Annotated in this window: 56 protein-coding genes, 7 tRNA genes, 1 other RNA gene, 1 pseudogene and 2 riboswitches (1 of these 67 running past the window's edge); of the genes and pseudogenes, 52 read left to right on the forward strand and 13 right to left on the reverse strand. The window is 58.6% G+C overall.

Annotated features, from left to right (window positions below; translation table 11 throughout):
* Positions 1-206 precede the first annotated feature (206 nt).
* The 6 genes from secG (at position 207) to ssrA (ending at position 4528) form a co-directional block, all read left to right on the forward strand.
* Positions 207-437 carry a preprotein translocase subunit SecG gene (secG, locus tag AB1576_06510; protein ID MEW6081418.1) on the forward strand — a complete coding sequence of 77 codons (231 nt, stop codon included), beginning with the start codon at positions 207-209 and terminating at the stop codon, positions 435-437.
* Positions 438-508: 71 nt separating this feature from the next.
* The gene (locus AB1576_06515; protein ID MEW6081419.1) at positions 509-913 is read left to right on the forward strand and encodes a PaaI family thioesterase; all 405 of its coding nucleotides are present in this window, start codon (positions 509-511) and stop codon (positions 911-913) included.
* Between the two features lie 49 nt (positions 914-962).
* On the forward strand, positions 963-1514 hold the full coding sequence (locus tag AB1576_06520) for an HDIG domain-containing metalloprotein (GenBank protein ID MEW6081420.1): 552 nt from the start codon (positions 963-965) through the stop codon (positions 1512-1514).
* A complete protein-coding gene (gene rnr, locus AB1576_06525) occupies positions 1514-3583 on the forward strand; it encodes a ribonuclease R (GenBank protein ID MEW6081421.1) in 2070 nt (689 codons plus the stop codon). Before AB1576_06520 ends, rnr begins: the two co-directional genes overlap by 1 nt.
* Positions 3584-3715: 132 nt before the next feature.
* Positions 3716-4177 (forward strand): SsrA-binding protein SmpB, encoded by a 462-nt coding sequence (gene smpB, locus AB1576_06530; GenBank protein MEW6081422.1) that lies wholly within the window; start codon positions 3716-3718, stop codon positions 4175-4177.
* 4 nt (positions 4178-4181) lie between these two features.
* Positions 4182-4528, forward strand: a transfer-messenger RNA (tmRNA) gene (gene ssrA / locus AB1576_06535).
* Positions 4529-4578: 50 nt separating this feature from the next.
* On the opposite strand, the gene AB1576_06540 is transcribed toward ssrA, so the two are convergent.
* Positions 4579-5643: a hypothetical protein gene (locus AB1576_06540; GenBank protein MEW6081423.1), complete on the reverse strand. Its 1065-nt coding sequence runs from the start codon at positions 5641-5643 to the stop codon at positions 4579-4581.
* A 163-nt stretch (positions 5644-5806) separates the two neighbouring features.
* Between AB1576_06540 and AB1576_06545 the strand changes: the two genes are divergently transcribed.
* The 5 genes from AB1576_06545 (at position 5807) to AB1576_06565 (ending at position 9557) form a co-directional block, all read left to right on the forward strand.
* Entirely contained in the window at positions 5807-7783 is a 1977-nt protein-coding gene (locus AB1576_06545) for an N-acetylmuramoyl-L-alanine amidase family protein (GenBank protein MEW6081424.1), read from the forward strand.
* A gap of 126 nt (positions 7784-7909) precedes the next feature.
* Positions 7910-8659 (forward strand): ribonuclease PH, encoded by a 750-nt coding sequence (rph, locus tag AB1576_06550; protein ID MEW6081425.1) that lies wholly within the window; start codon positions 7910-7912, stop codon positions 8657-8659.
* Positions 8656-9264 carry an RdgB/HAM1 family non-canonical purine NTP pyrophosphatase gene (gene rdgB / locus AB1576_06555; protein ID MEW6081426.1) on the forward strand — a complete coding sequence of 203 codons (609 nt, stop codon included), beginning with the start codon at positions 8656-8658 and terminating at the stop codon, positions 9262-9264. Before rph ends, rdgB begins: the two co-directional genes overlap by 4 nt.
* Positions 9265-9316: 52 nt before the next feature.
* Positions 9317-9393, forward strand: a tRNA-Pro gene (locus tag AB1576_06560).
* 90 nt (positions 9394-9483) lie between these two features.
* Positions 9484-9557, forward strand: a tRNA-Gly gene (locus tag AB1576_06565).
* Positions 9558-10063: 506 nt separating this feature from the next.
* Here the strand turns inward: AB1576_06565 and AB1576_06570 are convergent.
* From AB1576_06570 to AB1576_06580, 3 genes are all read right to left on the reverse strand, one after another.
* Positions 10064-11338: a hemolysin family protein gene (locus AB1576_06570; protein MEW6081427.1), complete on the reverse strand. Its 1275-nt coding sequence runs from the start codon at positions 11336-11338 to the stop codon at positions 10064-10066.
* A gap of 1015 nt (positions 11339-12353) precedes the next feature.
* Positions 12354-12791: a hypothetical protein gene (locus AB1576_06575; GenBank protein ID MEW6081428.1), complete on the reverse strand. Its 438-nt coding sequence runs from the start codon at positions 12789-12791 to the stop codon at positions 12354-12356.
* A gap of 35 nt (positions 12792-12826) precedes the next feature.
* Positions 12827-13153: a hypothetical protein gene (locus AB1576_06580; GenBank protein MEW6081429.1), complete on the reverse strand. Its 327-nt coding sequence runs from the start codon at positions 13151-13153 to the stop codon at positions 12827-12829.
* Positions 13154-13445: 292 nt separating this feature from the next.
* Here AB1576_06580 and AB1576_06585 point away from each other — a divergent pair.
* The 5 genes from AB1576_06585 to AB1576_06605 all read left to right on the forward strand — a co-directional run bounded on the left by AB1576_06585 (position 13446) and on the right by AB1576_06605 (position 13879).
* Positions 13446-13521 (forward strand) — tRNA-Arg (locus AB1576_06585).
* A gap of 17 nt (positions 13522-13538) precedes the next feature.
* Positions 13539-13615: transfer RNA gene (locus AB1576_06590), tRNA-His, on the forward strand.
* A 10-nt stretch (positions 13616-13625) separates the two neighbouring features.
* Positions 13626-13700 (forward strand) — tRNA-Gln (locus AB1576_06595).
* A gap of 8 nt (positions 13701-13708) precedes the next feature.
* A tRNA-Lys gene (locus tag AB1576_06600) sits at positions 13709-13783 on the forward strand.
* 9 nt (positions 13784-13792) lie between these two features.
* Positions 13793-13879, forward strand: a tRNA-Leu gene (locus AB1576_06605).
* 91 nt (positions 13880-13970) lie between these two features.
* Here AB1576_06605 and cysK read toward each other — a convergent pair.
* The 6 genes from cysK to AB1576_06635 all read right to left on the reverse strand — a co-directional run bounded on the left by cysK (position 13971) and on the right by AB1576_06635 (position 20392).
* Positions 13971-14906 carry a cysteine synthase A gene (gene cysK / locus AB1576_06610; protein ID MEW6081430.1) on the reverse strand — a complete coding sequence of 312 codons (936 nt, stop codon included), beginning with the start codon at positions 14904-14906 and terminating at the stop codon, positions 13971-13973.
* Positions 14907-15204: 298 nt separating this feature from the next.
* The gene (locus AB1576_06615) at positions 15205-16362 is read right to left on the reverse strand and encodes an aminotransferase class V-fold PLP-dependent enzyme (protein MEW6081431.1); all 1158 of its coding nucleotides are present in this window, start codon (positions 16360-16362) and stop codon (positions 15205-15207) included.
* Between the two features lie 3 nt (positions 16363-16365).
* Entirely contained in the window at positions 16366-17391 is a 1026-nt protein-coding gene (locus AB1576_06620; GenBank protein MEW6081432.1) for a ThiF family adenylyltransferase, read from the reverse strand.
* A complete protein-coding gene (locus AB1576_06625) occupies positions 17381-17833 on the reverse strand; it encodes an Rrf2 family transcriptional regulator (GenBank protein ID MEW6081433.1) in 453 nt (150 codons plus the stop codon). Before AB1576_06625 ends, AB1576_06620 begins: the two co-directional genes overlap by 11 nt.
* Before the next feature lie 124 nt (positions 17834-17957).
* Positions 17958-19106 (reverse strand): homoserine O-acetyltransferase, encoded by a 1149-nt coding sequence (locus AB1576_06630; protein MEW6081434.1) that lies wholly within the window; start codon positions 19104-19106, stop codon positions 17958-17960.
* On the reverse strand, positions 19103-20392 hold the full coding sequence (locus AB1576_06635; GenBank protein ID MEW6081435.1) for a homocysteine synthase: 1290 nt from the start codon (positions 20390-20392) through the stop codon (positions 19103-19105). Before AB1576_06635 ends, AB1576_06630 begins: the two co-directional genes overlap by 4 nt.
* Before the next feature lie 74 nt (positions 20393-20466).
* Positions 20467-20580, reverse strand: a riboswitch (SAM riboswitch).
* A gap of 177 nt (positions 20581-20757) precedes the next feature.
* Here AB1576_06635 and AB1576_06640 point away from each other — a divergent pair.
* The 3 genes from AB1576_06640 to AB1576_06650 all read left to right on the forward strand — a co-directional run bounded on the left by AB1576_06640 (position 20758) and on the right by AB1576_06650 (position 22010).
* Positions 20758-21204 (forward strand): hypothetical protein, encoded by a 447-nt coding sequence (locus tag AB1576_06640; protein MEW6081436.1) that lies wholly within the window; start codon positions 20758-20760, stop codon positions 21202-21204.
* A 281-nt stretch (positions 21205-21485) separates the two neighbouring features.
* Positions 21486-21812 carry a hypothetical protein gene (locus AB1576_06645; GenBank protein MEW6081437.1) on the forward strand — a complete coding sequence of 109 codons (327 nt, stop codon included), beginning with the start codon at positions 21486-21488 and terminating at the stop codon, positions 21810-21812.
* 9 nt (positions 21813-21821) lie between these two features.
* Complete coding sequence (locus AB1576_06650) at positions 21822-22010, forward strand: hypothetical protein (GenBank protein MEW6081438.1); 189 nt, start codon at positions 21822-21824, stop codon at positions 22008-22010.
* Between the two features lie 198 nt (positions 22011-22208).
* On the opposite strand, the gene AB1576_06655 is transcribed toward AB1576_06650, so the two are convergent.
* Complete coding sequence (locus AB1576_06655) at positions 22209-23930, reverse strand: site-specific DNA-methyltransferase (protein ID MEW6081439.1); 1722 nt, start codon at positions 23928-23930, stop codon at positions 22209-22211.
* A gap of 463 nt (positions 23931-24393) precedes the next feature.
* On the reverse strand, positions 24394-25551 hold the full coding sequence (locus AB1576_06660; GenBank protein MEW6081440.1) for an iron-containing alcohol dehydrogenase: 1158 nt from the start codon (positions 25549-25551) through the stop codon (positions 24394-24396).
* 206 nt (positions 25552-25757) lie between these two features.
* Positions 25758-25861, forward strand: a riboswitch (THF riboswitch).
* Positions 25862-25932: 71 nt separating this feature from the next.
* On the opposite strand from AB1576_06660, the gene AB1576_06665 reads away from it, so the two are divergent.
* The 8 genes from AB1576_06665 (at position 25933) to AB1576_06700 (ending at position 35316) form a co-directional block, all read left to right on the forward strand.
* Positions 25933-26493 carry a folate family ECF transporter S component gene (locus AB1576_06665; protein MEW6081441.1) on the forward strand — a complete coding sequence of 187 codons (561 nt, stop codon included), beginning with the start codon at positions 25933-25935 and terminating at the stop codon, positions 26491-26493.
* A 242-nt stretch (positions 26494-26735) separates the two neighbouring features.
* Positions 26736-28061, forward strand: coding sequence for a trigger factor (gene tig / locus AB1576_06670; GenBank protein ID MEW6081442.1), 1326 nt, complete (start codon positions 26736-26738; stop codon positions 28059-28061).
* Between the two features lie 23 nt (positions 28062-28084).
* Positions 28085-28678: an ATP-dependent Clp endopeptidase proteolytic subunit ClpP gene (gene clpP, locus AB1576_06675; protein ID MEW6081443.1), complete on the forward strand. Its 594-nt coding sequence runs from the start codon at positions 28085-28087 to the stop codon at positions 28676-28678.
* Between the two features lie 12 nt (positions 28679-28690).
* Complete coding sequence (gene clpX / locus AB1576_06680; protein MEW6081444.1) at positions 28691-29956, forward strand: ATP-dependent Clp protease ATP-binding subunit ClpX; 1266 nt, start codon at positions 28691-28693, stop codon at positions 29954-29956.
* 23 nt (positions 29957-29979) lie between these two features.
* Positions 29980-30183 (forward strand): hypothetical protein, encoded by a 204-nt coding sequence (locus AB1576_06685; GenBank protein ID MEW6081445.1) that lies wholly within the window; start codon positions 29980-29982, stop codon positions 30181-30183.
* 108 nt (positions 30184-30291) lie between these two features.
* Positions 30292-31926 carry an ATP-dependent protease LonB gene (gene lonB, locus AB1576_06690; GenBank protein MEW6081446.1) on the forward strand — a complete coding sequence of 545 codons (1635 nt, stop codon included), beginning with the start codon at positions 30292-30294 and terminating at the stop codon, positions 31924-31926.
* A gap of 372 nt (positions 31927-32298) precedes the next feature.
* Positions 32299-34713 carry an endopeptidase La gene (gene lon / locus AB1576_06695; protein MEW6081447.1) on the forward strand — a complete coding sequence of 805 codons (2415 nt, stop codon included), beginning with the start codon at positions 32299-32301 and terminating at the stop codon, positions 34711-34713.
* 135 nt (positions 34714-34848) lie between these two features.
* Positions 34849-35316 (forward strand): GNAT family N-acetyltransferase, encoded by a 468-nt coding sequence (locus tag AB1576_06700; GenBank protein MEW6081448.1) that lies wholly within the window; start codon positions 34849-34851, stop codon positions 35314-35316.
* A gap of 68 nt (positions 35317-35384) precedes the next feature.
* Here the strand turns inward: AB1576_06700 and AB1576_06705 are convergent, their stop codons facing one another.
* The gene (locus tag AB1576_06705; protein MEW6081449.1) at positions 35385-35957 is read right to left on the reverse strand and encodes a ferritin-like domain-containing protein; all 573 of its coding nucleotides are present in this window, start codon (positions 35955-35957) and stop codon (positions 35385-35387) included.
* Positions 35958-36135: 178 nt separating this feature from the next.
* Between AB1576_06705 and AB1576_06710 the strand changes: the two genes are divergently transcribed.
* From AB1576_06710 to rodA, 25 genes and pseudogenes are all read left to right on the forward strand, one after another.
* On the forward strand, positions 36136-36837 hold the full coding sequence (locus AB1576_06710; GenBank protein ID MEW6081450.1) for a hypothetical protein: 702 nt from the start codon (positions 36136-36138) through the stop codon (positions 36835-36837).
* A 46-nt stretch (positions 36838-36883) separates the two neighbouring features.
* Entirely contained in the window at positions 36884-39535 is a 2652-nt protein-coding gene (locus AB1576_06715; protein ID MEW6081451.1) for a valine--tRNA ligase, read from the forward strand.
* Positions 39536-39558: 23 nt separating this feature from the next.
* Positions 39559-40887, forward strand: coding sequence for a folylpolyglutamate synthase/dihydrofolate synthase family protein (locus tag AB1576_06720; GenBank protein MEW6081452.1), 1329 nt, complete (start codon positions 39559-39561; stop codon positions 40885-40887).
* A 40-nt stretch (positions 40888-40927) separates the two neighbouring features.
* Positions 40928-41350 (forward strand): protease complex subunit PrcB family protein, encoded by a 423-nt coding sequence (locus AB1576_06725; protein ID MEW6081453.1) that lies wholly within the window; start codon positions 40928-40930, stop codon positions 41348-41350.
* A 12-nt stretch (positions 41351-41362) separates the two neighbouring features.
* Positions 41363-42226: an SPOR domain-containing protein gene (locus tag AB1576_06730; GenBank protein MEW6081454.1), complete on the forward strand. Its 864-nt coding sequence runs from the start codon at positions 41363-41365 to the stop codon at positions 42224-42226.
* 201 nt (positions 42227-42427) lie between these two features.
* Positions 42428-43783 (forward strand): electron transport complex subunit RsxC, encoded by a 1356-nt coding sequence (rsxC, locus tag AB1576_06735; protein MEW6081455.1) that lies wholly within the window; start codon positions 42428-42430, stop codon positions 43781-43783.
* A 20-nt stretch (positions 43784-43803) separates the two neighbouring features.
* Positions 43804-44736 (forward strand): RnfABCDGE type electron transport complex subunit D, encoded by a 933-nt coding sequence (locus tag AB1576_06740; GenBank protein MEW6081456.1) that lies wholly within the window; start codon positions 43804-43806, stop codon positions 44734-44736.
* A 29-nt stretch (positions 44737-44765) separates the two neighbouring features.
* The gene (locus AB1576_06745; protein MEW6081457.1) at positions 44766-45377 is read left to right on the forward strand and encodes an electron transport complex subunit E; all 612 of its coding nucleotides are present in this window, start codon (positions 44766-44768) and stop codon (positions 45375-45377) included.
* Positions 45378-45393: 16 nt separating this feature from the next.
* Complete coding sequence (gene rsxA / locus AB1576_06750; protein MEW6081458.1) at positions 45394-45981, forward strand: electron transport complex subunit RsxA; 588 nt, start codon at positions 45394-45396, stop codon at positions 45979-45981.
* Positions 45982-45995: 14 nt separating this feature from the next.
* Positions 45996-46817, forward strand: a complete 822-nt coding sequence (locus tag AB1576_06755) for an RnfABCDGE type electron transport complex subunit B (GenBank protein MEW6081459.1) — start codon at positions 45996-45998, stop codon at positions 46815-46817.
* A 252-nt stretch (positions 46818-47069) separates the two neighbouring features.
* Positions 47070-48038: an FAD:protein FMN transferase gene (locus AB1576_06760; GenBank protein ID MEW6081460.1), complete on the forward strand. Its 969-nt coding sequence runs from the start codon at positions 47070-47072 to the stop codon at positions 48036-48038.
* A gap of 142 nt (positions 48039-48180) precedes the next feature.
* On the forward strand, positions 48181-48441 hold the full coding sequence (locus AB1576_06765) for a DUF4321 domain-containing protein (GenBank protein MEW6081461.1): 261 nt from the start codon (positions 48181-48183) through the stop codon (positions 48439-48441).
* Between the two features lies 1 nt (position 48442).
* The gene (locus AB1576_06770; GenBank protein ID MEW6081462.1) at positions 48443-49039 is read left to right on the forward strand and encodes a Maf family protein; all 597 of its coding nucleotides are present in this window, start codon (positions 48443-48445) and stop codon (positions 49037-49039) included.
* A 60-nt stretch (positions 49040-49099) separates the two neighbouring features.
* The gene (gene radC, locus AB1576_06775) at positions 49100-49810 is read left to right on the forward strand and encodes a DNA repair protein RadC (GenBank protein ID MEW6081463.1); all 711 of its coding nucleotides are present in this window, start codon (positions 49100-49102) and stop codon (positions 49808-49810) included.
* 18 nt (positions 49811-49828) lie between these two features.
* Positions 49829-50875, forward strand: coding sequence for a rod shape-determining protein (locus AB1576_06780; GenBank protein MEW6081464.1), 1047 nt, complete (start codon positions 49829-49831; stop codon positions 50873-50875).
* Between the two features lie 18 nt (positions 50876-50893).
* A complete protein-coding gene (gene mreC / locus AB1576_06785; GenBank protein ID MEW6081465.1) occupies positions 50894-51736 on the forward strand; it encodes a rod shape-determining protein MreC in 843 nt (280 codons plus the stop codon).
* Complete coding sequence (gene mreD, locus AB1576_06790) at positions 51733-52230, forward strand: rod shape-determining protein MreD (protein ID MEW6081466.1); 498 nt, start codon at positions 51733-51735, stop codon at positions 52228-52230. Before mreC ends, mreD begins: the two co-directional genes overlap by 4 nt.
* Before the next feature lie 237 nt (positions 52231-52467).
* The gene (locus AB1576_06795) at positions 52468-52611 is read left to right on the forward strand and encodes a hypothetical protein (GenBank protein MEW6081467.1); all 144 of its coding nucleotides are present in this window, start codon (positions 52468-52470) and stop codon (positions 52609-52611) included.
* Positions 52612-52803: 192 nt separating this feature from the next.
* A pseudogene (locus tag AB1576_06800) lies at positions 52804-52923 on the forward strand (helix-turn-helix domain-containing protein).
* A gap of 149 nt (positions 52924-53072) precedes the next feature.
* Positions 53073-53243 carry a zinc ribbon domain-containing protein gene (locus AB1576_06805; protein ID MEW6081468.1) on the forward strand — a complete coding sequence of 57 codons (171 nt, stop codon included), beginning with the start codon at positions 53073-53075 and terminating at the stop codon, positions 53241-53243.
* Between the two features lie 102 nt (positions 53244-53345).
* Positions 53346-55220, forward strand: a complete 1875-nt coding sequence (gene mrdA / locus AB1576_06810) for a penicillin-binding protein 2 (GenBank protein ID MEW6081469.1) — start codon at positions 53346-53348, stop codon at positions 55218-55220.
* Entirely contained in the window at positions 55217-55975 is a 759-nt protein-coding gene (gene minC / locus AB1576_06815) for a septum site-determining protein MinC (protein MEW6081470.1), read from the forward strand. The genes mrdA and minC overlap by 4 nt, the downstream gene beginning before the upstream one ends.
* The gene (gene minD / locus AB1576_06820) at positions 55957-56763 is read left to right on the forward strand and encodes a septum site-determining protein MinD (protein ID MEW6081471.1); all 807 of its coding nucleotides are present in this window, start codon (positions 55957-55959) and stop codon (positions 56761-56763) included. The genes minC and minD overlap by 19 nt, the downstream gene beginning before the upstream one ends.
* 1 nt (position 56764) lies before the next feature.
* On the forward strand, positions 56765-57049 hold the full coding sequence (gene minE / locus AB1576_06825; GenBank protein ID MEW6081472.1) for a cell division topological specificity factor MinE: 285 nt from the start codon (positions 56765-56767) through the stop codon (positions 57047-57049).
* A gap of 5 nt (positions 57050-57054) precedes the next feature.
* On the forward strand, positions 57055-57671 hold the 5' portion of the coding sequence (gene rodA, locus AB1576_06830) for a rod shape-determining protein RodA (GenBank protein MEW6081473.1). It continues 517 nt past the right edge of the window; the window shows 617 of its 1134 coding nt (coding positions 1-617); it begins with the start codon at positions 57055-57057; the stop codon falls past the right edge of the window.

Genomic DNA, 57671 nt, shown 5'->3' on the forward strand with positions numbered 1-57671 from the left:
GCCTTGCGCTGCTGCCTGCTCAGCGGCAGATTTGACGAATTCTGGGCTCGCTATCGGCCGAATAGCCTCCGGTAGGTTCTCTAAAGTGGAATTGCCAATTATTTACTCATAAGATTGTCGTGCACCCAAAGAGGCCCTTACATTTGTCTTAGGTCTGTGAATGTGCTAGAATATGAGTCGTCAGGTGTTGGGGGAGGGGTGGTTGGATGGTCTTTGACATCCTCACGTACGTTCACGTTTTGATTACCCTAGGCTTGATTGTCGTTATTCTCCTGCAGTCAGGGAAGAGCGCTGGCCTCGGCACCATCGGGGGCGGGGCTGAGAAGATCCTGGGCAAGAAGAAGAAGAGCCTAGATCATATGCTGTCCAGGGCGACAGTCCTGGCTGCGGCGGTCTTCATGATTTCCGCCCTCATACTGTCGGTTTTCCGAGGCTAGGCTGTGGTGCTTGCCTAGCCAGATAAGGGTGCCGTTACGGCGCCCTTTTTGGCTAAGAGGGGGTGCTGTTCATGAAGGAGTCCGTTCCGATGTGTTTTGGCTGCGGCCGGGATAACCCCATAGGGCTAAAGCTCGTGTTCCGGGAGGAGAACGACCTGTACGTGTCGGATTTTTCCCCCTTGCCTGAGCACCAAGGCTATCCCGGCATGGTTCATGGTGGCATCATCTGCGCAATACTGGATGAGGCCATGGGGCGACTGGTATGGTCCCAGGGGTGTGATTCCTTCACGGCCAGGCTAGAGACACGGTTCAAGAAACCGGTTCCCATTGAGCATCCCATAAGGGTACAAGCTCGGCAAGTGTCCCAGGGCCGCGCCGGTACACTGCTGGAGGCCAGGATTCTCCTGGAGAACGGCCAGGTGGCTGCTGAGGCAAAGGGCACGTACCTGAAGGCCAAAGGGAACACTGGCCGTTAGGAGGAACTGTAAATGAAGGGAGGTAGGGGCGCCTTGGCGCGCCGAGGACATGACCAGAGATGAGGCTATAAGGGAAGTCAAGGCCAGGATCAAGACAAAGAACCTCATAAAACACGTGCTTGCTGTGGAGGCAGTCATGAGACGCCTGGCAACCCACTTCGGCGAGGACCCTGACCGGTGGGGGCTAGCCGGGGTTCTCCACGACCTCGATTATGAGGAGACAAAGGATGACCCGGCGCGCCACTCCCTGGTAGGAGCCAAGGTGCTGGAGGAAATGGGTATTGACTCAGGCATAGTCCAGGCTGTGAGGTCCCACAACGAGTACCACGGGTTACCCAGGGAGACACTCATGGAGAAGGCCCTTTACTGTTCGGATCCCCTCACCGGGCTCATAGTGGCCTCGGCCCTAATACATCCGGATAAGAATCTCGCCAGCATAGACTCGGCTTTCGTGCTAAAGAGGTTTGATGAGAAGGCTTTTGCCAAGGGAGCAAACCGTGAGACCATCAGGGCCTGTGGTGAACTTGGGTTAGGACTTGACGACTTCGTTTCTATGGGTCTCGAAGCGATGCGGGGCATAGCGGGGGAGATAGGTCTATAGTGGTAAACGAAGAACAGGTCCTGAGGTATATGAGGCAGAAGTCCTACCGTCCCTTGCGACTGGAGGCGCTCCTGGATGCCCTGGATCTTCAAAGCGCTGATGCTGGTATTTTAGGCGGGATGCTGGCCCGCATGGAGAAGCAGGGCTCAATTGTCAAGACCCGGGCGGGAAGCTACAGCGTTCCCGAGCGCATGAGTCTTGTGGTAGGGGAGATACAGGTACACTCCAGGGGTTTCGGTCACATCCTCATGCCGGGCAGGGACCTTTACGTTGCTGAAGAGGACATGGGTGGGGCAATGGATGGCGATCGTGTGCTTGCCAGGCCGTCCCACGGGCAAGCCATCGTGGTTCGGGTGCTGGAGAGGCGGAACCTCATTGTAGCAGGCACCTACGAGAGGGGTGAGCCCTTCGACTTCCTCAAGCCCGACAACAAGCGGTTGGTTTGGCCGATCGCCGTAGCCTCCAGGGACAGTATGGGAGCCCTGGACGGAGAGCGAGTGGTGGTGGAGGTCACCAGGTGGCCCCAGGGCCGGAAGGGGCCGCAGGGCCGAGTGTTGAAGCGTCTGGGGCTAGCATCGGATGCCACTAGTGACCTCCCCTTCATCCTGGAGAAGTTCGGGCTCACAAAGGAGTTCTCCCAAGAGGTGCTCCAGCAGGCGAACGGACTCAGGCCCCCGGATGCGGGGGAGATTAAGGGTCGATGGGACCTGTGCTCCCTGCCGCTGGTGACCATTGATGGGGAAGACGCAAAGGATTTCGACGATGCGGTGTCCCTGGAGAAGAAGAAGGACAGTTACCGTCTGGGAGTACACATAGCCGATGTGTCCTATTACGTTACCGAGGGAAGCCCCATCGATAATGAGGCGCGTAAGAGGGGCACCAGCGTCTACTTGATGGACAGTGTGGTCCACATGCTGCCGGAGAGGCTCAGCACTGACCTATGTAGCCTGAGGCCGGGCGAGAAAAGGCTAGCCCTTAGCGTGTTCATGGACTATAGCCTGGATGGCAAGATGACTGGCCACTCCCTGGGTCGAAGCATTATCCAGAGCAAGGCCCGGCTCACATATGCCGAGGTTGATCATGCCCTGGACACTGGAGAGCCCGCACCGGTTCCCCTGCGGGACATGGCCAAGCTGGCATTCATGCTTAGGGAAGCCAGGATGGAACGGGGTGCCCTGGACCTTTTCAGTGCTGAGCAGGAGATTACCCTGGACATAAACGGCAATCCGCTGGACATCTCCGCGGCCCCAAGATATCGTTCCCACTCCATCATTGAGGAGTTTATGCTTGTTGCCAATGAACTGGTGGCACGGATGGCCGCGACGAAGGGACTTCCCTTCATCTACAGGGTGCACGAGGAACCGGACCCTGCGAAGATGGAGGCGCTCGGGGAGTTTCTCTTCCGGATAGGCTATCTCCGGAGGCGACCCAGGCGGGTCCGACCGAGGCTGCTCAGGGAGGCCCTGGAGAAGAGCCGGGGAAGACCTGAGGAAGATCTTGTCAACGTCGTAGCCTTGAGATCGCTGAAATTGGCAAGGTATGAAGCCTCCCCATCCATCCACTTCGGGTTGCAGGCTCCCTTTTACTGCCACTTCACCTCACCGATAAGGCGGTATCCTGACATGGTGGCGCACCGTGTGGTAAGTGCCTTCCTAACAGGGCGGTACTCCTCCAAGTGCTTCAAGCGATGGCAGGAGAGCTTCCCGGACCTGGCCCACCATTCGTCTGAGAGGGAGCGTAACGCAAAAGAGGCCGAGAGAAATATGGCTGAGCTGAAGACCTTGAGGCATATGAGGCAGAAGCTGGGACAGGTGTTCGGAGGGATCATCTCTGGGGTAGTCCCCTATGGCTTCTACGTGCAAATGGGCAACGGGGCCGAAGGATTTGTGCATGTAAGATGCCTGGCTGATGACTACTACGAATTCCGTGAGGAAACCTACAGCCTTGTCGGGAGCCGAACCAAGAAACGGTTCAGGCTGGGTGACAAGGTAGACGTTGTGGTCTCGGCCGTGGATCTTGAAGCCAGGACCCTGGATCTTACGCTTGCCGGTGATCTTGGTACCGCCTAGACGGTTCGCATCCATTAATTGGCCATTGCCTTGTGTTTTCTGGTCGTAAAGCATATAATCTTAGTGAGAGATGCGCATGCCTCGTTGTCTTCGCGGAGAAGACAAGGAGGTTCTTTACCGGGGGGCTCAAAGTTGAAGGCGAGCAAGGAAAGGTTGGTTGCTGACAACAGGAAGGCCCGCCATGACTACCATGTGGACGAGGTTATCGAGGCGGGATTGGTACTTACCGGTGCCGAGGTCAAGTCCCTCCGTGCTGGAAGAGCCAACCTGCGCGACGGTTACGCTGTGGTGGAAGGTGGCCAGGTATTCCTCCACAACGTCCACATCAGCCCCTACGATAAGGCGCCCACGGATGAGCAGGATCCCTTGAGAGTGCGGAAACTCTTGCTTCACAAGGCCGAGATCAGGAGGTTGGCCGGGAAGGTGAGGGAGAAGGGTTATACCCTGGTCCCTCTCAGGCTTTACTTCGGCTCATCCGGGAAGGCCAAGGTGGAAGTGGCTCTTGCCAAAGGCAAGAGACTGTATGACAAGCGGCAGGACATGCAGGAAAGGGACGACAGGCGAAAGATGGAGAGGGCTTTGAAAGGCAAGTAAACATGGGGGCGAAATAGTCTCGACGCGGGATGGTTGGGCACCAGCTGCGAGCCGAGTCCGCGACTCGTAAACCGCGGAAAAGCACAAAAGCCAACACTGAATACGCACTGGCTGCCTGATTAGCAGCCACGCTTGCCCGTTCCGCTCCCACCGGAACGGAACAGGCGACAAAAAGTGGGGTACCTTCGCGCAGTTGCCCGTGGGCGCGGAGGGAAACCTCTCGGGATAGCCGTTAACTAGTCCTTGCCCCTGAGGCAGGGTTAAGGGCGAAACAAGGAATCAGGGGATACGCTCGTAGACGCTTATGCTTGGCGCCTTGCGGACCCGGCTGCGAAGCCGGCGCCTCCACCAAATATTGATGCCGCCCCCAGGGCGGCTTTCATGATCTGTGAGTAAGCCACTCACCCTTTCTCAGGCCTCCGGAGGGGCGTTACCCGGCCGCCCTCGCGGGGGCCTTTATCCCTGTCTTCAGGCTTCCATAGGAGGGATGTGTCAAGGAACACGTCATTTACCGGAGCGTCCCCCTTGCATGCCCTGAACTTGCCGCCACTGCGGAGTCGGGTTATACAGGCGCCGCAGGTGCCCTCGGCGCACACCATGATGCAGTTGTTAGAGCCTGTCAGGGTTGCCCTTAGGTTCCTGGCCTCCATGAGTCTCTCCAAGCGGTAGTGCTGGCCGTCGGCCCCGCCGCTGAACACCAGGGCGGGCTGGAACCTCTCCAGGCAAGAGGCAAGGAATTCTTCCCCTGTCTTTGTCCTGAGATCGATATCGAACACCTGGACGCCCAATTCTCGCAGGGCCTCCTCGGCCAAGTTGTGCTCCAAGGGTCCCGGGTCCAGGAGCGCCCATAAGAGGTTACGGTGCCTCACCATTTCCCTCGCCACTGACAAGGAGGTTGCCTGGCCGGTACCCCTTAACACCAGGAGGGCCCTAGAGGAGTGCAATGCCTTCAAGTACCGCCCTCCGAAGACACCATTGAAGTAGGGACCCCGGACCCATACGTCACCGAGATTCCCAGGTCGCTGGACCCAGGAGGCCAGGGAGCGAGTCTTGGGCCCCACCACCTCCAGAACCACGGTGGCTGAATCTTCCCCCGTGTCATAGATGGTGAGCGGTACGTCGAAACGGCTGGGTTCGTGTATTGCCCTGGCAAATACCATAGCGCCCGGTTGTGCCAGCTCCGGCGTCACTGAGGATGGCACCGAAAAGGTGAACGAGACATGGGTATCGCTCAGTCTCCGCACATCAATGATCCGGGAGCGAACCTCCTCCCTGCCTGGACGAGGCACTCCACTCTCCCACTGGAAGTGCTGCAGGACGCAGAGGCCTGGCCAGGAGCAGTCACAGAGGTCAAAGCCCTGCAGGTGGGTGCAGGTTAGGCACTCTCCAACGAGTGCTAGGAAGCAGGGGCAGTACCGGGTGCCCGCATCGGCGCAGGGAAGGCTCACGGGGGGTTCCTTCTTCATGCGGCTCCCTCCTTGACGGTTCATCCTACGCCTCAACTATTACAGATGTGAAAGACTGGCCGCCCCAATTGCTTTCTCTTCATGCAGGATTTTGCCGTTTATGGTCGAAAACGCCAATGAAGGTCTCACTTTCCGTCAACTTGCCTGGAAAGGAGTGCGCCTTTTGAGCCGGAACGGCGTACCTTTTAAGATCTTCATCGTGACTTATGTAGTGACGGCCCTTCTCGTGGCGGGGACTCCGCCCACCGTATACGCTTCTTCCGGCATTCAGCTGCTTATTGACGGAACACATATTATTGCGGACGTGCCTCCCAGGATCGTTGGGGGAAGGACGCTAGTGCCCATCCGGGTGGTCTCCGAATCCCTGGGTGCCAAGGTGGACTGGGACGGCAGCACCAGGACGGTGACCGTAGAGAGAGCAGGCACCTCGCTGAGCCTCCGCATAGGTGAGCCCACTGCGGTGGTCAACGGCAAGAGCGTGCCATTGGATGTGCCTCCAAGCATCATCGACTCCCGGACTATGGTTCCGATAAGGTTTGTCGCCACGGCACTGGGCGCCGAGGTTTCCTGGGATGAGAAGACCCGGACGGTCCGGGTTGATAGTCCTGTGGCTCCTCCTCCTGCCACCGCTGGGAAACTGCATGTGGGTTCCCTGTCTTACGAGGTGACCAGTGAAGGTGTTCTCTTTACAGTAGGGGGACGAGGGCTCCAGGTCTGTTCCGTGAAGACCCTAGAGGCAGACGGGCAGGTCCCTCACAGGCTTCTCCTTGACTTCCCCGGCCTGGTTCTGGCGTTACCCTATAGCATGTTTCCCATTGAGGCTGGGCCAGTGCTGAGGATGCGCACGGGGATGGTCAGCACCAATCCCGATGTTGCCCGGCTGGTGTTCGACCTCTCCGAGCCCGTCCGCTATGAACTGGCTGTCTCTCCCTCGGGGGAGAGCCTGAGTCTCCTAGTCAGGCATATTGTCACAGCGGTAGAAGTCCAGTCCACCCGAGACGGTCCTGTCATCCTGGTGAAGGCTACAGGTCCGGTGTCCCACAGGGTCTCGAAACTAGGCGACCCGCCCAGGCTTGTGGTGGACATCCCCGGGACCACGGTATCGCGGGACTTCCCGCCTATCCTGGCCAATAACAGTGAGGGTATCAAGAAGATCAGGGTTGGCCAATTCCAGGTGAATCCCGACATCGTCCGGGTGGTAGTGGAGACCGATAATCTGAACACCTATGACGTGGAAACCACCCCGGAAGGCCTGGTAATCAGCTTCCTCGCGCGCATTAACGCCATGAACTGGGACTCGTGGTCAGGGGGCTCCAGGCTTACGCTGGATGCCACTGGACCAGTCAATGCCGAGGTGACTAAGGACAAGAAACGCCTGGTAGTTACCATTCCTTCAACGACCTGGGGGCTTGAGGAAACGGAGTTCGTCGTTAACCAGGGAAACATTGCTGCAATCAGGGTAGAGGAGCGGAGGATGAGCCCGCCCAGCGTAACCCTGGAGGTAGACCTGCTGGAGGATACCAGCTTCTCCGTGGTTTCCAGTGGCCAGCAAGGGCGTGTGGTTGTGGACATAGGCGGCTCCAACCTGCTGCGCGGGAAACGCATCATGATAGACCCGGGACACGGTGGTTCTGATCCGGGTGCCATAAGCTACAGCGGGATATATGAAAAGGAGTTCACGCTTGCCATATCCCATATGCTCAGGGAGATCCTCGAGGGTCAAGGTGCCGAGGTCCGGATGACTAGGACCGGTGACCAGACCGTCGAGGTGAGGGACCGGGTATATATGGCCAATGCCTTCAGGACGGATGTTCTCATATCCGTCCATGCCAATTCCTTTAATGACAGCTCGAAACGGGGGATAGAGGTTTATCATTGTTCGAAGCTGGATACCACGATACAACTGGCGGAGATCATGAGAGACACGCTGGTCAAAGCCCTTGGGTTCGAGGACAGGGGCGTTCGCAAGGCCATGTTCCTGGTGTTGCTGGAGACCAACATGCCTTCGGTCCTGGTGGAAACAGGATACATTTCCAACCCTCAGGAAGAGAAACTCCTCAGGGACCCCGCGTTCCAGCGGCGAGTGGCTGAAGCCCTCTCCGCTGGCATGATCAAGTACTTCACCGGCACCCGGAGTTGACACCCCTGAATCGCGTATAGGGCGGTGGCCGCAAGGGAACGAATCCCATTGGAGCGGGCTCCGGAACCTTGCACTATGGGGCCCAGCCCTTTTTGTATCATACACGGGAGGCGCAAAGTCCAGATGATAAGATCCGATGGCCGGAGGCCCGACCAGATGAGGCCTGTGAGAATAACCCGGGAATACCTCAGGTACCCAGAAGGGTCATGCCTGGCGGAGTTTGGGGATACCAAAGTAATCTGTACCGCCAGTATCGAAGACAAGGTGCCGCAATTCGTGAAATCCACCGGTCACGGCTGGCTCACCGCAGAATACTCCATGTTGCCCAGGGCCACTCCAGTGAGAAACACAAGGGAATCTACCAAGGGGCGCCCGGGAGGAAGGACCCTGGAAATACAGCGGCTCATAGGCAGGAGCCTCAGGTCCGTCCTGGACCTCGGCGCCCTGGGTGAACGCACGATATGGGTGGATTGCGACGTAATACAGGCTGACGGGGGTACTAGGACTGCCTCCATCACTGGGGCTTTCGTCGCCTTGGTGCTGGCCCTTGACCGCCTGGCAGGCGAGGGGAAGATACAGGGGATACCGGTTTCAGATTTCGTGGCCGCCACCAGTGCCGGGGTAGTGAGGGATGCATTCTTGCTGGACCTCTGTTTCTCTGAGGATGCCAATGCCAGGGTCGACATGAATATCGTCATGACAGGACTTGGCCAGATCGTTGAGATCCAGGGCACAGGCGAGCAGGCTCCCTTCACTCAGGGTGAGATGGAAACCCTGCTGCGGCTTGCCTACAGGGGTATCTCAGAACTCGTGACCGTGCAGCGCAATGTGTTGGGGAGCCTCGCGGGGGGAATCGGGGTGAAACCCGGCATATGAGGAGACTGGTGCTGGCCACCGCGAATGCCGGCAAGGCCCTGGAGTTCAGGAGCATGCTTTCCAGGGAGGGGATCGATGCAGAGGTTCTTTCACTCTTGGACTTCAGCGGGGTGGGTGAACCTCCGCCCGAGGGTTCCAGCTATGTGTCAAACGCCGTCTCCAAGGCCACATGGGCTGCCTCGGCCACCCGCCACCTGGCCCTTGCTGATGATTCCGGGATTGAGGTGGATGCCCTGAGGGGTGCCCCGGGGCCATTTTCCTCACGGTACGCTGGAGATGAAGCCACTGACAGTGACAACATTGCCAAGCTCCTTAAGGAAATGGAGCACATAGCTGAGGAGCGCAGGACGGCGCGGTTCCGGTGTGTGCTTGCCCTGGTCGACGTATCCGGCTGGTGTGTACTGAGAGAGGGCACGTGTGAAGGCACCATACTCCGGAAGCCAGTGGGGGCCGGCGGGTTTGGCTATGACCCGGTGTTCTATTATGGTCCTTTGGGAAAGACCTTTGCCGAGATGTCAATGGAGGAGAAAAACTTGTTGAGCCATCGTGCAAGGGCCCTGGAAGCCTTGGTGCCCGACCTCAAGTCGCTGCTATATGGCGCTTAAGACTGTGATTGACACCTTAGACTGCACAAGGCTATACTAATTGTGGCGGTATCGGGGCGTAGCGCAGCTTGGTAGCGCACCAGCTTTGGGAGCTGGGGGCCCCGGGTTCGAATCCCGGCGCCCCGACCAGAAAACCGCTGTTATCTCAGCGTTCAGGCGTCTGGCGTTTTTTGACTTCAGTATTGTCCTGCGCTATACTAAATGCTCACAGGGACTGTTGCGGGAGTAGCTCAATGGCAGAGCCCCAGCCTTCCAAGCTGGTCGTGCGGGTTCGATTCCCGTCTCCCGCTCCATCTTTTGTTTGGCAGTTTGCAGCATCTTTTCCAACTGGCAACCGCAACCACGCGCTAGTCACCCCTAGAGACAGGTTCTTGCCACGCCGGACACTCCGGGCGCCAGGTAGGATGACTGGAATCCCAGCGGTGATGCGGGACCCAGACCTGGTACCCAGGGTTCCGCAAGATCATAAGAAGAGATGGCAACGGGTGAGGGAAAAGGGAAGGTTGAGAGGTCCATTTTCGACAATTCCACCGCTGGTTTCGCCGAACAAGGCGGTGGTGAGGGGGGGTGACGGCAGGATCAGTCATCTGAAGCGCTGCTACGGACTCAAGCGGTGCCCCATGACGGCCTTGATGGTAAACGAGTACTGGGGGGGGGGGTCGGCATCCTGGCCTACAATATCCCTGCAAACGTAAGTCCCGCCACGGAGCCCCGACCCACCAAGGGTAGGAGCCTGCTGGGGCATGCGGCGGATACCAAAAAAACCTACTATCGTCAACGTGGACCTTTTAAGTTCGAACTACTTACATCTATCAAGTTCCGGCTCCTCCAGGCAAACGATGGCTTTTTCGATCCGGTGTTCGGTTATCTCCGTCACTTTGATGACGAGGCCCTCGGTCTCCAGCTCGAAGCGGCTGCCGTCCTCGGGGATCTCGCCAAGCGCTCCGAACACTAGCCCGCCGAAGGTGTCGTAATCTTCGCAGGGCAACGCGACGCCCAAAGCCTCCGCAACCTTGTCAAGCGGTGCGGAGCCGTGTATCTTCCATGTCTTCGAGTCAATGCGATCAATTAAAGGCGTGGATATGGACGTGTCGGTATTCTTGTCAAACTTACCCACAAGCTGTTCCACCAAATCGTTCATTGTCACGATGCCCAGCATTCCGCCGTATTCATCCAACACCACCCCCATGTGTTCGCGGACGCGTTTCATATTGCGAAACAGGATGTCCGCCTTGACGCTCTGCGGGATGAAGTAGGCGGGTTTCACCGCCTGCTCCATAATGCTCTTGCGGCTTCTGTCGGACAGGCGGAAATAGTCCTTGGCGTTCAGGACACCGACAACGTCGTCCACCGTCTCGTCGCACACTGGATATAGGGAGTGGCGGCTGTCATGAATGGTCTGCTCCCACTGCTCCACGCTCTCGTCCATCCAAAGCAGGGAAACTTCGGTCCGGTGGGTGGCGATCTCCCCAGCGGTGAGGTCGTCGAACTCAAATATGTTTCGTATAAGGTTTTTTTCCTCCTCGTCGATACCTCCGTCCTCATGAGCCTCGTCCACGAGTGTCAGCAGCTCGCCTTCGGTGACACGGGTTGTCTCTGAGTTTTGGAATATCCTGGAGAGAAGTCTTTTCCAATACATGAACATTTGATTCACGGGATAGAGTAGGGTTATGAGCAGTTTGAGCACAGGTGCTACAGATATTGCCAAGCGCTCAGGTGATTCTTTGGCAAGGCTTTTCGGTGAGATTTCGCCAAATATAAGCACAATAATAGTCATGACGAGCGTAGAGACTGCAGCTCCAGCATTGCCCAGCCGATCTACAAACCACACCGTACCAATTGCGGAAATCGCAATGTTAACGATATTATTACCGATCAATAGAGTAGACAAAAGACTGTCGTACTTCTCCGAAAGCTTCAGTACAAGGCTCGCGCGCCTGCTACCATTTTGACTCATAATCTTGATGCGAGTACGATTCAATGAAGAATATGCAGTCTCGCTGGCGGAAAAAAACGCAGATAAGGATAACAGTACTATTATACCAATTAACGTAAGAAGTGACTCATTGTCCATTTACTTTCTCCTCAGTTTATCGCATGTAGAATAACATGCGTGATCAAAATCCTACCATGCAGCGCCCTGTCCCACAACTTCCCAGGAATATTATGACACGTCCTGCCATCTGCTGGCACCCGTGGGGCTAACCCAACACGCATGTCAGAATAACGCGTACTCTTTTTATATGGACCTCTTCAGATCTGGCGCCCTGCGATCGTTTTCGATGCCGCGGCATGGCCGTTTTCAAGCTGCTCGGCTTTCACCTTGTCATGCTTACGCAGGGTGCTCCCTGGAGATATGGAGTAACGTATAGAGCTCACAGACAGCGGACGCCCTAAGGGCACAATTCAGGCCACGATCATGAAGCGCATAACAACAACAAAAGCACAGCCCGCCTTCCGGAGCGACCGGAACACAGGTTATGCTTTCTGATTGTCGGTACCAACATAAGGGAGGCTGACTTCCGTCAGTACTGTCACTGACGTCCATAGGGTTGACTATCGTCTCCCTCCAAAAGGCAATGCGACACACTAAATTCTACAGGACCTATGATGTCGTGTCAACATGCCGCAATCACTGGGTGCACGACAATTCTGTGAGTAAATAAACGGCAGGGATAGTTGCTTTATCCCAACTTACGTAGCGCTACTCCTTATCTGGAGGCGAGTCGGTGGGGCTGAAATGGGCCAGCGGCAATCTTCCACACCCAATCCAGCACAGCGGGTGGGGAGTCGTTACTTGTTTCCAAAGACTTATGATCGAAGAGCTTTGCGAGTGGCCATGTAGTTGTTGGCCCTGAAGCGGGCTCAGAAATCATCGAATGTATTGCTGAGCGGCTGTAGCAAAGGGCGATCATGGCGGCTTCCTTCAGGCTCCAGAACATGCCCGGTCTTTTTAGGCGCTGGGTGATGACCACCACCTTGCAGCCTGGATTCCACCACGCCGGAACCCACGCAGAGGCCGAGGGAGCGAGAGTAGTCATAACGCATCCGCTGGCGGTTATTGCTGAAGTACTCGAACTCCATTGAGGTCATGGAACCGATGTCTGCATCGGGTGTTCTCTGACAGCGGATTGCCTGTGAGAGGGCATCAAGGTTCCCCGACTCCGGTTCATCATGGCGCCAGTCGCCCACTTCCTGGCCAGGTCGGTACCGACGCCGGAAATGCTGCTGGCGAGTTGGCTGAGGTGCTCCTTGGCGTGGTACAGGTCGACGATCTGGATGGCCTCCGGGACGATCGTGGAGGCGAGGTTCCAGATCCATGGGGCCCCGTCGCCGATAAAGACCTGGCGCCGGGCGAGGAAGAAACCGCGCCTCTTCAATTCCCGCTCGACCCGAAGGGCGAAAGGTGGGGTGTCTTTGCAGGCGTTATCCCAGGCGCAGATTTCTATGGCGGCTGAATAGCTCACCGATCCCGGGTCGCGCACCGGATTGCCCTCGTCGTCCCGATCATCGGCGGTCCAGACCACGCGCTGACCTCCCTGGTCTTCGATGACCCGTCGGCCTACTTGCCGGGTCTGCAAGCCACCTCGTTCGGGCGCATGGGGATACCGGTTCCGTCCACGGCGTACATGGTATCGCTCGGGTTCGGTTTTTCCTCGATGGCGGCCTCATCGGTGGCGATGGTGGCGCCGAGCTTCTTGGCGGTAGCTTCGACCTGCTTGGCGCCAACGAAGATCCCGCCAATCCGGCCTGGAATCTGGAGCCCTGAAGGAAAGATCCCGCCGGCGCTACCAGGGTGCTCATGCGGGTCACCCCCGGTGACAATAGGAACGGACGAGGATGATGTCGCCCAGAGCCCTAAGAACAGGCTCGAAACGGAAACCGTCACTGAATTAAAAGCTCTATTGGGTCAGGATTTTTTGCCTAATTCGAAACTATGGAGAACGTGCCAGCTTTTTAGAGCCAGGCCCTTAAGTTCAAGAAACCCAGAGTCTGCGGAACCTCTGGCCCTGGTACCTGCCCGTTGATCTCAGGTGCAAAACAGGGTATCATATATTGTGAACCTCAGGACTGGAAGTCACACTGGGCGGTTAAGGGTGCACGAATAGCCATGACGATCTGCGACTGGTAGACGAAGCGCCTTGGCATAAACCCCTGTGAAGAGTCATGACAGTTCTTGAGCGCCTGTAGCTCAGGGGATAGAGCAACGGACTTCTAATCCGTTGGCCGCAGGTTCGATTCCTGCCAGGCGCGCCACTTAGATTAGATTTGTGGTGGGTGTAGCTCAGCTGGTTAGAGCGTGGGATTGTGGCTCCCAAGGCCGCGGGTTCGATTCCCGTCACTCACCCCATTTTTCTGTGTGGGGCGTAGCCAAGCGGTAAGGCAAGGGACTTTGGATCCCTGATCCGTAGGTTCGAATCCTACCGCCCCAGCCAAAAACCGTGGGCCATTAGCTCAGTGGCAGAGCACCCGCCTTTTAAGCGGGGTGTCGATGGTTCGATACCATCATGGCCCACCATATTGTCTAGCGGGTGTGGCGGAATTGGCATTCGCGCAGGACTTAGGATCCTGTGGGGGACACCCCGTGTGGGTTCAAATCCCACCGCCCGCACCAAGCCTAAAGCCCACCGGTTAACACAATAACCCTACATGGAGTCGGTTTGTCATTATCGTGCTTCCACACGCTTCTTGCGGAGAAGCTGTGTTCATGCATCTCTGAGATGGTCAAACAAGACAGTGCTGAGGTAGCGTTCACCGCAAGAAGGTATGATTACTACTACCATCTTCCCTGTGTTCTCGGGAAGGCTTGCCACCTGGACAGCTGCGTGAAGAGCCGCTCCCGACGAAATTCCTACCAGGATGCCCTCTTCCCGGGCCACCCGGCGTGCCATTTCTAAGGCCTCTTCATCCGTGACTCCTATCACCCGGTCTATGATAGCCATGTTAAGGACATCTGGAACGAAGCCCGCGCCGATACCCTGGATCTTGTGGGGTCCCGGTTGCCCGCCAGAGAGTACTGGTGAGCCAGTCGGTTCTACACCGATGGCCTGCAGAGAGGGCTTCCGTGCCTTGAGGATCTCTGCTACACCGGTAAGGGTGCCGCCAGTCCCCACACCTGAGACCAGGGCGTCGATCCTTCCTCCAGTGTCCCGCCATATCTCCTCCGCTGTAGTAATGCGGTGGATTTCGGGGTTGGCAGGGTTCTTGAATTGCTGCAGTATGAGATAACGGCTGTCTGAAGCAGCCATGGAATCGGCCTTGTTGACTGCACCCCGCATTCCCTCCGTGCCCGGCGTTAGGATGAGTTCCGCTCCGAATGCTCGGAGCAAGACCCGCCGTTCGGAGCTCATGGTATCTGGCATCACCAAAGTACACTTGTATCCCTTGGCGGCGCATACAAAGGCCAATCCGATTCCAGTATTCCCGCTGGTCGGCTCCAGGATGATGGTGTCTTCCCCAATCAGGTTGGCCTTTTCGGCATCTTCGATCATGCTAAGAGCAATGCGGTCCTTAACACTAGATGCAGGGTTGAAGAACTCCAGTTTCGCCACGATGGTGGCTCCCGCTCCCCACGCCAACCTGTTAAGGCGCACCATGGGTGTGTTGCCTATGAGATCCGTTATGCTGTCTGCGACTCTCATCTGCCTTCCTCCTCTTGCCCCCTGTATCTTAACGAAGGGCCACGAAAGATCTTGCCATGAGTGGCCAGTTCCCAAAAACCGATCGCCTGAGTGCTCCGGCAGTACGACTTATCTTGCCTTTGCCATTGGGTACGGGCTTTAAGGGGCATACCCAGCCCTGTTTCTGGCGTGCGAGCGAGAACGTCCTGGAAACCTTCCGTGAACCTGGTCGCCCACTTCGGGTGGGTAAGGGATATCGAAAGCACTCGTCTTGGGATAACCCTATCGCACGATGGCCAGGCATGGCGTTTTCGTCGTTTTAGTAGCGGCTCTCCTCGGCGATCTGGCCGATCGCTGAGACGAGCCTCTCCACGTGGTCTGGCTGGTTAAAGTATCCGAAACTGGCCCGTATTGTTCCCTGGGGAAAGGTTCCCAAGGCCTTATGGGCGTCAGGCGAACAGTGAAGCCCTGGCCTGACACCAATGGCAAAGGTTTGGTCCAGAATCGTTCCTGCCACAGATGCCTCGCAGCCACGGATGGTGAAAGACACAATCCCATTCTCAGGGCCCCCAGGGCCCTGAAAAACCTGGACTCCTGGGATCCTTTCCAGACCTTGGACCAGTAGGGCGGAGAGTTCAGCCTCCTTTGCCCTTACTGCCTTGAGCCCCACAGATCGGAGGAACTTGACCCCAGCCCCCAGTCCCGCGATCCCTGGAAGGTTGGGCGTCCCTGCCTCCAGCGCCCAGGGCAGGTCACGGGGGTGAAACTCCTCTTCGGACCCGACTCCCGTTCCACCCTCCCTAAGGGGTTCTATGTCCAGTTCCCGGCTCATGATCAGGAGACCTACGCCCATGGGTCCCAGGAGGCCTTTGTGTCCCGGGGCTACCACCAGGTCAACCCCGAGATCTCGGACGTCTATTTCCATTTTCCCTGCTGTCTGAGCAGCATCTAGAAGGAAGAGGCCCCCGCTTTCATGAACGATCTCCGCCATCTCCCTTATTGGCTGTGTCCGACCTGTGACGTTTGAGGCGTGAGAGACCACCACCAGTTTCGCGCCGCCCCGGCACTCTTCCCTGAATTGCTCCAAGTTCACAGTCAAGTTTTGGGTGCCATCTACCGCCCGCAGGGAGACCCCCCGGGTTTGCAGGTGTCTGAGCGGCCTCATAACCGAGTTGTGCTCATAGGGACCTGTCACAACCTTGTCGCCGGGCCTGAGGAGGCCCTTTAGGGCCATGTTCAAGGCATCCGTGCAGTTTAGCGTGAATATCACGTGAGAGGGTGATGGCGCCCCGAAGAAGCCTGCCACCAGCGCCCGGGTTTCGCCGATAATCCACTCGGCGGCCACAGACATCCTATGGGAAGCCCTGCCAGGGTTTGCCCCGGACTCTCGCAGGCACCGGGCCACAGCTTCATAGACTACCTCAGGTTTAGGCCACGTAGTGGCTGCATTATCCAGGTATATGAAGTCTTCGTTCATCCCTTAGCCTCCAATGTACTTGGCATAAAGGGTCTTGGCCAGCCTCGGGTCGGATGTGCCGAGGATCATGGCCCTGCCATCACGAAAAAGCACGATTTCCTGGTCACCGCAGGCAGCTCTCAGGAGATACCTGTTGACCATTACAGGAAACAGCCTTTCAAGCCTGGCAGTTGTGGCCTCAAAATCGAAGTTCACAGCATGCTCGGGCACGACCTGCACGGCGTTCTGCCCACATATAGATGATATCATCATAGGTTCAGGCTTGCTCAACAGATCGAATTCCCTGTGTCCACAGACGGAACACTCGGGGTCGCGACTGACTGATACGAAATTGGCAAGGCTATCCCAGAGATCAAAAGCCATCAGGTACCTAGAAACCTTGGATAGCCTACCGGCCAGTATTTTCAGGGCTTCCAAAGCCTCCCAGGATGCCACAGCAAAGGCTACGGGTCCCAGCACCCCAACGGTATCGCAGGTATAGGGGGAGATCATGGTGGCGGCTCCGGGGAAAAGGCAATTGTAACAGGCAGTGTCTCCCGGGACAACAGTGGCGACGGTGCCGTAGGTGGATATACAGGCGCCGTGGATCCAGGGAGTGCCCGCCTTGACGCAGGCCTCGTTAATCAAGGCCCTGGTATAGAAGTTGTCAAGACCGTCCAGCACAACGGAGGCTCCCGCCACCACCCTTTCTACATTGGTCGGATTGACATCCTCGACCAGAGCCTCGTAACGGGTTTCCGAATTCACCCTCCTCAGGTGCTGCTCCGCGGCGACAGCCTTCGGCAGGTTGTTCCTGACGTCCTCTTCGTCATAGAGCCCTTGCCGTTGCAGGTTGGTCCACTCCACGAAGTCCCGGTCCACCATGCGCAGCGCACCTACCCCAGCCCTTGCCAGGAGGTTTGCGACGGTACTTCCGAGAGCGCCGAGACCTATAACTACCGCCAATCCCTTCCCGATTCTCTCCTGGCCGTCTTCGCCTATCTCCTGTACCAGTACCTGGCGGGAGTACCTGTTTCCTTCATGATCCAAGGTCTTTACCCCCGTATCCCTCAGGAACGCGGTTAATGAGGGAGCCTATGGTTATGGATTCCAGGACCTCCTCCATCTTGCGCTGGAGTGAAGCCCAGGCGGGCCGGGTCAAGCACGTAGTCTCCCTCTCACATGGGCCCTTAGGGTTCTGGTCAGGAGGAAGGAGACAGCCCAGAGGGGCGATGGGCCCATCCACGGCGCGGATCACGGAAGCCAGGCTAATCCCTCCGGGGTCCCTGGAGAGTCTATAACCACCGTTTATACCCCTGTCTGCCTCCACAAACCCTGCCTTCCTAAGCTGGTGAAAGAGAAGGCTCAGGTATTGCCTGGATATACTCTCACGCTCGGCAATGCGTGAGAGGGGCACGGGCCCTTCTTTCGACATCAGGGCCAAGCGGCATAGAGCCCTCACGGCGTAGCGTGCCCTGGTGGGAATCTTCATCAAGATCCCCCCAATTTAAAGCTAATTGCTAATAATTCCGGGCATATTGTAGCACACTTCACCCGGCTATGCTAGCAGACGGACCAACCCGCCCGAATGGTGTACTTTGGGGTTCTCAAACCACTTAGAGTTGCCTTTGTACAGGTGCCCGTAGAAACTCCTGGATGACGGCTCCAAGAACCCAGGTTTCTATCAAGAAGGCATCGTGTCCCCAGGGGGAGTCCAGTTCCCTGTACGCGGTTCTCACGCCCGCCACCCTGAGGTCTCTCGCGAGTTCCCGTTGCTGGAAAGTCGGGTAAAGAATATCGCTGCGGATGCCTACTACCAGAACGCTGGCGTGAATTCGCTCCAGGGCGTGCCGGTAGGACGGGTAACCGCTCCCCGCGTCAAAGAGATCCATAGCCCTGGTGAGGCAGACGTAGCTGTTGGGATCGAATCTCATAGTGATCTTCTCCCCGTGATAATGCAGGTAATCCTCCACTTCGAAACGAACGTCGGGTTCCCCTGGCAATCGCCTTGCTTTCCTCCCGAACTTCCTTTCCATGGAGGCTGGGCTATGATAGGTTATCATTCCTAGCATCCTGGCGATGGCCAACCCTCGCAAGGGTGGCTCGTATCCGTAGTAGTCCCCGCCCCTCCAGTTAGGGTCAGCCATTACGGCTTGGCGCTGTACCTCGTTGTAGGCGATGGACTGGGGCGATGTCCTTCCCGGTGATGCTATGATGATGGCCTTCTCCACGGCGGTGGGATAGGATACCGCCCACTGTAGCGCCTGCATGCCTCCCAGGGAGCCGCCGATGACACATGCGAGCCGCCTGATCTGCAGGTGATCCATAAGGATCTTCTGAAGATGTACCATATCCTTTACGGTAATGACAGGAAAGGCGGAGCCATAGGGGTGGCCTGTAACTGGGTTACTCGAGGAGGGTCCCGTGGTGCCACGGCACCCTCCAAGGACGTTCGAACAGATTACGAAGTATTCCCGGGTGTCAAGGCCTGCCCCGGGCCCCACAAGGCCATCCCACCAACCCTTCACCGGATCCCCGGATTCTACCTTTGCCACGTGGGAGTCCCCCGTGAGGGCATGGGTTACCAAAACCACATTCCCCCGGTTCGCGTCCAGGTGACCACGGGTCTCATAGGCCACGGTGACGTCCTGGAGGATTCCACCAAGTTCCAGCTGGAACGCCCCGATCTTAAGGATCTGGGTGTCCGGCAGCAACCCGCCGGTTTCCGCAGCGCACACTGCTTCCACCGTGTAGTCACAGGTCATGAGGCACTCCCCCGGCTCTTTTTGAGGGCTTGATCCAGGTCTTCCATGAGATCTCTCACGTCCTCCAAGCCCACGGATAGCCTTATCAAGTCTTCGGTCGTCCCGGTCTCTCCTTGCTGTTCGCTGGTAAGCTGCTGGTGAGTGGTACTGGCCGGATGGATTACCAGAGACTTGGCATCGCCCACGTTGGCCAAATGAGAGAAGATCTTGAGGGCTTCGATAAAGGTTTTTCCCGCCTGGAGGCCACCCTTGATACCGAAGGTGAGTATGGCGCCAGCTCCGGACGTCAGGTATCTCTCAGCTAGATGATGGGTGGGATGGCTCCGCAAACCTGGGTAGTTCACCCACTCTACCAAGGGATGGTTGCCTAGAAACTCAGCTATTGCCAGGGCGTTCTGGCTGTGGCGCGTCATCCTGAGAGAGAGGGTCTCAAGTCCCTGGAGGAATAGGAAGGCGTTGAAGGGACTGAGGCAGGCACCCAAGTCCCTGAGGATTTGTACCCTAGCCTTAGCGGCGAAGGCTGCCGGACCGAACTTATCCCAGTAGCTTACGCCATGGTACGAGGGGTCAGGGTCAGTCAGTTCGGGGTAACGCCCGTTGTTCCAGGGAAACCGGCCGGAATCCACCAGCACTCCTCCAATGGAGGTTCCGTGCCCGCCAATGAACTTAGTGGCCGAGTGAACGGAGATGTCCGCACCATAGTCGAAGGGCCTGAGAAGATAGGGAGTAGTCAGGGTGTTATCTATTACCAGAGGGATGCATTCGCTGTGGGTCATTTCAGCCACACTCTCAATATCTAGCACGCCAAGGCTGGGATTTCCTATAGTCTCCGCATAGACTAACCGGGTATTACCGGTTATAGCCTTGCGAAAGTTGGCGGGCTCAGTGGGGTCCACAAAGCGTACTCTTATGCCTAACCTCGGCAGGGTCTGGGAGAAGAGGTTGTAGGTGCCCCCGTAAAGATGAGATGAGCTGACAATCTCGTCTCCTGCCCTTGCGATATTGAGGACGGCGTAAGCTATGGCTGCCTGGCCGGACGCCGTGGCCAGGGCCGCAACGCCGCCCTCGACTTGTGCCATCCTTTTTTCAAAGACCTCCGTGGTGGGGTTCATTATCCTAGTGTAGATGTTTCCTGTCTCTTCAAGGGCGAACAACCTGGCGGCGTGTGCCGTGTCCCGGAAGACGTATGAAGTCGTCTGGTAGATGGGTGCGGCCCGGGCACCAGTCACCGGATCCGGTACCTGGCCAGCGTGAATGGCCAGTGTGTCAAAACGCAAGGATTTCATTGAGAATGCTCCTTCCCCGGCGGCACGAAAAAGCCCCTTCTTTGAGAGAAGGGGGCAAATATCAATGGATCCCCCTCTCATCTGTCAGAACCCTAAGGTCCTGCAGGAATTGGCACCTTTCAACCCTTTAAAGGGTTGAGGGTTGCCGGGCTTCATTGGGCCAGTCCCTCAGCCACTCTGGATAAGAGGCTCTATCAGCCGCTCTTTGGTTGTTAGGCTAAATGATACCATCCTCGCCTAATGGTGTCAACAGGCGAGTTGCCTCACCAAGAATCTAGATGAAACCGATTCGTTGCCTCACCTAAGAATCTAAGAATCTAAACGAAGATCCCCTCTTGAGAAAGTCCGAGAGGGGGGCGAGCGAGGTGGGGCTCTCGACGCAAAGCAGACTGGATGTGGTTGTGGAGGCGGCGAAGAAGTACCGGCGGGCCAGCAAGAAGGAGAAGGGTGATATTCTTGACAGCCTGGTGACCCTTACGGGCTACAACAGGGCCTATGCTTCTTACCTGCTCGGCCTATGTGTCAAGAAGGTACTCGTAAGGGGGTCTGACGGTAAGGTGTACCGCCTTGTGGCGGGTCCCAAGGCGAAAAAGAGCCGGAGGCGGGAGAAGGCGTACGGCCAGGATGTGCTGGCGCCACTGAGACGCATCTGGCACGTCATGGACTTGTCCTGCGGCAAGAGGCTGGCGCCCTGCTTGAGGTGGCTTGTCCCGAAGCTCGAGCAGTGTGGCGAACTGAGCGTTACCCCGGAGGTAAGAGAGAAACTGCTGTCCGTCTCGGCTTCCACTATCGACCGGCTGCTCAAGCCCTGACAGAAAGGCTTTCATGCTGAAGAGGCGCTCCCATACAAAGCCCGGTACTCTGCTTAAGCATCAGATCCCGATCCGTACTTTCAGCCAGTGGGACGACCTGAGGCCGGGGTTTGTCGAGATAGACCTGGTAGACCATGGGGGAGGCTCCACCCAGGGGGAATACCTCTTCACTCTTGACGTCACCGACGTGGCCACGGGTTGGATAGAGAACCGGGCGGCAAAAAACAGAGCGCAAAGGTGGGTCTTTCAGGCATTGACCCTTATCAGGGATAGGCTGGCCGTTGCTGGGCATCGATTCCGACAACGACAGCGCGTTCATCAACGACCACCTGTTCCGCTTCTGCCAGGCAAACCAAGTCACCTTCACTAGATCCAGAGCCGGAAAGAAGAACGACAACTGCTACGTGGAACAGAAAAACTGGTCGGTGGTGAGAAGACTCGCTGGATACGGTCGTTTGGAGACCGATAAGGAACTCAACATCCTCAACCAGATCTACGATGTCGCGCGGCTCTATCAGAACTTCTTCCAGCCATCGCTCAAACTGCTCAGCAAAGAAAGGCTTAGCGCCAAGATCATAAAGCGATACGATGAAGCCAAGACCCCATAGCAAAGAGTCTTGGCGTCTGACCAGGTAGAAGAGAACGTCAAGGAGCATCTGCGTGAAACATTCGCCCAGATGAATCCGGCCGAACTGAAGCGGAAGATCATGAGGCTCCAGATGGCGCTGAGCAAGGCCAGCGCGGAGAAGGATAAGGATGTATCCATACGGAACGTGACCGTCTCCTCCGCGGCCACGTTCCTTTAGAAAACTACCTGAGGCAACGAATCCCCTTCGTTTAGATTCTTACGTGAGGCAACACCCAGGGAGGCCAACTTGCACCTGCCCACACTTACACATTGGCCGGGTTGCCTCCCTTGAAGTTCGGCAAACGGTGGGGAATCGTCTTCTTCCCCCAAGAATGTGGTTAAAGCGCCGGCTTTCTGCTAGACACAAGACCCTAGGCTACACCTTCACCTGAATAGCTGTGGTGGTGTCCACCCCAAAGACGTCAGTCACCTTAACGCAGATATCATACCGGCCGGGTTTGCCGTATTCCCAACCGAGGTCGCTCCGCGTCTTGAGTGTGCGGTCCCTGCGTGTGCGGAAGTCTTGCCAGTGATGCTCGAAGGTCTTGCCATCGTGCCATTTGAAGTCCACTGCCCAGAAATCGATGAAGTCCAATGGCGACCAGATTGCCCGCTCTCGCAACGCTGCTACTTCTGCCCCGGGCACACCGGCCAGTGATGGCGTGAATCTCACCAATTCCACGTCTACCCTCTTCCCCTTTTTCACTGCCTTTGCTTCCAGGTGACCAGCCTCGAAGAACTGGCACTCCGCACGGTTTGGCTCCATGATCTCCCTGGGGATGTACTTCAGGTGAATGATGAGGCCAGCTTCGGCTTCAAGTGTCCGCTTCTTGGCAACAAGATCCGTTTCAAACTCCCAAGCCAAACAGTGTAGATCACGTGCTCCTGCTAACTGAGCGGCTCTGGCTACTTTTCTGAGATCTTTGAGGGCAAAGACGCTATCAACGGAAGCCACGTGTACCAGGGCGCCGTGTTTATCGCCATGGAGTAGCGGGGTGGGCGGACTGCCCAGAGGGGAGGCTCCGTAGAATCGCAGGACAATGTGCCGGTACGCTGCATCTAGCCCTTTGAGGCGTTCACTCTGCCACCACTGGCGCTCATGCCGGCCAAGGCTATAGACATCAAAGGAGCGACAAGGCCTTCCCTTAGCACGTAGTTCGCGATGCACATGGATGAGCCGCTTGCGGGACATGTGAATAGCGTGGCGTCCGAGATCCACCCCGATCCAGCGGCGCCCTAGTTTCTCTGCCACTACCATGGTCGTGCCTGAGCCACAGAAGAAGTCGGCCACCAAGTCGCCCTCGTTTGATGACGACCGGATAATGCGTTGAAGCAGAGATTCGGGCTTCTGGGTGTCAAAGCCGGTCTTCTCCTGTTCGGATAGATGCATCGCATCCGGGATGTCCGGCCATGCATCACCCACGGGGACGGATTCCACGATATAACGATCTTCCGTATCGAGAAAGTACTTGATTCGAACGTTTCCCGTCCGGGTATCGTGGACCCGTCCTTCTGCCCTTAACGCAGCTATGCTGGCGTCGGTGTAGTCGCCCCGGGGCGCCGTCTTGAACCACCGGCCTGATTCATCTTGCCTGAATCCCGCCTTCCTCGCCTCCTCGAAGGTATAGAGTCTTCGGAGAATGTCGCCGTTGAATACATGGGCTGGGGACTTCCTGTAGTAGAGGATGTTATCGTGATTACGCGCAAACTGCGAGGCTATCGCCTTTGCGCCTCGCGCACTTGACCCGTAAACCCATGCGATGGAGTTCAGGAAGCAGTCGGGCCCGAATACCTCATCCAGCAAGCCTCGCAAGAACCCGCTCATGCGCCAGTCACAGTGCACATAGATAGCCCCGTGTTCGCTGAGCAGGTCACGCATCAAAGCGAGACGTTCGTACATCATATGCTGGTAGGAGTCGGTTCCTTTGCCCCAAGTATCCCGGTAGGCGACTTCTTCCATGATGGAGTGCTCCCTGAGAGGCGTGTCGTTCTCTTCACCGAGTTGCACCTGCACAGTGAAGTCGGCACCTACCGCGAAGGGTGGGTCTATGTATATCAGGTCTATCCTTCCGCCCAAGTGCTCCAGCAAAGAGTTCATGACCAGCTTGTTGTCTCCCCAGATGAGCATGTTGTGAAAGTTGTCACGGTGCATCTCTTGCAGAAAAGCAGGCTCGTCGAAGGTATTTACCAGGTCGGTTCTTACACGGCTACGTGGTACACCAATTGATTCTATGTGTTGGAGGGGTAGGGGAGAAACGGGGAGCTTCACGGGTCGCCGGCTTCCATATTCATCGTACTTCCCCTCCCAGACTAGTTCAGTTCTGCGTGACAGAGGATGTGGGTTGGTGGGCCCCCAAGGTTGTGGGATTCCTTTGCTCCCTTCCACGTGTGGTCTTCCCTCCAAGACAACGTCGAATTGCTTATTGCTAGGGGCTGTATCCCCCGCTCTCACCGGCAGGGGATACAGCCGAACGCTCCAGGTTTCCATTAACATGGCGCAATGGCTGGCTGGCCAGATGCTGGCCAGCAACCACACGTGTGCCGAAGTTCACCACACTGGGCTAACTATCTCTCAACGCCCTCCGGAACAGGTCACCAAAGACCTCTTTACTAACGGGTCTCGGGTTACTTCCCGCAGACCCGTTAGCCGCAGCCAGCCTCGCCAGATCATCAAAGCCACTGGGGTCGATACCCAAGTCCCCGAACCGGGGTATGTCCAGATCATCTGACAGAGCCCTCACAGCCTCCACGGATCTCATGGCAGCCTCAGGTACTGACAGCCCGGTAACAGTCTCCCCCATGGCCGAGGCGACGAGTGCCAGTTTCTCCGCGGAAGAGGGGAGATTGAATTCCATTACGTAGGGAAGGAAGATGGAGTTGGCTACTCCATGGGGTGTGTCGTAGACCCCTCCCAGGGCCTCGGCCATGCAGTGAACACCTGCCACGTCCGCATTGGCGAAGGCCATTCCCGCCAGGAGGCTCCCCATGAGCATGCCGGATCGGGCCTCCAGGTTCTCTCCATCACGGGTGGCAGTGGCAAGATGCTTGGCTATGAGCTGGATGGCTGACAGGGACAGCGCATTGCTAATGGGGTTAGCCTTCGTGCTAGTCAAGGCCTCAATGGCGTGAGTCAGGGCGTCCATGCCCGTCGAGGCTGTTATGGGTGCCGGCATGCTCACCGTTAACGCCGGGTCCAGCACAGCAAGCCTGGCTGTGGCCAAGGGGCTGTTTATGCTGAATTTGTACCGCCGCCCCGTATCGGTGATCACTGACGAGAATGTGACCTCACTTCCCGTCCCGGCGGTTGTAGGAACAGCTACAAGGGGTGGTATTGGCCGGGGAACCCGGCCACGGCCTTCGTAGTCCCGGAGCCTGCCCCCGGAGGTCACCAGGATCCCTGCTGCTTTGGCCGCATCTATCACGCTCCCGCCGCCGACAGCCACCAGCCCACCGGCGGCAACCTCCCGGGCCACGCCTGCCGCTCGCTCCACGGTGCTGTCCCGGGGGTTAGGCTCAACCTCATCAAACCAAGTGACGTCTATCCCCAGGGACTCCACGGTCTCTGCAATCCCGTCCACCACACCGGCCCTCCGGACACCACGGTCCGTCAGCAACAGAACACGGCGGACACCCATTTCCTGGAGTTCCGACCCCAAACCCTGCAAGGATCCAGTTCCATACAGGATGCGGGTACGCATCATAAAGGAAAAGGTCTTCACCAGGTCCAATTCAGTCCCTCCCCACGGTTTCGCTGGATTGGGATTTCTCTGGCGAGGCGGCTATGACCTTCCAGGGTCGTCCCTAGGGCCAACAGGCAAGGAACAATTTCTTGAACCCTGGTCTCGCCCGTTAAAGGAATCTGGCAAATGGCATAGAAGGAGAACACTTAACTAGGTCCGGTGGGACCTACAACAACACAAGGAAGGGCAGAGTAGGTGCTTCGCGTCAAGTGCTAGGGGATGGGATGTGGCCCCTAGACGAAAGGCCACCATCAGCGTGGACCTGCGGTGGAGCGCCGCGTCCGCTGTCACATCGTAGGGAGCCTCCCTTCTCCCCGGTGTGGCTACTGCCATCCGAGAAAGAAGGAGAGGTGTTTATTTGTGCGCAAGAGCACTGCCCGCCTTACCTCCATGGCCTTGCTCATCGGTCTAGCTATCGTCTTGACCAGGGTGGCCAGCGTGAGGATCGCCATCGGCGGCATCGAAGGGATCAGGATCGGTTTTGGCAGCCTGCCCATCATAATGGCCGGTGCCATGTTCGGGCCGGGGGCTGGAGCCATGGCAGGGGCACTGGAGGACCTTATCGGTTACTTCATCAACCCCATGGGCCCCTACATGCCCCATTTCACGGTGGCCCAGGCTCTGTCAGGGTTCATCCCAGGCTTGATCCTGTGGTTTCGCACTACCGAGGTGCCATCTATCATGCACCTGATGCTGGCAGTCGCTGTGGGCCAGGGTATAGTAGCGGTGGGCTTGAGGCCTTACTTCCTTGAGACGCTCTTTGGCATTCCCAGGGCGGTGACCATACCCCCCAGGGTAGTATCCACCGTGGCAGACGTGGTGATCTACTCTACGTTCATCCAGATAGTCATGAAGCGCCTTGCCTATGGCGGAGTACTGAAGAGACTAGCCTCCCTGAGAACTGGTTCTCCCAAGAGCTAGACAGCATCACTGTATCGATATCGACACGCTTTGCTGCCTGGCGCAGGGTCCGGGGAACTTGCGCCAGGCTTGATATAGCGGTATAATTCCCGTTGACGAAGTACACTTTCGCGTCAAGGGCGCGAGCAAAGTGGATCTTCATCACGATGATGGTTTGGCCGTGGATAGCTCTGGCCAAACCGTTTCGTTGGCAGTCTGGCCATGGCTGCACCAGGTGGTGACACTAGGAGTGGGAGGTTCATATGAAGGTCAACGTAACCGAGACTAACAAGAACGAGAGGCTTCTTGAGGTAGAGGTTGAGGCCGAGGCCATGGATAAGGCCATGGAGCAGGCCTACAGGAAGCTAGTCAAGAAGTACAACATACCGGGTTTCCGAAAGGGTCGCGCACCCCGGCCGATACTCGAGAACTACATTGGCAAGGGCGTCTTGATGGAGGAAGCCCTGGAGCAACTCCTGCCTGCCTCATACGCGGCGGCTGTGAAGGAGAGCCAGGTGGTGCCTGTGGACCGGCCCAGCCTGGAACTCCTGGAGGCAGCAGAAGGGAAGTCCCTGAGGTTCAAGGCCACTGTCACCGTGAAGCCCGAGGTGCAGCTAGGAGCGTACAAGGAAATCAAGGTGGAGAAGAAGCCGGTCAAGGTCACTGACGAGGAGATCCACCAGGAGCTGGAAGCGCTCCGGGACAGGCGTGCAGAATTGGTGGAGGTGGAGGGTGACGAAGCGACAACGGGCCGAATAGCCTTTATTGAGTACGTTCTCCAGGCCCAAGGCGAACCTGCACAGCAACCCACCATTGCCGCTGTGGAGATGGGCGGTGAGACCTCCTATCCCGAGGTTCAACAGGCGCTTGAGGGAGCCCGAGTCGGGGAAGAGAGGACAGCCAAGATCAAGTTCGCTGAAGATAACCCCGATGAGAGCCTGCGGGGGAAGGCAGTTCAAATGATGATAAAGGTACAGGGCATCAAGGAAAAAAGGTTGTCTGAACTGGACGATGGTTTTGCCAAGACCGTGGGAGAGTACGAGACGTTAGAGGATTTAAAGACCGAGATCAAGAATACCCTTGCCAGCCACAAGACCCGGAGGGAGCTCCACGACCGGGAGAAGCAAGCAATGGAGCAGGCTGTTTCCCAGACCCAGGTGGACATTCCTGAGGTTATGATTGAGAGGGAAATCGACGACATTATTGGTGAGATCAAGTACAGGCTCGAAAGAGCCGGTCTCACCATAGAGGGCATGTACGAGCACACCGGCAAGGACGAGGCAGCTGTTAGGGAAGAGTATAAAGAGGCGGCCGAGAAGAGAGTCAAGCAGTACCTGGTAGAAGATGCCATCGCCAAGGCCGAGGGCATCGCCGCTCAGGAGGGTGACTTTGAGAAGGTCATCCAGTGGCAGGCATCCGCCTACGGACAGAAACCTGAGATAATCAGGAAGATATTGATGTCCCGCGGGGGAATGGAACAGGTGCAGGGGGGCATCATACGCAGTAAAGTCGCCGGTCTCCTCTTGGGCGAGCCTTGGGAAAGCTTGCTCGGGGTTCAAGGGGAAGAAACGGAGAAGCAGGAGGGATAGTTTTGGCCGACTACCTTGTCCCAATGGTAATAGAGCAGACGGGCCGCGGGGAACGTGCCTACGACATATACTCCAGGCTTCTTAAGGATAGGATCATCTTCATCGGCACAGCCATAGACGACGCCGTGGCCAACCTGGTCGTGGCCCAGATGCTTTTCCTGGAGGTGGAAGACCCCGACAGGGATGTACACGTTTATGTCAACTCCCCCGGAGGCTCCATATCGGCTGGCCTGGGGATCTATGACACGATGCAATACATCAAACCAGACGTTTCCACCATTTGCGTGGGTATGGCAGCAAGCATGGCAGCGGTGATACTGGCAGGGGGAGCCAAGGGAAAACGCTACGCGCTCCCCAATGCCAAGGTGCTTATCCACCAGCCCTGGGGTGGTGTCAAGGGACAGGCAACGGAGATAGAAATCCACGCGAAGGAAATCCTCAGGACCCGGCAGGTAATCAACAAGGTCCTTGCGGATCACAGTGGTCAGCCCATGGAGAAGATCGAGCGGGACACAGAGAGGGACTTCTTCATGACGGTTGAAGAAGCTAAGGACTACGGCCTTATTGACGAGATCTTCGTGTCCAGGAGAAAAACACCAAAGGGCGGCGGCAGGTAGGAGGAGAGGAGCATGTTCAAGTTCACCGAGGAAAAGGGCCAATTGAAGTGCTCCTTCTGCGGAAAGTACCAGGAGCAGGTGCGCCGGCTCGTGGCCGGTCCGGGGGTCTACATCTGCGATGAGTGTGTGGAGTTGTGCAACGAGATCATAGAGGAAGAACTGGCGGACGAGGAGGAGCTGGATCTCAAGCACATCCCCAAGCCTAAGGAGATCAAGGCCACCCTTGATGAGTACGTCATAGGCCAGGAGAAGGCCAAGAAGATCCTGTCAGTGGCAGTGTACAATCACTACAAGAGGGTCAACCTTGGCGGGCGTGTGGACGATGTCGAGCTCCAGAAGTCCAACATAGTCATGCTAGGCCCGACCGGTTCTGGCAAGACCCTGCTGGCTCAGACGCTTGCCCGTATTCTCAACGTTCCCTTTGCCATCGCTGATGCCACGTCGCTGACAGAGGCCGGCTACGTCGGTGAGGATGTGGAGAACATACTCCTCAAGCTGATCCAGGCCGCTGACTACGACGTGGAGAAGGCGGAGAAGGGCATCGTATACATAGACGAGATAGACAAGATAGCCCGGAAATCCGAGAATCCCTCTATCACGAGGGATGTATCGGGCGAGGGTGTCCAGCAGGCGTTGCTGAAGATACTGGAGGGCACTGTGGCCAGCGTTCCGCCGCAGGGGGGACGCAAGCACCCGCACCAGGAATTCATCCAGATAGATACCACAAACATCCTTTTTATCTGCGGCGGCGCCTTTGAGGGCGTCGACAAGATCATCCAGGCGAGAGTAGGCAAGAAGATCATGGGATTTGGGGCCGATATCCGCACCAAGGAGCAGTTGCGGATAGGTGAGATCCTTGACCAGATCCTGCCCCAGGACCTTCTTAAGTTCGGAATGATCCCTGAGTTTGTGGGGCGCGTGCCCATCATCGTTACGCTGGATGCTCTGGATGAGGATGCACTAGTCCGGATCCTCACCGAGCCCAAGAATGCCATGGTCAAGCAATACCAGAAGTTCTTCGAGCTGGACGGAATTGACCTGGAGTTCACTGAGGAAGCCCTGAAGTCTGTTGCTCGGGAGGCCATGAAGCGCAACACCGGCGCCAGGGGTCTCAGGGCCATCATAGAGGACATAATGCTGGACGTGATGTACGACATCCCATCCAGGTCCGATGTGGTCAAGTGCGTGGTCACCGAGGACGTTGTGGGCAAGAGCAAGGACCCGCTCCTGGTAACATCTGAGCGCAAGAAGGTCCGGAAGAAGGAAGAGACAGCGTAGGAGAGCGTCTAGGGGGCACTCAGGTGCCCCCTAAACGCTTCCTTGCCCAGTTCTCCGCCAGGCGCCTGAACTTGCTGATGGTACTCTCTCCCCCCGAAGCCAACCTGTGTAGCCCCTCCTTTAGCTGCCTCAAACCTTCCTCGGCGCCTTCCACCAGGGGTTTCTTGGAAGCCATGAGCCTCACCTCGGTTCTAGTGTCTCTCCTGGCGTCCCGGACCGCCCTGTAAATTTCAGCCAGTCCTCCTGCAGGATACAAACCCTTCCTTGAGGGATAATATTGGACGCGGGATGCAACGTCCATTTTTTTGCGGGGACTCGTTGGAGGGGTGAACCATATGGGATATCCAGGGAGTGCCATGGCCTATGTTCAGGTGGGATTAGCTATTCTCATCGGTCTTTACTTCTGGAACCTCCTTCGAAACCAGCAAACTTCCAAGGTAGGCGTTGCCAAGGAATCCCGCAAGGAGACGGAGAACCTCCGCCGCCTGCGGGAAATATCCCTGTCTGAGCCCCTTTCCGAGAGGACCAGGCCCACGTGCTTCCAGGAGATCGTCGGCCAGGAAGAGGGGCTCAAGGGGCTAAGGGCTGCACTATGTGGTCCCAACCCTCAGCACGTGATCGTCTACGGCCCCCCGGGTGTGGGCAAGACAGCTGCCGCCAGGCTGGTGCTGGAGGAGGCGAAGTCCAAGGGGATAGGCCCCTTCAAGCACAGTGCCAAGTTTGTGGAGATAGATGCCACCACAGCGAGGTTCGATGAGAGGGGCATCGCAGACCCGCTAATCGGGTCCGTTCACGACCCCATATACCAGGGTGCGGGGCCTCTGGGAATGGCTGGCGTACCCCAGCCAAAGCCCGGGGCCGTCACCAAGGCCCACGGCGGGGTGCTCTTCATTGATGAGATCGGGGAACTCCACCCCATACAGATGAACAAACTACTCAAGGTTCTGGAGGACCGCAAGGTATTCCTAGAGTCGGCCTACTTCAACCCTGACGACTCCAACGTTCCCTCGCACATCAAGGACATCTTCGAAAACGGCCTTCCGGCGGACTTCAGGCTGATAGGGGCAACCACGAGAATGCCCGAAGACATACCGGCGGCCATCCGCTCACGATGCCTGGAGGTCTTCTTCAAACCCCTGAGACCTGCTGAGGTCGGAGCCATAGCGCGGAATGCGGCTTCGAAGATTGGTATGGAAATGGGCAGCGGCTGCCTATCTGTCATCGAGCGCTTTGCCTCGAACGGAAGGGAGGCGGTGAACATTGTGCAGGTGGCAGCAGGGATAGCCTCGGGGGAGGGCAGGGCCACCGTGCGGCAGGAGGATGTGGAATGGGTGGTTTCCAGCGGGCAGTATTGCCCTCGACCCGAGAGGCGCATACCGTCACACCCCCAGGTAGGATGTGCCAACGGCCTTGCGGTCATGGGGCCGAACACGGGGATCATGCTGGAGGTAGAGGTTGCCACGTACCCGGCAGAAGGTGAGGGCCGTATTACCGTCACCGGGATTATCGAGGAGGAAGAGCTGGGCCACTACGGTCACCGGATGAGGCGAAAGAGCCTGGTGAAGGGCTCCGTGGAAAACGTCCTTACCGTCCTACGGCGATATATTGACGTGGATCCCAAGTCGTACGACATCCACATCAACTTCCCCGGCGGTGTACCCATAGACGGGCCCTCGGCAGGGGTGACCGTCGCCACCGCCATATACAGTTCCATCACTGAAACACCAATATCAAATACGGTGGCCATGACTGGCGAGGTATCCATCAGGGGCCTGGTGCGTCCTGTGGGTGGAGTGGTCTCCAAGGTGGAAGCCGCAAGAGAGGCCGGGGTCACCAAGGTGATCATTCCCAGGGACAACTGGCAGGAGATCTTCAAGGAGGCCAGCGTGGAGGTGGTGCCCGTCGATACCATGGATGAAGTGCTGCAGCACGCGCTGCTCTCCCCGACCTTGAGCGTGACAGCCAGCTAGGCAAATTTTGAAGTTCCAGCGAAGGATTGTCCTTACCCCTGCTACTACCCCAGGCCCCCTCAGGTACTTCCTGGAAAGAGAGCCCAGGGCGCCCGTGCGCTATACCATGCCTTCCAGCCAGGGAGGGACCATATGCCTTTCAGGCTACATCCCCTGGAGACACTAGAATCCTGGAAGTAGTATTCAATTCACGGCCCCCTTCCACGATGCAAGAATCACATGAACTGTGCCTCCCCTTCGCCAGGGCACAGCCCTGTGCGATCCGGGGGAATTGGACCCTTGCGCCCCGAGGGGAGGAATCGCCATCCCGCTAGAGAATATCAAAGCATAGAGCCCAAAACGAGGGCGGGAGTGCCGGAGGAGATGAGATGGATGGTCAAGGCATGGAAGGGTGCAGGGGAGTATCCCCTTATACCCCTCCGCGGGATGCTGGTTTTTCCCTCAACCATTGTCCCCCTGGAGGTTGGCAGGCAACGTTCGGTTAGCGCCCTGGACGAGGCTATGAGCCAGGACCGGTTCGTTGTCCTGGCAACACAGAGAGAGACACGTGTGGATGAACCAGGACCGGGAGACATATTCCCCATGGGTACTATTGCCGAGATAAAGCAGATGGCTCGCCTTCCCGGAGGCAACCTCCGGGCTGTGGTTGAGGGGATTGGCAGGTGCGAAATCCTAGAGTACACCGCGATGGACCCTCATATCAGGGTCACAGTGAGGGAGTTCCCCGAGTCCCTGGAACATGACGCTGAGATTGAGGCCCTGGTCCGTACTGTGAAGGAGCAGTACGAGAAGATAGTTAAGATGAGCAAGAAGGTGCCCGCGGAGGCTCTGATTGCCGTATCCAGCGTGCAAGAGCCCGGCAAGCTGGCTGACACCGTGGGGGCTCAAATGGCGCTGAAACTCGAAGATAAGCAGGCCTTGCTCCATGAAACAAGTATCAGGGCCAGGCTGGAGAGGGTCCTGGAGTTCATCAACCGCGAAATAGATCTGATGGAGCTGGAGAAGCGCATCAGCGGGAGGGTCAAAAAGCAGATAGAACGCACCCAGAAGGAATTCTACCTGAGGGAACAGATGAAGGCCATCCAGAAGGAGCTGGGGGACAAGGACGACAAAGGCGGCGAGGTCGCCGAGTTCCGCCAGAAAATACAGGAGGCCAATCTGCCCGCGGAGATTGAGGAGAAGGCCCTCAAAGAGGTGGACCGGCTGGAGAAGATGCCGCCCATGGCGGCGGAGGCTGTGGTGGTCAGGACGTACCTGGAGTGGATCGTGGCTCTGCCATGGAACGTCGAGACAGAGGATCGGCTGGATATCAACGAAGCCGAGCGGATCCTCAATGAGGACCACTACGGGTTGGATAAGGTCAAGGAGAGGGTCCTGGAGTACCTAGCCGTCAGGCAACTGGTCAAGAGCATGAAGGGCCCCATACTCTGCCTGGTGGGCCCCCCGGGTGTGGGCAAGACCTCCCTGGCCAAGTCGGTGGCCAGGGCCCTGGGGCGCAAGTTCGCCCGCATTTCCCTGGGGGGAGTCCGGGACGAGGCAGAGATCAGGGGGCACAGGAGGACCTACGTGGGTGCTCTGCCCGGCAGGATCCTTCACGGCATGCGCCAGGCGGGCTCCAAGAACCCAGTCTTCCTTATGGACGAGATAGATAAGCTGACCTCCGACTTCCGCGGGGACCCGGCGGCGGCGCTCCTGGAGGTGCTGGACCCCGAGCAGAACCTGGCTTTTAGCGATCACTACCTGGAGATGCCCTTCGACCTCTCTAAGGTCATGTTCATAACCACCGCCAACAGCACTCACAACATCCCCAAAGCCCTCCTGGACCGGATGGAGACCATATTCCTCCCTGGCTACACTGAGGAGGAGAAGATCCATATAGGAAGGCTTTTTCTCCTGCCCAAGCAGATGAAGGAGCATGGGTTAGCCGGGGCAAATCTAGAGGTCTCTGACAACGCCATCAAGGAGATCTCCCGCCGGTACACACGGGAGGCAGGTGTTCGAAACCTCGAAAGGGAACTGGCCACCATTTGTCGCAAGGTGGCTAAGGAACTGGTAAAGGGTGAGACTGAAGCGGTCCGGGTAAACAAGACTAATCTTACCCGTTACCTGGGTATCCCAAGATACCGTTACGGCACGGCGGAGAAGAAGGACGAGATAGGGATTGCCACGGGGGTAGCGGTGACGGACACTGGGGGAGACCTAATGCCCATTGAGGTTACCCTTATGATGGGGAAGGGCAACCTGATGCTCACCGGGAAACTCGGAGACGTCATGAAGGAGTCGGCACAGGCTGCCTTCAGCTACGTACGCTCCAGGGCTCATGACCTCGGAGTCGATGAGGGTTTCCACGAGAAGTATGATGTGCACATCCATGTTCCCGAAGGTGCCATCCCTAAGGATGGACCCTCCGCGGGCATCGCAATTGCGTCCGCCCTGGCTTCAGCCCTTACCGGCATCCCTGTCCGGCACGATGTGGCCATGACAGGGGAGGTCACTCTCAGGGGACGGGTGCTGCCAGTAGGGGGTGTCAAGGAAAAGACGCTGGCAGTGTTCAGGGCGGGGATACGCACAATGATCCTGCCGGAGGACAACCGGAAGGACCTGGACGAAGTGGCTCGGAATGTCACCAGGAGAATGCGGTTCATCCTCGTGGATCACATGGACGAAGTGCTTAGGGTGGCCATGCTGAGGCCTGGCTTCAACGAAGGAAGGCAATCCCGGGACTGTTTTCCCATTCCCGAACCAGCCACAGGCTGCCTGCCCATGGCTGATCAGACTGGGCCATAGGCAAATAGGCAAGGCATAGGGATCGAGAGAGGGAGAGGCCGCTGCCACCGGCAGGAAGGCCTCCCTCCATTTTCTTGAAGGAAGGAGAAGAGGGTACCTAGAAGATGCCATGGGATTCAAGAGGGAGGGTCGCCTGTGGTCAGGGGCTGTACTACTGTGTTGCGCCCCGCGTGTGGCCGCTATCTAGGGGATCTCATGAAACTGGCAAGCGATGCCACAGGGTGGCCGGCAGGGGAACTGCACCCGGAGTCGCCCAGTGGACGTGGTCTTTCCAGGCGCCTTTGGGCAATACAGACCCAGGAAGACCATACCATAGGATACATAGGGCTTGGTTCCTTCACATGGTGTTCGGCGGAACTGCGGGTGTACATCCTTGACCCCAGCTTCATCGGTCAAGGCTATGGCACTGATGCTGTCTCAGCCTTCATCGATTTCGTCTTCACCAGGACGGCCCTGAGGTACCTCTACCTAAGGGTGTTCAAAGACAACCTGGCAGCGGTCAGGTGCTACAAGAAGTGCGGGTTCCAGGTGGAGGCTGTTCTGAAGGCGGGAGGGCATGGTCCCTGCCGGGATGTCCTGCTCATGCGCCGCGAAAGGCTGTGATGGAATAAAGTGGGGCACAGGCCGCGGCATGTGCCCCTATGAGGTGGACCCCGGGGTCCACCCTCTTGCTAGATATTCTCCCTGGCAGCCTCCGCATGGTGAAGGCAGGTCTCACGAACCAGGCGGGAAAGGGTGGCCACGTGTGCCTCGTCGTCCTGCATAATCCTTTCCACCAGGAGGAGGACAAAGGGATCCTCAACTATGGCCTGTACTGCCTTGCACGCATTAATGATGAGCCTTTCCATGTGCAGGTCAGCGGCAAGCCGGTCACAGAGGTCCTTCCCGCGGTAGATCGGGTATTCCCTTTGCCCAGGCGAAGCGATTTGCCCAAGTGCGTTGCCCTCCAGGAGGCGGACCACTTTCAAGGCCAGCTGGATGTGGCGGGTTTCCACCTCGGATATTCTCTGGAGGGTATCCGAGACGGAACTGTACCGCCGCGACAGGGCCCTCGAGTGGTGGCTGTACTGCGCCACCGCCCGCTGCTTACTCGCAGGGCCTGAGAGGATTTCCTGGAAGATCTGGGCATAATACTGGTTAGGCCTGATAACCCTTGGCTCTGGGTAGCTGGCGGGTGCAGAGTACATCCATTCTGCCGCTTCATGGCCCATGTTCATCCTGCTGTTACCCATGAAGAAGACCATTAGTGAGAAGACCCCCTGGTCAAAGTAATAACAATCTGTTTTCAACAGTTTATGAAGGTGACCCTCAACAAGTTACATAAACTGCTTCACACATGGGGTCATCCTTGACACCCCCGGATTTAGCTCTTATGCTTTACCTACGGGTTACGGGTAGGACGCGTCCTGAGGAGGGATGTATGTGCTTACCAGAAGGCAGAAGGAGTTCATGGAGATTATACTGGACCTGCACGAGAGGACTGGATCTTGCGTGCACTACACCGAGGTGGCGGACCTTCTCAATGTGAGCAAGTGGACCGCCTATGATGTCATGAATTCCCTGGCCAAGAGGGACCTATTGGATGTCCGGCATGACCTTGAGCGGCGGGAACGACCCCAGGGGCGGTCAATGGTGTTACACGCGCCTACCCAGAAGGCGTATGACGCCCTGGGACTGGAGAAGGAAGTGAGGGAAGACTGGCCTCACATCAGGGCGAAGTTGTTAGAGAAGGTCGTGCTGGCCCGGGAGACGGGAGTGGGGCGCACCATCAAGGAGACCCTGGCGGAGATAACCCGGCTCAGGTCCCCCTTCTTGTTCTGCGCCTACATGATTGTCCTGCTTGTGCTGGTGATCGCCGCCGTGAAGAAAACGGCCGAGGGCTCTACCATCATGGTACACCTGATGTCCAGCGTTGCAGCTCCCGACCTTGCCCTCCTTCTGTTCGCCGGTGCAACCCTGGCCTTTACCTTGGGGTCCCCCCAGCACAGCCAGAGCTCGCTGGCCATCATAAACGGGCTGGTGGGTGACTACGAGGCAAACCTCCGCAGGGTTGACGCATCGCAAAAGAGACAGCTCCTCGAGTTTGCCCAAGAGGCCGGGGGCCTCCTCGGCTCTTGCACCTGAAGCCCGTGGGGGACTGCCCGGGGCGCTACAGCCAAGGAGGTAAGCGATGAACGCCAGGGAAGACTTCCCCAAGGTATACGATCCTGCCCGAGTTGAATCCAAGTGGTACCAAGAGTGGCTTGACAGGGACCTCTTCAGGGCGGAAGTGAGACCTGAGAAGGTCCCCTTCACGATAGTGATTCCCCCGCCCAATGTGACCGGTTCCCTCCACATGGGTCACGCCCTTGACGAGACCATTCAGGATGTGCTTGCTCGCTGGAGGCGCATGCAGGGTTACGAGGTCTTGTGGCTCCCCGGAACTGACCACGCAGGTATAGCCACACAGCATGTAGTGGATGCCAGCCTGTCGAAGGAGGGCACCAGCCGCTACGATGTGGGACGGGAAAGGTTCATCGAGAAGGTGTGGGAGTGGAAGGACGAGTACGGGAACAGGATCGTGCTCCAGCTGCAGCGACTGGGGTGCTCCTGTGACTGGTCACGGCTGGCCTTCACCATGGATGAAAAGCGGTCCAGGGCGGTACGCGAGGTCTTCGCCAGTCTCTACCGGAAGGGTCTCATCTACAGGGGTGACTACATAATCAACTGGTGCCCCGAGTGCAAGACCGCCCTGAGCGATATCGAGGTGGAACACGAGGAGCACAAGAGCTCCATCTGGTACGTGAGGTACCCGCTAGAGTCGGGGAAGGGATTCATCACCGTGGCGACAACTCGACCCGAGACCATACTGGGAGACACCGCCGTGGCGGTGAATCCCAGCGACGAGCGGTACAAGGAACTGGTGGGTCTAAGAGCGGTGCTTCCTGTCCTGGGAAGACCCCTCCCCATAGTAGCCGACGAGTACGTGGACCCGTCCTTCGGCAGCGGTGCCGTGAAGGTAACCCCGGCGCACGATCCCAACGACTTCGAGATCGCCACCCGTCACGGGCTTTCCAGGATTTCCGTCATCGACCCAAGCGGCAGGATGACCCAGGATGCCGGCCCCTACGCGGGGCTTGACCGCTACGAGTGTCGCAAGGCTCTCCTGGAGGAACTGGATCGCCTTGGGCTCCTGGTGAGGGTTGAAGAGTACACCCACTCCGTGGGCCAGTGCTACCGGTGTGACACCGTGATAGAGCCTCTCCTCTCCCGCCAGTGGTTCGTGAGAATGAAGCCGCTGGCCCAGCCCGCCATGGAGGCAGTGCTCCAGGGAAGGGTGAGGTTTGTCCCAGAGCGTTTCACGAAGATCTATCTGAACTGGATGGAGAACATCAGGGACTGGTGCATCTCCCGGCAGATCTGGTGGGGCCACCGCATCCCTGCGTGGTACTGCAGGACATGCCAGGAGATCATGGTGACGGTGGATCCCCCCGAGGCTTGTGCCTGCGGGAGCCAGGACCTGGAACAGGACGAGGATGTCCTGGACACGTGGTTCAGTTCAGCCCTCTGGCCCTTCTCCACCCTGGGCTGGCCCGAGGACAGCGATGACCTGCGCTACTTCTACCCGACATCGGTCCTGGTGACAGGATATGATATCATCTTCTTCTGGGTGGCCAGGATGATGGTGATGGGCGAGGAGTTCATGAAGGAGGAGCCCTTCCGGAACGTCCTCATCCATGGCTTGGTCAGGGATGCGCAGGGGCGGAAGATGTCGAAGTCCCTGGGCAACGGCATCGATCCGCTTGAGGTCATCGAGAAGTACGGAGCGGATACCCTTCGCTTTACCCTCATGACCGGCAACACGCCTGGGAATGACATGCGGTTTTACTGGGAGAGGGTGGAGTCCAGCAGGAACTTCGCCAACAAGATCTGGAACGCGACCAGGTTCGTCCTGATGAACCTGGAAGGCCACGAAGGTGAAGGGTTCGGGGAACCCGTGCCCACCAACCTGGCAGAGCGCTGGATACTCAGCCGCTATGCCTCCACTGTCAGGGATGTGACCGGCTGCCTTGAGCGCTACGAGCTGGGGGAGGCCGCCCGGCTGCTGTACGATTTCGTGTGGGACGAGTTCTGTGACTGGTACGTTGAGATGTCCAAGACCTACCTTTACCACGGAGAGGCCTCCCAGCGGCGCCAGGCCCAGGGTATCTTGGGCTACGTGCTCCTGGGGACAATGCAGCTGCTCCACCCGTTCATGCCCTTCATTTCCGAGGAAATATGGAATCACCTGGAAGGAAGCAGGCGTTCCATCGTAGGCTCCAGCTGGCCCAGGGTTCCAGAGGCCCTCCTTGACGCCGGGTCTGAGGAGACCATGACAAGGGTCAAGGAGGTGGTGCGAGCCATACGCAACCTGCGCGCGGAGGTGAACGTGCCGCCGTCAAGGCTTGCCAGGGTGGTGCTCCAGCCCACCTCTGACTCGAGCAAGGAGGCCCTGCAGCAGGTGAAGGCGCACATTGAGAGCCTGGCCATGGCTGACCCCCTGGTCTTCCAGGAAACGGGCAGCGCGAGGCCAGATCAAGCGCTAGCGGCTGTGACTGCCGCCGCCGAGGTCTACTTGCCCCTTGTGGGTCTTGTGGACGTGGACAAGGAAGTAGAGCGGCTCGAAAGGGATCTGGCCTTAGAGGAAACGGAGCTAGAGAGGGTCACAAAGAGACTCTCCAACAAGGAGTTTCTGAATAAGGCGCCGCAGGAGATCGTCCAGAAGGAGAGGGGCAGGCAGCACGAAAGGCTTGAGAAGGTCTCAAGGCTCAAAGCCAGAATAGATGCGTTGAAGGGTACATAGGTCCGAAGGAGAGCCGAGCGTTGATGAACTATCGTGAGGCCCGGGAATACCTGGACGCGTTGTCGAAGTTCGGGAGCATTCTTGGTCTGGACAGAATGACCGGTCTCATGGAGAGACTGGGCAACCCCCACCACAACCTGCAGTTTGTTCACGTGGCTGGCACCAATGGTAAGGGCTCCGTGACAGCCATGACCTCCTCGATCCTCCAAGCCAGCGGCCTCAAGGTGGGCAGGTACATTTCTCCCTACCTGGAAGACTTCACTGAACGGATTGCGGTGAACTCCCGCAACATAAGCGAGGACCGGGTGGCCCAGATCCTCACCAGGACAGAGCCCGAGGTAGAGGCCATGGCAAGGGCCGGGCAGCAACCCACCGAGTTCGAAGTGATCACAGCCATGGGTTTCCTGTACTTCCTAGAGGAACGGTGTGACATCGTCTGCCTGGAGGTCGGGCTGGGAGGACGCTTCGATGCCACCAATGTCATCCGGGATCCCCTGGTGTCGGCCATAACGGAGATTGGGATGGACCACATGGACAGGCTGGGGAAGACCCTAGGGAAGATCGCCCGGGAGAAGGCAGGCATCATCAAACCCGGCAGTCCCGTGGTTTCGGCTCCGCAGAAACCCAGTGCCCTGAAGGTCCTGGAAGGCACTTCCCGGAAGACGGGCTCCAGGCTATTCCTAGGGGGCCGGGACATCACGTGGAGGGAGAGGCACTCAGGGATCGATGGGCAGACCGTGGACTATGCCGGCCTCCTTGGAGACTATCCCGAGGTGAGGATCCCCCTCTTAGGACGCCACCAGCAAGAGAATGCCGCCGTGGCCCTGGGTTCCGTGGAGTGCCTTCTCTCCAGGGGTTACGAGGTATCCCCCAAGGCGATATATGAGGGATTTGCGAAGACATCTTGGCCTGGCCGGCTTGAAGTGATGGCCCGGGATCCCCTAGTCGTCATAGACGGCGCCCATAACCTTGACGGAATACTCAGGCTGGCCGAGACAGTCCGGACTGTCCTACCCCATAGACGGCTCGTGCTGGTCCTGGGGGTTCTCACCGACAAGGACGTGGAGGGAATGATCAAGGCCCTGGTTCCCGTGACCTCATATGCGGTAACCACAAGGCCTGCCAGCCTCAGGTCGATGGATCCCGTCACCCTGGCGGGCATGCTGGGAAGGCAAGGCCTGGAGGCGAAGGCGATAGAGGATATTCCCAGGGCCCTGGACTGCGCCCTGGACTGCGCTGGGCCTGAGGACATGGTGCTGGTGGCAGGCTCCATCTACCTGGCGGGTCCCGCCAGGACCTACCTAAGATCCAAAACCCAAGAATTATCGGGCACTCAGAGAATATATCTCTAGGGACAGGGGTGTACGATAGCCTGCCCAGGGGGAGAGGTCGTTGAAGACCAGACACCTTAACCCCAGATGGCAAGGGGAGCCCATGACCTTCCTTGAGCCGACCTGTCTCGTATTCGACTCGGCCGAGGAGATGCTGAGGGCTTATGCGGCGCCTAGCTGCATCCCCCGAAGGGTTTTCCAGGGCCATGTGGTGCTGGCCTTTCACAGGGGGCTCTGCAGGACCGGAGGGCACTTTGTGAGGATCTTAAGCCTTGCCAGGGAAGGCGGTGAGGTGACAGTAAGGGTCCAGTACAGTGATCCCAAGCCGGGCGACTTCGTAACCCTGGTTTTCACCTATCCGTTTGACATGGTCCAGATCCCCAGGTCGTCGTTGCGTCGGGACGACGGTCGAAAAGACCTGCTATTCCGGGTAGTTGACAGTGGGGGTAGGGAAGTGTGCAGGCGGGAGGTAAGCATTGACTAGGTGGTGATCTGAGTGCGCAGGGAACCAGGATCGAGCCCCAGGAGAAGAAGAGGCCTTAGACCCAAACTTCCGGTGGCTGCCTTCTTCGTTGCCTTCGGCCTGGTAGCGGTGTTCAGCGGTTACTTCCTGGGGAAGTTCCTCGTCAACGCCCTAGTCGCCTCCGACTTGCGCTTGCCAGGCGACAGCGGGCAGCCCGTGGCCGGCGACGCTCCCGCGGCCGCACCCACGGACAAGAACGTGGTTCACCTCCCCTCCATCAGCATGCACCGGTTGCAGCTGGGGGTTTTCTCCTCACCTAGTAACGCCCAGGAGTTGGCGGAACGTGTAAAATCGCTGAACCTCCCCGCGGGAGTGGTGGGCCAGGATCCCTACCGGGTAGTAGGAGGCTACTTCAGTACCAAGGAGGCGGGGCAGAGGGCAGCTGCGCAGTACACCGCCAAGGGCTTTGAGGTGTTTGTGGCTCCCGTTGATGTTGGCGGAGGGACCCTGGAGGTCCGAGGCCTGCCAGCCGAATTCGAGCAGGCTCTCTCAGCGGCCTTCGGGGAGGTGGGCACGGTGCTGGAGGTTGAGTCAGGCCTATGGGATGACCTGGTTCTGGGACAGCAGGCTGCCGTGGAGGTACTTTCGGGTCTGGAAAGCGGTGTACGCCAGGCGAACCTGGACCTCTCAGCGGTGGAGCCCCCTTCCGGCTGGGAGATGACCCACAGCATGGCCAAGAGCCTTCTGGACCTCGCCCTCAGAAATGTGGTTGAGTTGAAAGCCTACCAGGAAAAAGCTGACCCTTCACATTACGCTAACGCTGGCGTATACTTTGTTCAGATGGTATCGGCCTACGAAGACCTGCTAAACCAGGCGGTCATGGCGGCGGGAAGTTAGGACCTTCTACCTGACCCGGGTTCTGGGTTAAGCAGGTCGTACCTGCTTCGCCGGGTCAGGTTTCTTCTTTTTTGCCATCACGGTTTTGGCCGTTGACTGGCAGGAGATCTCCCGGTGGGATAGAAACACACACATGGTTTGGGTAATTCACGGGCTCCGTCCCCGGAGCCCTTGACTCTTGGAAAAAGCGCAGGAAGAGGGGTGACCGAACACGTGGAGGCCGTGACCTTCCCGGGCGGCATTCATCCTCCCTACAGGAAGTCCTATACCAAGGACAAGGCTGTGGAGAGGGCCGGCGAGCCCGAAGTGGTTGTCATACCGCTCCACCAGCATACTGGCGCGCCCAATGAGGCCCAGGTTGCCGTGGGAGACGAGGTCCGTGTTGGCCAGGTGATTGGGGCCACGGATGCCTTTGTGTCCGCGCCAGTGCATTCCAGCGTATCGGGAAAGGTGAAAGCCATCGAACTGGGGCCTCACCCGGCCATGGGAGCCAAGGTCATGTCCGTGGTGATCGAATCCGACGGGACCGAAACCCTGCACGATAGTGTGAAGCCCCGGGGCGACTACTCCGACATGAGCCCCGATGATGTCAAGACGATCATCCGGGACTCCGGGATAGTGGGCCTGGGCGGGGCTGCCTTCCCCACGGCGGTCAAGGTGTCACCGCCCAAGGACAAGCCCATTGACACATATCTCTTGAACGGTGCCGAGTGCGAACCATACCTCACGTCGGATCACCGCCTCATGGTGGAGAGGGCCGACGAGGTTGTCTACGGGCTGAGGGTGCTGATGCATGCCTCCGGCACTCCCAGGGCCGTGGTTTGCGTTGAGGATAACAAGCCCGACGCCATAGCCGCTCTGAAGAAGGCCGTGGCAGGCCTGGAGAACATCGAGGTCACCGCGCTCCACACCAAGTACCCCCAGGGTTCGGAGAAGCATCTGATCAAGGCAGTCCTGAGTAGGGAGGTGCCCACGGGAGGGCTTCCCTTCCATGTGGGAGTCATGGTGAGCAATGCGGGAACCGCGGTGGCTGTCTCTGATGCCTTCCAGAAGGGCATGCCCCTGATCGAGCGAGTGGTAACTGTGACAGGTTCCATCGTGAAGGAACCCCGGAACCTCCTGGCCAAAATAGGGACCCGCTTCGGTGACCTCATCGAGGAGTGCGGGGGTCTCACGGGGAAACCCAGCAAGGTCCTCATGGGGGGGCCCATGATGGGAATAGCCCAGTATACTCTGGAGGTGCCCGTTATCAAGGGAACCTCTGGTATCCTGGTGCTCAGTGAGGAGGAAGCGGACTTCGGTCCCACAGTGCCCTGCGTCAAGTGCGCCCGGTGTGTGGACGTGTGCCCTGTGTCGCTCCTTCCGCTGTTCCTGGCGGCCTATTCCGAGAGAAAGATGTACGACATGGCCGAGGCCTCGAACGCACTGGACTGCATCGAATGCGGGTGCTGCAGTTACGTTTGTCCCGCACGGAGGCCCCTGGTTCACGCCATCCGCGTGGCAAAGGCGGAGATAATGCAAAAGAAGCGCCGTGAGATGCAGGCAGCCAAGAAGTAGCGGGACCGGGAGGGATAGACTTGGAACTAGAAAGAGTTGTAGTTTCCTCATCCCCGCATCTCAGATCACCGGCCACGGTGCCCGTGCTCATGAGGGATGTGGTCGTGGCACTGGTGCCAGCAGCCCTTGCAGGAATAGTCTTCTTCGGTTACAACGCCCTCCTGTTGACGGTGGCCTCGGTTGTGGCAGCGGTGGCGGCGGAGGCGGCCTACCAGAAGGTGGCGGGGAAAGAGGTCTCGGTGGGCGACTGGAGCGCTGTCATCACCGGTATCCTGGTGGCCTTCAACGTGCCGCCCAGCGCACCCTTATGGCTGCCGGTGGTGGGATCAGCCTTTGCAATAGTGGTGGTGAAGCAACTCTTCGGAGGCATCGGAAGCAACTTCGTCAACCCGGCCCTTGCCGCCAGGGCGTTCCTGGTGGCGTCATGGCCGGCCCACATGACCAGGTGGACGTCACCCTTCGATGCGGTTTCCACAGCCACTCCCCTGGTTACCATGGGTTCCGGGGAGGTGCCAGCCTATGCCGACATGTTCCTGGGCAACATCGCTGGGTGTGTCGGCGAGACCTCTGCCTTGGCCCTCTTGATCGGTGCGGGTTATCTCCTGGCCAGGAGGGTCATTGACTGGCGCATACCTGGCGCGTACCTTGGCACCGTTAGTGTCCTGTCCTGGATCCTCGGACCCAGGGGCATCTTCACCGGAGACCCCCTGGCGCATCTCCTGGCAGGTGGTCTCCTCCTCGGGGCCTTCTTCATGGCCACCGACTACGTGACAAGCCCCGTAACTAAGAAGGGACGCCTGTACATGGGCATCGGCTGTGGGATCCTGACCGTTCTCATAAGGCTCTACGGCGGCTTCCCAGAGGGGGTATCCTACTCAATACTCCTTATGAACCTGGCAACGCCGCTCATTGACAAGTTTACCGGCCCCAGGGTGTTTGGCCATGCCAAGTGACCCGAAAGGGTGGGTTGGAGGTGAATAGGGTGTCATCCCTGACCAGGGACTTCACAAACGGAATAGTAGGGGAAAACCCGGTGTTCCGCCTGCTCCTAGGCATGTGTCCCGTCCTGGCGGTCACCACCGCCGTGGAGAACGCCTTCTGGATGGGCCTGGCTGTACTGTTCGTGCTTACGTGCTCGAACCTCATCGTGTCATCGGTGAAATCCGTCATACCCGACAAGATCCGTATCCCCTGTTTCATAGTTGTCATAGCCACCTTTGTGACAATAGTTGAGCTGGCGATGAACGCCTTCCTGCCGGAGATGTACGAGATTCTGGGAATATTCATCCCATTGATCGTTGTCAACTGCATCATCCTGGCGAGGGCCGAGGCCTTCGCCTCAAAGAACTCCATTCTTAACTCTGTGGCTGACGGGGTGGGAATGAGTGTTGGCTTCACCCTGGCCACTGTAGTCATCTCTGCGGTAAGGGAACTGCTGGGTACTGGCAATCTGACCTTTGCCGGGGCCTCACTCTTTGGCCCCGGGGGGATAGGCATTGACCCCGTCATGGTAATGATTGCCCCGCCTGGCGCCTTCATAACCATGGGCATCCTGCTTGGCCTCCTGAACCTGGCCAGCAGGCGCCGGAGCTGAGAGGGGGACTTGGAGCATGACCTACTTCGGAATTCTCATCGGGGGGCTCCTGGTCAGCAACTTCATTTTCGCTCGTTTCCTGGGGATATGCCCCTTCCTGGGCGTCTCGAAGAAGCTGGAGACCGCTGCGGGCATGTCCATGGCTGTCATATTCGTTATTACCGTGGCCTCGATGATCACCTGGCTCTTTAACCAGTTCATCCTGGTGCCCCTGGGCCTTGAGTTCCTCATGACGGTGTCGTTCATCCTGGTCATCGCCTCCCTGGTGCAGTTCGTGGAGATGGTGATCATGAAGGTATCGCCCGTTCTCTACCAGGCCCTGGGCATATACCTTCCCTTGATCACCACCAACTGCGCGGTGCTGGGGGCCGCCATACTGAACGTTCGTTCTCACTACGGTTTTCTTGAGGCGGTGGTGGCAGGGTTTGCGGCTGCCTGTGGCTGGAGCCTGGCCATCCTGCTCTTCGCCGGAATCCGGGAGCGGCTGGAACTCTCAGACATCCCGGAGGTCCTCAAGGGGTTTCCAATTGCCCTCATTTCCACCGGGCTGATGGCCATGAGTTTCGTGGGCTTCCAGGGCCTTTTCCAGGAGTTACTGCACTGAGGGGGTGTGTTTAGATGCTCTACGCAGTAGTGAGCCTTGCCGTGACGGGGCTTGCCTTTGGTGCGCTCCTGGCGTTCGCCGCGCAAAGGTTCGCGGTACCGGTCGACCCCAGGGTTGAGGCTATCAAGAAGGAACTCCCCAATGCTAACTGCGGCGGGTGTGGGTTTGCCAGTTGCGGGGCCCTAGCTGAGGCCATTGCTGGCGGCAGGGCGCCCGTGGACGGCTGTGGGGTTGGCGGTTCACCGGTGGCCCAGAAGATCGGGGAGATCATGGGGATTGGCGTGGAGGACAAGGAACCTCAGGTAGCAAGGGTGAAGTGCCTGGGTGGGAAGGCCGAGGCGGAAGAACTCTTCACCTATGAGGGAATCAGGGATTGCAGGGCGGCATCCATACCGCAGATCCAAGGAGGTTTCAAGGCTTGCACCTACGGTTGCCTGGGACTTGGCAGCTGCGTGAGGGTTTGCGTGTTCGGTGCCATGTCCATGGGACCCAACAGTCTTCCCGTGGTGGACGACACCAAGTGCACCGCCTGCGGGAAGTGTGTGGCGGAGTGCCCCCGGAGCATTATCGAGCTGGTGGGACGATCCCGGAAGGTGCACGTCTGCTGCCAGAACAAGGATAAGGGCGCGGTGGCCCGGAAGCTCTGCAAGGTGGCCTGTATTGCCTGCAAGCGCTGTGAGAAGGCCTGCGAGTACGATGCCATCAAGGTTGAGAACAACCTGGCCAGTATTGACTACTCTAAGTGCACGAACTGCGGTGCGTGCGCAGCCGCCTGCCCGCCCAAGTGCATCATCGATGAGAGGCCCTCTGAGGAGTGTGAGGTGGCGGCATCCTGACACACTGTGATGCCACCAGGGGCCGAACGGGGGAGGAAAGCGAAAACCCGGGAAACCCCGTGCTGGAGCGGGTGTACGCGATAGAGAGACTCCCGGTTTCCGGACGGGAGAGAGAAAGAGCCGGGCATCCCCCGGCTCGCCTTGTGGGCGAACAAGAAATGAGGAGGTGACGACCCGGCCAGGGGCCTGTGGCTTGCCGCTTGAAGCCACAGGGAAAGGGCGGGGTTAAGTCCTGTGAAGAGGATGACATGGGTGGTCCTTCCAGTCACCCTGCTGGCTATGGCTCTATTGCCGGGGTGTTCCAGGAAACCCTTCACTGAGTCGGACTTTATCATGGACACCTTGGTTCGGATTGAGGTTCACGGCCCCAGGGCCGAGACCGCGGCAAGGGCCGCCCTGGATGAGATGAGGCGAGTGGAGTCACTCATGAGTGCCTACGTAGAAACCAGTGATGTCTCCCGCATCAACAGCCAAGCAGGCGTGGCCCCTGTAACAATATCCCCCGAGACCTCCTTCGTACTCCAGGAGGCCCTCAGGATATCCGAGGCCAGCTGGGGGGCTTTCGACGTCACCGTGGGGCCGCTGGTGGGGCTCTGGGATATCGCCGGGGAGAACCCGAGAGTGCCCTCCCCAGAAGAGATCGAGGACGCCCTGGAGAAGGTGAACTACCAGAGGCTCCAAGTGAAGGAGGGCAGGGCCTTCCTGGAGGCCCCCGGCATGAGGGTGGATCTTGGAGCAATTGCCAAGGGCTACGCCGTGGACAGGGCTGCCCAGATCCTTCTAGACCATGGTGTCACATCTGCCATCCTGGATGCTGGGGGCAACGTCTACGTCGTGGGCAGCCGGAGTGATGGCTCACCCTGGAGGGTGGGCATCCGCCACCCCAGGCGTGAGGGCGAGGCCTTGGCCGTTCTTGAGGCTTCTGATACAGGGGTAGTCACCTCCGGTGACTACCAGCGATACTTTGAATCAGACGGGGTGAGGTACCACCACATCTTCGACCCTAGGACGGGCTACCCTGCACGGGAGAGTGCCAGTGCTACGGTAGTTTCTCCCTCGTCGGTGGAGGCAGACGCCCTCTCCACCGCCCTATTCGTCCTGGGCCCTGTAGAAGGGATGAATCTCATCGAATCCCTGGAGGGCGTTGAGGGGCTTGTGGTTGACGCCGCCGGAGAGATTACCGTATCGACAGGGCTTTTTCTGACCCGGGTCAATCCTTGAATGAATGGGCCCTCAGGAGGCCATGATAAAGGAAGAAGATACCAATGCATGAGATAGAGACTGCCAGACTGGACACAAGGAATCCGGCAGGAAGAAAAGAATATGACAAGGAAAAAGAGCGCCGCTTCAAGGAGGTTAGGGCATGAGCACTGGAAGGCGACGGTATGGTCTGGGCTTCACTATTCTCCTTGTTCTCACCGGGGCATTCATGGGCACACTTGCAGCTCACCTGGCGGGAGACGTGCTTCCCTTCCTGCTTATGTCCCTTTCCTTTGGTCTTGAACCCCCAGTAACCCTCAGGCTGTGGGACCTCTTCAGCCTTACACTAGGGTGCACCTTCCGGTTCAACGTGGGCGGTGCCCTGGGCATCCTCATAGCCCTCCTGTTGTTCAGGAGGGGATAGGATGCCCGGCTCAGGGTCGCGTTTCCGGGTGGTGCTGGCCTCCTCTTCCCCGCGGAGACGATATCTCATGGAACTTTTGGGCATCGAGTTCCAGGTCGATCCCGCACTGGGCGAGGAGAGGGTGTTCCAGGGAGAGAACCCGGGGGAAGCCGCTGTGCGGCTGGCCACGCAGAAGGCTTCTGAGGTGTCCTCCAGGAGACCGGAGGACGTGGTGGTGGGGGCTGACACCCTGGTGGTCCTGGACCACCTGGTCCTGGGGAAACCTGCCACTGCCAAGGAGGCTCGCGAGATGCTGGAGGCGCTCTCTGGCCGCACCCATGTGGTGGTGACTGGGGTCACCGTGGCCCAGGCAAGCACGGGCAGGGTAGAGCAAGGTTTCGAACGCACACTGGTGGAGTTCGACGTGCTTTGTCCCGGCGTGATTGAAGCCTACGTGGCCACCGGGGAACCCATGGACAAGGCGGGTGCCTACGCTATTCAAGGCAGGGGGTCCGTCCTTGTCAAAGGGATTAGCGGTTGCTACTTCAACGTGGTGGGGCTGCCCCTCCGGCGGCTGAGCCAGATGCTGGCCCAGTTCGGTGTGAGGGTGCTGGGATAGGGAGAGGAAGGGGCGTCCGGGAGGGAGGACGCCGTGTCGAGAGCCGAATACCATCTGGGCATGAAAGACTTGCCCCAGGAAGACAGGCCCAGGGAGAGGCTGGCGGACAAGGGACCCGAATCCCTTTCCGCCCAAGAGCTCCTGGCCATTGTCATCGGGAGCGGTACCGATCGGGAGAACGCCCTGGAACTCGCGGGCAGGCTGCTTGAGAGGGCATGCCAGGAGCGTGGCTCCGAGGCTTCGCCTTCAATTTGCCTAAGGTACCTTCTGAACGCAAGCCTGGAAGAGATCATGACTGTCCGGGGTATTGGCCGGGCTAAGGCCGTTACCATCAAGGCCGCTATTGAACTGGGAAGACGGCTTTCTTCTCCAGGCCCCAAGACCGTCATCAGGTCTCCGGGGGATGTCTCCGAACTCGTCATGGACCGCCTGCGTTACCTGGAGAAGGAGCACTTTCACGTAGTGCTCTTGGATGCCAGGAACAGGGTACTGGGAACCGAGATGGTATCCATGGGTAGCCTGAACGCCTCCATCGTCCATCCCAGGGAGGTCTTCAAGGGGGCGGTGCGCCGGGCTGCGGCTGGAGTTATCCTGGTGCACAACCACCCCAGTGGTGACCCGACGCCTAGCGCAGAGGACCAGGATGTCACCAGGAGGCTGGTGGAGGTGGGCAATCTCCTGGGAATCGATGTGCTGGACCACATCATCGTAGGCGACGGGAGGTTTGTGAGCATGCGAGAACGGAAGCAGGGATGGGGGACGCCTAGCTAGGAGAAAGGGGTACGGGACATGCTCAGCTTTGTCTTCAACTTCTTTTCCAGGGATATGGGGATCGATCTAGGCACGGCCAACACCCTTGTGCACGTCAAGGGGAGAGGCGTGGTGCTGCACGAGCCGTCCGTGGTGGCCATCCAGAAGGACACCGGGGCTGTGCTTGCCGTGGGTGCTGAGGCCAAGCGGATGATCGGGCGTACGCCCGGCAACATTGTGGCCATCCGCCCCATGAAGGACGGCGTCATAGCAGACTTCGACATCACTCAGACAATGCTAAGGTACTTCATCCAGAAGGCCCATATCAGGCGCCTCCCCGTTAAGCCCCGGGTTGTAGTGGCGGTGCCCTCAGGTGTGACCGAGGTGGAGAAGAGAGCGGTTATCGACGCGGCGCTCCAGGCAGGAGCCCGCGAGGCCTATCTTATAGAAGAGCCCATGGCTGCGGCCATTGGAGCGGGACTCCCGGTTCACGAACCCACGGGGAACATGGTGGTGGATGTGGGAGGCGGCACCACTGAGGTGGCCATCGTGTCCCTGGGCGGCATTGTCACCTGCAAGTCAATACGGATTGCTGGTGACGAAATGGATGAGGCCATCACAAGCTACGTAAAGCGCAGCTATAATATGATGATTGGAGAGCGCACAGCCGAAGACATCAAGGTAGGCCTGGGCTCTGCATACCTGGAGAAGGATGAGCAGAGGTCTGAAACCATGGATGTGAGGGGACGCGATCTGGTCACGGGCCTTCCCAAGACCCTCTCCCTTACAGCTGAAGAGATCCAGGAGGCCCTCCAGGACCCCATAGGGGCCATCATGGAGGCCATCAAGGTGACCCTGGAAAGGACCCCTCCCGAGCTGGCTGCCGATATCATGGACAAGGGGATTGTTGTGACAGGCGGCGGCTCACTCCTCAGGGGGTTCGACCGCCTGGTGAGCGAAGAGACGGGCATGCCCGTGCACCTCTCGGAGGAGCCCCTGCTGTGTGTTGTGAAGGGCACCGGTAAGGTCCTGGAGGAGCTGGACACCCTGAAGAAGGTCCTTGTTTCCCCCAGGAAGCTGGGATAGACGAAAGGCGTGATCTCCGTGCGGGGCCTCATAAGGTACCGCCGTGTCATTCTTGCCTTCTCAGTGGTGATAGGCCTGGTTACGGCAATCAGTTTCACCACGAGAGAGAGGGACGGCGTAACCTGGGGAGAGCAGGCCCTCAGTGAGGTTCTGGCTCCTGCCCAGAAGGTCGTAACCACCGTCTCCCGGGGGGTGCGTGACACCTACCAGCAGGTGGTGACCCTCTGGGATCTAGACGCAGAGAACCAGGCCTTGGCAGACAAGGTAGCGGACTACGCCGTGCTCCTGAACGAGGTGAGGGATCTCCGGTGGGAGAATGCCCGGCTCCGCCACCTGCTGGGTTTCAGCGAGCGTAACCCCGTTAGTTTCATCCCGGCCGAGGTCATCGGCAGGCCCCCGGACCAGTGGTTCTCCTACGTCATTGTGGACAAGGGGTCAGCGGCGGGGGTTGCCAAGGATCAGCCCGCTGTGACCGGGCAGGGCCTCGTGGGAAGGGTGGTCCGGGTAACGCCCAACACCGCCACAGTGATGCTGCTCACCAGCAGGGATGCCCGGGTGGGCGGCCGGGTGCAGCGCTCCCGGGACCCAGGCATGGTTGAGGGAGATGTCGAAGGCTCAAATGTGCTTCACATGAGGTTCTTTTCCCGGGATGCCGAGGTCAGGCCTGGAGATCCCATTGTGACCTCGGGCCTTGGTACCGTGTTTCCGGAAGGGCTCCTCATCGGCACTGTCACGCGGGTGGGAGTGGAGGAGTTCGGACTGGTGAAATACGCTGCCATTGAGTCGTCGGTAGACTTTGACCGCCTGGAGGAGGTTCTCATTCTCAGGGAGACCTCGGGCATAGAGGAGGGCGGGCCTTGAAGGTACACCACTACGCCATCCTCATAGCAGCCGCGCTGGTGCTCGAGACGTCCCTTGGTCCCTTCCTGAGAGTAAAGGGGGCCACTCCAGACTTCCTGCTGCTTGTGGCTCTGGCTGCAGCCATGCGCCTTGGCCCGGGGGCCGGGCTGCGTATGGGGTTCTTCGCCGGCCTCATGGAGGACCTGCTCCTGGGGCGGTTCGTTGGCCTGAATGCCCTGGCCAATGGCGGGGTGGCCTGTCTAGCGGGTTTGTCAGGCCAGAAGGTGTTCAGGGATAGCCTTCCCGTATTAGTCCTGGTGGGCTTTGCAGCTAGCCTTGCCTCTCAGATAGTAATCCTCTCGGCGATGGGTCTGGCAGGCTACGCGGGGCTCCCCACCTACACGCTGCTGAGGACCATGGTGTACAGGGCATTGTATAACGCACTGCTGCTTCCCCTGTTTTTCCGTGGCCTGAGGCGGTTTCGCTCCGTTCCATCTGAACCTGGGGGTATTTAACAGCCAAGCCTGTCATGCTAAGACTATGAGGGTCAAACTATCGGTTTGGCTAAACAGAATGGAATCAGTTACAAAACGGAACAGCGCTGGTATTACGCGGGCAAATTGCCCGTTCCTACCGCCAAGACGCCTACCGGGCGCATAATGGTATGTCTGGATGAGCCGGTACCTGCCGGAAAAACCGTGCTCTATGGTCGAGTTTCCTCATTTGATCAGAAGGACGATCTGAGGCGTCAAATGGATCGCCTTCGAATGTTCGCCGCAGGATGCGGATTTGCAGGTATTGACGTTGTCGAGGAGATCGGATCGGGATTGAATGGAAAGAGGACCCGTTTGTTGCGACTAATTAGCAAACCCCAAGGTAGCGACCATCGTAGTTGAGCACCGGGATCGGCTCGCTCGCTTTGGCGTTGAGTACATCGAAGCAGCTCTTGCCGCGCAAGGCCGGAAGCTGGTAGTGATGGAGGCCGGAGAACAGAAGCTGGATATCACGCAAGTTTCGTAGATACAGTGACCCCGACGGCGAGCGTCACGAAGTCGCGCCCGTCGTGCCCTTAAGGCGGCGGAGATGGCATGAGAGGCTATAAGCGGGAACTTGACCCGAATAGCGCGCAGATAAAGGCGCTGCTGGATCACGCCGGCGCAGCGCGGTGTGCATATAACTGGGGGCTCGAGCGCAAACAACAGGCGTACGCAGCAGGACAGGAGTCGCCAGCGGCCATCGACCTGCACCTGAACCCTGCCGTCTCAAAAAGCTGCCCGCCGAGCAAGGTGGCGTGCCCTGGCTGTATGAAGTGTCAAAGTGCGCCCCGCAGGGCGGATAGTTTCATCCTTCCTCAAAGATCTGTTCGATTTGTGGCCATGTCCTGGACAAACTGCCGCTCGAAATCCGGCGATGGACCTGTCCAGACTGCGGGAGCGAACATCACCGGGACATGAACGCCGCGGTGAAACTACGGAACTTGGCCGCCAGTTCGGCGCTCGAAGCCTACCGTCCCGGGAGCGCTGGCTGAAGCGCAAGATTCGACGAGACTCCTGGTTGGGTAGGAACCGAGAGTGTCATCAGATGAGGCAGACTCGGAGAACGGCACTGACCTCATATCGGAGGTGTAGAGTTGTCCCAGGGCAAGATAGAGAACCGGATAGCCGTTTTCGTGCTGCTTGTCCTGGTGGGCTTTGCCTTGCTGGCGGGACGCATGGCCCAGCTCCAGCTGGTGCAGGGCGCTGAGTACAACCGCTTGGCTGATGGAAACCGCCGGAGGATCGAGCTCCTCCGGGCTCCCAGAGGGATCATCTTTGACAGGGAGGGCAGGGTGCTGGCAACGAACCGGCCAGCCTTCACTGTCTCCCTGGTGCGCATGGGAGCCTCCTCTCCCGACCCCGAGGTGCTCCGCAGGCTTGCCTCCATACTGGACATCGCTCCAAGCGAAATGGAGGAAAGGGTAACCCGGGGCGCCAGTGTTCCCCTCTACCAGCCGCTGCGCATCAAGAGGGATGTGAGCCCCGAGGTATACACCATCATCGATGAGAATTCCCACGAGCTCCCCGGGGTTATCCTTGAGGTTGAGCCCATGAGGGAGTATCCCTTCCACAACCTTGCCTCGCATGTGCTGGGCTACCTCAGGGAGATCGACGATGTGGAGCTGGCACGCCTGTCCGAACAGGGGTACCGCATGGGGGACATGGTAGGCAAGGCAGGTGTCGAGGCCCTTTACGACTTGGAGCTCCACGGTACCCACGGCGGGCGCCAGGTAGAGGTGGATGCCCGCGGCCGGCGCATCAAGACCCTCCCTAGGCAGGTGGACCCTGTGCCCGGGAACAGCCTGGTGCTAACCATCGACGCCCATCTCCAGGATGTGGCGGAAAAGGCACTTCTGGAGCAGATGAAGATCCTGCGGGAGGACCCCTTGATGCCCCAGGAACGGGTTGGAGCCGGGGCCGCTGTGGTGCTGGACGTTAAGACCGGAGAGGTGCTGGCCATGGCCTCCATCCCCGACTACGATCCCAACCTCTTCGCGGGGGAGATCAGCCTGGAGGCTTGGCTAACCCTGGAGCAGAACCCCCTGTTTCCCTTCAGCAACCGAGCCATAACGGCCGAGTACGCCCCTGGCTCCACCTTCAAGATGGTTACGGCCATAGCTGCCCTGGAGACTGGCAGGATCCACCCAAGAGAGACCTTCTACGACCCGGGGGTCTACTGGAGGGTCATGCCCAAGACGTGCTGGGAAAGAAGGGGTCACGGCACGCTCAGCCTTGAGCAGGCCATAGCCCAGTCGTGCAACGTGGCCTTTTATGAGATAGGCTACCGCACCGGGATAGATAGCATTGCCCGGTATGCCGCCAAGCTCGGTCTTGGCGAGCCCACCGGGATCCAGTTTGTGCCCAGGGAGAACCTGGGCCTGGTTCCCAGTACCGCCTGGAAGAAGCAGGCCTTTGAAGAGGGACTCCCCGGTATAAGAGACCCACGCTGGTATGACGCAGAGACCCTGGATGCATCCATAGGCCAGGGGTTCCACCGCTACACGCCGCTTCAAATGGCGGTGTACGCTTCGGCCTTGGCCACCGGCCAGCGCCTGCAGCCCCAGGTTGTCAAGGAGGTGCTCGACCCGGGCGGGACACCGGTGCGGCAGCTGGAACCCAAGGTAGTGGGTACCGTTGGGGTGGCCAGCGCTCATCTTGACGCCATCCGAAACGGGATGCTCAAGGTCACCCAGCCGGGCGGCACGGCAGGGCATCTCTTTACGGACCTTCCCATAGCGGTGGCAGGCAAAACAGGGACCGTGGAGATGGATGCCAGGCTCGGCCGGGACGACCACGGCTGGTTCGTTGGATACGCACCCTTCGCTGATCCCCAGGTAGCCGTGGCTGTCATTGTGGAAGAGGGGGGCGGCGGCTCTAGGGCCGCGGCACCCGTGGCAAAGAAGATACTCCAGGCCTACTTCGGTTTTCCCGTAGAGATCCCCGCCAGGGAGGAACTGGAAGGATCTTGAAGAATACCTCCCAGGAGGCCGCCCTGAGGAGGGGTTCCATGGCGGAACGGATCACCCTAAGAAGCACCAAGGCTGGGCTCCTGGTGGTCCTTGACGATGAAGGAGACTTCCTCCACATCCGTGCCCTGCTGGACGAGAGGCTTCAGGCCTCAGGGGACCTCTTCTCCGGGCTTGATGTTACGGTTGACCTCGGCGATAGGAGGATCCTGCCTCGTGAACTCAAGGCCCTGGAGGATCTGGTCTCAAGCCATGGAGGTATGAGGCTGGTCAGGGTGGTTCATGGTGGGCAGAGGTCCCGGGCCGAGGAGGGCAAGGGGACTACCCTCCTACGCTCCGGGCCTGTGAAGGCCTTCGCCGAAGACGGCCCCTCGCTGCCAGGGGGCAGGGATCTTCCCACCCTTCTGGTTAGGGGTACGGTGCGCTCGGGGCAGGAGGTCAGGAACGAGGGCAATGTGGTCATCGTCGGGGATGTGAACCCTGGCGCGGAGGTCATTGCCACCGGCGACATCGTGGTGCTGGGAAGCCTCAGGGGAGTGGCCCACGCAGGGGCGTCAGGGGACGCCACCTCCATAGTGGCGGCGGTGAGCCTGAGGCCCATCCAGCTCAGGATTGCTGAGCATGTAGGACGGCCCCCTGACGGAGAGGACCTGCCCTCCGGACCTGAACTGGCCAGGGTGCAAGATGGCCGCATAGTGGTGGAGAACTACAGTGGCGCGAGCAGAGGAGGGGATGGCGTATGGGGCAGACCGTGGTGATCACCTCGGGAAAGGGTGGTGTTGGCAAGACCACTGCCTGCGCCAACCTGGGCATGGCAGTGGCGGTGCTGGGCAAGAGCGTGGTGCTGGTGGATGCGGACATTGGCCTGAGGAACCTGGATGTGGTCATGGGATTGGAAAATCGCATCGTATATGATCTGGTGGACGTGGTTGAGGGCTACTGCCGTACTCGCCAGGCCTTGATAAAGGACAAGAGGGTTGAGGATCTCTACCTGCTCCCAGCTGCCCAGACCCGTGACAAGACCGCAGTGAGTCCCAGCCAGATGAAGAGCCTCACGGATGAGCTGAAGGAGGAGTTCGACTACGTCCTGGTGGATTGCCCCGCAGGCATAGAGCAAGGCTTTCGAAATGCCATTGCCGGGGCGGACCTGGCCATCATCATCACCACGCCTGAGGTTGCCGCAGTCAGGGACGCGGACCGTGTCATCGGGCTCCTGGAGGCCCAGGAGATATACCCCCCAAAGCTGGTGGTCAACCGGATCAGACCGCTGATGGTTAAGCGCGGGGACATGATGGACATCGAGGACATCCTGGATATCCTGGCCATAGACCTCCTTGGCGTGGTACCGGAAGACGAGTCCATCATCGTCTCGACAAACCGGGGTGAGCCCGCGGTGCTCCAGAACGGCTCCAAGGCGGGACAGGCCTTCCGGAACGTGGCCCGGAGACTCAATGGAGAAAACGTGCCCTGCATGCCCCTGGCGACCCCTGCGGGCCTCCTGGGACGCCTCAGGAAACTGGTGGGCTTTGAACCAGGGGGGTGCTAGAATGGAAATCTTCAGCCGGCTGTTTGGGCACCGGGAGGGCCAGGAGTCCAAGAGTGTAGCCAAGGAAAGGCTCCGGCTGGTGCTGGTGCACGACAGGGCCAAGGTAGCCCCCCAGATCATGGAGATGCTCAAGGAGGACATCGTCCAGGCGATATCCCGGTATATGGACATAGACGAAAAGGGTATGGAAATCAACATCGACCGCGGGGATAGCCAAGTGGCCCTCTCCGCGAACATCCCCATTGTCCGGGTGAAAAGAGGCTACCTAACGGGGGAAATGAGGTAGAGTTTGTGGAGACCAAGAGACGGCTGCAAAGGATTGACTGGGTCCTGGTAGTGACAGTATTGGCCCTTTGCGGGGCAGGGCTGCTGGTCATCGCCAGCGCCACCAGAACCACAGCCGTGGAGGGGGACTCCCTCTACTACGTGAAGAAGCAGGTCCTGGCACTAGGGATAGGGTTGAGCTTGGCTGTGATGGCGGCAGCCATTGACTACCACACCTTCAGGTATTTGTCCAATCTCTTCTACATCAGCAACCTGGGCCTTCTCTTGGCGGTACTGGCGTTTGGCAAGGAGACCCTGGGGGCGCAGCGCTGGATCCAGGTGGGACCGCTGCCTCTGCAACCGTCCGAGGTCGCCAAGGTGGTCCTCATACTCACCCTGGCGAACCTCCTCGCTCACAAGCAGGGGAAGTGGAAGTCCTGGCTGGACCTGGGGATTCCCTTAGCTCACACGCTTGTGCCTATGCTCCTCATCTTGAGGCAGCCTGACCTGGGCACCTCCCTGGTATTTGTCGCCGTGGTCCTAGGCATGCTGTTCGTGTCTGGCGCCCCTTTGCGCCAGCTGGGTATCCTGGTGGGCACTGCCCTGGCGAGCGTTGTCGGTGCCCTGTACATGCACCTGGAATA

Source organism: Bacillota bacterium (assembly GCA_040754315.1).
In the GTDB taxonomy this organism is placed as follows: Bacteria; Bacillota; Sulfobacillia; order DUSP01; family JBFMCS01; genus JBFMCS01.

What these genes read in the sequence shown, in the direction of transcription:
- secG (MEW6081418.1), top strand. Translation starts at nt 207, where the DNA reads ATGGTCTTTGACATCCTCACGTACGTTCACGTTTTGATTACCCTAGGC.
- AB1576_06515 (MEW6081419.1), top strand. Translation starts at nt 509, where the DNA reads ATGAAGGAGTCCGTTCCGATGTGTTTTGGCTGCGGCCGGGATAACCCC.
- AB1576_06520 (MEW6081420.1), top strand. Translation starts at nt 963, where the DNA reads ATGACCAGAGATGAGGCTATAAGGGAAGTCAAGGCCAGGATCAAGACA.
- AB1576_06540 (MEW6081423.1), bottom strand. Translation starts at nt 5,643, where the DNA reads ATGAAGAAGGAACCCCCCGTGAGCCTTCCCTGCGCCGATGCGGGCACC.
- rdgB (MEW6081426.1), top strand. Translation starts at nt 8,656, where the DNA reads ATGAGGAGACTGGTGCTGGCCACCGCGAATGCCGGCAAGGCCCTGGAG.
- AB1576_06570 (MEW6081427.1), bottom strand. Translation starts at nt 11,338, where the DNA reads ATGGACAATGAGTCACTTCTTACGTTAATTGGTATAATAGTACTGTTA.
- cysK (MEW6081430.1), bottom strand. Translation starts at nt 14,906, where the DNA reads ATGAGAGTCGCAGACAGCATAACGGATCTCATAGGCAACACACCCATG.
- AB1576_06615 (MEW6081431.1), bottom strand. Translation starts at nt 16,362, where the DNA reads ATGAACGAAGACTTCATATACCTGGATAATGCAGCCACTACGTGGCCT.
- AB1576_06625 (MEW6081433.1), bottom strand. Translation starts at nt 17,833, where the DNA reads ATGAAGATTCCCACCAGGGCACGCTACGCCGTGAGGGCTCTATGCCGC.
- AB1576_06630 (MEW6081434.1), bottom strand. Translation starts at nt 19,106, where the DNA reads ATGACCTGTGACTACACGGTGGAAGCAGTGTGCGCTGCGGAAACCGGC.
- AB1576_06635 (MEW6081435.1), bottom strand. Translation starts at nt 20,392, where the DNA reads ATGAAATCCTTGCGTTTTGACACACTGGCCATTCACGCTGGCCAGGTA.
- AB1576_06655 (MEW6081439.1), bottom strand. Translation starts at nt 23,930, where the DNA reads ATGAACTCTTTGCTGGAGCACTTGGGCGGAAGGATAGACCTGATATAC.
- tig (MEW6081442.1), top strand. Translation starts at nt 26,736, where the DNA reads ATGAAGGTCAACGTAACCGAGACTAACAAGAACGAGAGGCTTCTTGAG.
- clpP (MEW6081443.1), top strand. Translation starts at nt 28,085, where the DNA reads ATGGTAATAGAGCAGACGGGCCGCGGGGAACGTGCCTACGACATATAC.
- clpX (MEW6081444.1), top strand. Translation starts at nt 28,691, where the DNA reads ATGTTCAAGTTCACCGAGGAAAAGGGCCAATTGAAGTGCTCCTTCTGC.
- lonB (MEW6081446.1), top strand. Translation starts at nt 30,292, where the DNA reads ATGGGATATCCAGGGAGTGCCATGGCCTATGTTCAGGTGGGATTAGCT.
- lon (MEW6081447.1), top strand. Translation starts at nt 32,299, where the DNA reads ATGGTCAAGGCATGGAAGGGTGCAGGGGAGTATCCCCTTATACCCCTC.
- AB1576_06705 (MEW6081449.1), bottom strand. Translation starts at nt 35,957, where the DNA reads ATGGTCTTCTTCATGGGTAACAGCAGGATGAACATGGGCCATGAAGCG.
- AB1576_06715 (MEW6081451.1), top strand. Translation starts at nt 36,884, where the DNA reads ATGAACGCCAGGGAAGACTTCCCCAAGGTATACGATCCTGCCCGAGTT.
- AB1576_06720 (MEW6081452.1), top strand. Translation starts at nt 39,559, where the DNA reads ATGAACTATCGTGAGGCCCGGGAATACCTGGACGCGTTGTCGAAGTTC.
- rsxA (MEW6081458.1), top strand. Translation starts at nt 45,394, where the DNA reads ATGACCTACTTCGGAATTCTCATCGGGGGGCTCCTGGTCAGCAACTTC.
- AB1576_06755 (MEW6081459.1), top strand. Translation starts at nt 45,996, where the DNA reads ATGCTCTACGCAGTAGTGAGCCTTGCCGTGACGGGGCTTGCCTTTGGT.
- AB1576_06765 (MEW6081461.1), top strand. Translation starts at nt 48,181, where the DNA reads ATGAGCACTGGAAGGCGACGGTATGGTCTGGGCTTCACTATTCTCCTT.
- AB1576_06770 (MEW6081462.1), top strand. Translation starts at nt 48,443, where the DNA reads ATGCCCGGCTCAGGGTCGCGTTTCCGGGTGGTGCTGGCCTCCTCTTCC.
- radC (MEW6081463.1), top strand. Translation starts at nt 49,100, where the DNA reads ATGAAAGACTTGCCCCAGGAAGACAGGCCCAGGGAGAGGCTGGCGGAC.
- AB1576_06780 (MEW6081464.1), top strand. Translation starts at nt 49,829, where the DNA reads ATGCTCAGCTTTGTCTTCAACTTCTTTTCCAGGGATATGGGGATCGAT.
- AB1576_06795 (MEW6081467.1), top strand. Translation starts at nt 52,468, where the DNA reads ATGGATCGCCTTCGAATGTTCGCCGCAGGATGCGGATTTGCAGGTATT.
- minD (MEW6081471.1), top strand. Translation starts at nt 55,957, where the DNA reads ATGGGGCAGACCGTGGTGATCACCTCGGGAAAGGGTGGTGTTGGCAAG.
- minE (MEW6081472.1), top strand. Translation starts at nt 56,765, where the DNA reads ATGGAAATCTTCAGCCGGCTGTTTGGGCACCGGGAGGGCCAGGAGTCC.